Source organism: Microbacterium trichothecenolyticum (assembly GCF_000956465.1).
GTDB classification, from domain to species: Bacteria; Actinomycetota; Actinomycetes; order Actinomycetales; family Microbacteriaceae; genus Microbacterium; species Microbacterium trichothecenolyticum.
Genome location: NZ_JYJA01000027.1, coordinates 1 through 55,704 on the forward strand (window position 1 = coordinate 1; position 55,704 = coordinate 55,704).

Here is a 55,704-nt window from a genome sequence, read left to right on the forward strand (position 1 = left end):
CCCCCACCGGGAAAAACGGTAAAAGGCAGCGAGTTCAACCATGACCAAAAACGAATATCAAACTGACATCCATGAATTGATCCAAAAAAGACCCCCACCAACCAAAAAATGGTCGACAGAGAAAAAATTGGCATTTGACAAGTGCACGCTGTTGAGTTCTCAAAGATCGGACGCACCAACGATCCGGCTTCACAGCCATCACCGCAGGGCAACTTCACCATCTTATCCCACCCGACCCGTCTGTCAAACCGACACGCCGTGATCTTCAGACCATTCGGCTCGTCGGCGACCGCGGTCTCCGAGGCAGGAAACCCCATCCTCGACCCGCATGCGGGACGCTCGAACGAGCATCGAAGGAAGGGGGGTGGTTCTCCGCTTGAGGGGGGAAGGCTCTCGGCCTCTCCGCTTCCCTGTGGGGCGAACAGGTATTACCTTACGTACGTCCTGGACGTCTCGTCGAATCGGGGGTGCACCCCGGGCGTGTCGCACCCCGCAACCGCGCAATCATGCGGGACTCGTCACTCCGAGCGCGTGTCGCCTGCGCACCTGCACCAGAACGCACAGCGCGATGGTGATCGCTCCCCACGCCGCGCACGCGGGCGGAAGCACGCGGTAGCCCAGGTGGGCGAAGGTGAACTCCGCGTCGAGCGGGCCGAGGATCGCGAGGCCCCACACCCACGTCGCCAGCAGCATCACCGGCAGCGACACCCACCACGCCCATCGGACCCACGAGGGCATCATGCGCGGAGCCGGCGACTCGGGATCACGGCGCACCAGCCACACCAGCATCCAGATCCCGATGACCGCCAGTCCGATCGCGCTCGAGCCGTGCTGCAGCCACCTGAAACCCGGGAGCGGTCCCCAGTCGGACTCCAGTGCCGGGATCGCCGTCGTCCCCCATCGCCCCTCATGGGTGAACAGGTCCCACACGATGTGGCTCACGACACCGACCACCAGTGAGAGGACCAGCAGCAGCATCCCCCTCCACGACACCCGCGCGGGTGTCCCCGAGATCGCCAGCGTCTCACGCAGGGCCGAGCCGGCGCCGGCGTCCCACTCCCCCGGCAGCCGCGCCGCCAGCCACCGCGGCGAGAGCTCGCGCACCGCCGGTCGCAGCAGCAGACGCCAGACCAGGAGCAGCGCGAACGCCAGCACGATCGTCGCCGGCAGCCACGCGAACGCGTGCGTCACGCCGTAATGCAGCGGCAGTCCGCGGACGAAAAGCGGCAGGTCCGGCGCCATCGCTCCTACCGCGATCGCTGCCGGCACCAGTCGCGTGCGCAGGAACGGCAGTGCGACGACGGCGTGGCTCGGGGTGAACGGCATCCGTCAGCCTTCCATCCCCGCAGCCACGCCGCTCGTGAACCGGCGTCAGCCGACGAACACGCCCGCGAGCGTCTTCTTGCCGCGACGAAGCACCGAGACTCCGCCGGGCAGAGCGCCGGACACGGTCGCCGACTCGTCCTCGACCTTGACGCCGTCGAGCGACACACCGCCCTGGGCGATCGCCCGGCGGCCCTCCGACAGACTCGAGACGAGTCCGGTGTCGACGAGCGCCTGCACCACGTTCGTTCCAGGGGCGACGGTGGCGTTGGGCAGCTCTTCGAGCGCGTGACGCAGCGTGATCGCGTCGAGCGCGGCGAGGTCGCCCTGGCCGAACAGCGCCTCGGACGCGGCGATCACGGCGGCCGCAGCATCCGTCCCGTGCACGAACGCCGTGACCTCGAGGGCCAGGCGCTTCTGAGCGGCGCGGCGGAACGGCTCGGCCTCGACGAGGCGCTCGTACTCTTCGATCTCAGCGCGCGTGAGGAACGTGAAGATCTTGAGCCGCTCGATCACGTCGGCGTCGTCGGTGTTCAACCAGAACTGGTACATGCGGTACGGGCTGCACATCGCGGCGTCGAGCCAGATCGCGTTGCCCTCGCTCTTGCCGAATTTCGTGCCGTCGCTGTTGGTGATCAGCGGCGTGCCGATCGCGTGCACGTGCACGCCCTCGACGCGGTGGATGAGGTCCGTGCCGCTGGTGAGGTTGCCCCACTGGTCGCTTCCGCCGGTCTGCAGCACACAGCCGTACTGGCGGTACAGCTCGAGGAAGTCCATGCCCTGCAGGATCTGGTAGCTGAACTCGGTGTAGCTGATGCCGGCCTCGGAGTTCAGGCGCGCAGCGACCGCGTCCTTCTTGAGCATGGTGCCGACGCGGTAGTGCTTGCCGATCTCGCGCAGGAAGTCGATCGCGCTCATCGGCGCCGTCCAGTCCAGGTTGTTGACGATGCGCGCGGCGTTGTCGCCCTCGAAGCTCAGGAACCGCTCGACCTGCGAGCGCAGGTAGCCGACCCACTCGGCCACGGTCTCTCGCGTGTTGAGGGTGCGCTCGGCAGAGGGACGCGGATCGCCGACGAGTCCGGTCGAGCCGCCGACGAGTCCGAGCGGCTTGTGGCCCGCGAGCTGCAGGCGGCGCATCGTCAGAAGCTGCACGAGGTTTCCGAGGTGCAGACTCGGCGCGGTCGGGTCGAAGCCGCAGTAATACGTGATCGGGTCCCCGGAGAGAAGGGCGCGCAGCGCCTCCTGATCGGTGGACACATGCACGAGCCCACGCCACACGATCTCGTCCCACACGTTCTCGAACGCCGGGTCGATCGCGGGCGCAGTCGCGCTCACGACGGTTTCAGACACGCCCGCCAGGCTATCAGCGACGGATGCCTCGCCCCGCCGGCACATGGTCGGTGCGGCGCCGCGCGGTCCGACGGAGAGACAGTGCAAGAACTTGAGTCTCTCAGCTTAATCAGTAGTGTATTAAGCTTAGAGGCTTGTTCGGCTGAGGCCCTCAACCTAAACTTCGCCTCAGTTAAGCTCTCACGCATAAGGAGGGCGCATGTTCGTGATCACCAGTGACCAGCGCGACAGCCGGAGCAGCGCAGACCTCGTACCCTCGGCTCTGACATCCATCCACGCCAAGGGACACCAGGGGCTCGCACTGGCCCCCGAGCGCACCGCGGGCGACGAGGTCCAGGTCGCAGTGGCCGACGCCGGAGCGCTGCTCGAGATCGTGCTCGACCTGACCCGCTCGGGTCGATGGAGCGTCGGTGTCGGCGTCGGCGAGGTCGAATCGCCGCTGCCCGACAGCGTACGGGCCGCACGCGGCGAGGCCTTCGTGAACGCGCGTGATGCGGTCGACCGTGCAAAGAAGGCCGCCACCCGCGTTGCGATCACCGCACCCGAGGACGGGGGCGACGCCGAGGCGCTCGTGCGGCTGCTGGTCGAGTTGCGCGATCGACGCACCGCCGAGGGGTGGGAGGTCTACGACCTGCTCGCCGAGGGGATCACGCAGCGCGAAGCCGCCGCGCGCCTCGGCATCTCGGAGGGCGCGGTCAGCCTGCGCGTGAAGTCGGCGGGGATTCGGACGGAGGAGGCAGCGGTGCCCGCGCTCGTCCGCGTGCTCGCGCGGCTGAGTCCGGGGCCCGTGCCAGACTGACGCCATGGTCTCCCCGGACGTGATCCTCGTCGCCGCGCTCACGATCTTCCTGTTCCTCGCGCTCTGCGGCGCACTCGTGCTCGTGGTGATCAGCCTCCGCAAGCCCTCGACGATCCCGCTGGTCGTCGCGGGCGTGCTCGTCGTCCTGTGCCTGCTCGCGGTGACGGTGTCCCCCGTCAACGTGCCGCTGCTCCTCGGGCTGGGCATCGCCATGCTCGGCACCGCCCTCGGAGTGCTCGGCGGCAACCCGATCACGCGGCGCACCCTCGAGATCGCGAGCCACGGGCGCGTCGAAGAGGGCGACAACGGCGGCATCCTCCTGCGCGCGCCGTCGCTGCCGGGAGCCGTCGCCGGCGAGGGCGCCGTCCGCGAGGTGATGCGCGGAGGCACGACGATCGGCTATCTCGAGCGCGTCGCAGTGACGCTCGGGATCATCGCCGGATTCCCCGAGGCGATCGCCGTGGTCGTGGCGCTCAAGGGCATCGGCCGATTCTCGGAGCTCGCGACCGCCGAGGCGCGCGAGCGCTTCATCATCGGCACGCTCTCCAGCCTGGTGTGGGCGTGCGTCGTCGCGGCCTTGGTGCGCCTCGCGATCTGGTGATCTGGTGATCTGATGATCGCGAGGGGCTTTCGCCGCTGAGGCCTAGAGTCCGAGTGCGTGCGCGGCGTCCTGAACGCGCTGGACGAGCTCGGCCCGCTGCTCGGCCACCCGCACGGGGGCCGTGCCGCCGACGCCGGTGCGGCTCGCGACCGAGCCCTCCACGCTCAGCACCTCCCGGACCTCGGGCGTGAGGCGCTCGGAAACGCCGGCGAGCTGCGCGTCGGAGACCTCGTGCAGTTCGAGCCCGTTCTCCTCGCACACTCGGACGAGGTGCCCCGAGATCTCGTGGGCGTCGCGGAACGGGACGCCCCGCTTCACGAGCCACTCGGCGACGTCGGTCGCAAGCGAGAACCCCTGCGGAGCAAGCGCCGCCATGCGGTCGGTGTGGAAGCGCATGGTCGCGACCATGCCGGCGAACGCGGGCAGCACCGTCTCGAGGGTTCGCACGGAGTCGAACACCGGCTCCTTGTCCTCCTGCAGATCGCGGTTGTACGCGAGCGGGAGGGCCTTGAGGGTCGCGAGCAGACCGCTGAGGTTGCCGATGAGCCGGCCGGCCTTGCCGCGAGCGAGCTCGGCGATGTCGGGGTTCTTCTTCTGCGGCATGATGCTCGAGCCGGTCGAGTAGCCGTCGTCGAGCGTCACGAAGCCGAACTCGCGCGTGTTCCAGAGGATGATCTCCTCGGCGAAGCGCGAGACGTCGATGCCGATCATGGCCGTGATGAATGCGAACTCTGCGACGACGTCGCGCGAGGACGTGCCGTCAAGGGAGTTCTCCGCCGGACGATCGAGCCCGAGTTCGCGCGCGACGAGCTGCGGGTCGAGGCCGAGAGTCGAGCCGGCGAGCGCGCCGCCGCCGTACGGCGACACCGCCGCGCGCGCCGACCAGTCGCGCAGGCGCTCCAGGTCGCGAACCAGCGGCCACGCGTGGGCCTGCAGGTGGTGCGCGAGGAGCACGGGCTGTGCGTGCTGCAAGTGGGTGCGGCCCGGCATGATCGCCTCGGGGTGCGCGTCGGCCTGGGCCACGAGCGCGTCGACGAGGCGGAGGGTCTCACGCGCAATCGTCCGCGAGTGGTCGAGCAGGTACATCCGCACGAGCGTCGCGATCTGGTCGTTGCGGCTGCGACCGGCGCGCAGCTTTCCGCCGAGTTCGGCGCCGACGACGCCGATCAGCGCCTGCTCGAGAGCGCCGTGGACGTCTTCATCGGATGCCGCGGGCCGAAGCGTCCCGTCGGTCACGCCCCGTGCGAGCTCATCGAGGCCCTCGTGCATGGACTGCTCTTCGTCGGCCGTGAGATACCCCGCCGCGGCGAGCGCCTTCGCGTGGGCGTGGGAGCCGGCGATGTCGTACAGTGCGAGATCCCAGTCGAAGTGGGTCGATCGGCTCAGCTCGGCGAGCGCCGGGGACGGCCCCGACGCGAAGCGGGCTCCCCACAGTGCGCCTTCGTTGGTACCGCCGTCGCCCTTCGATTCACTCACTCGACCAGCCTACCGACGCACCACCCACCCGACCGCCGGTATGTCACCGTCGCCGATCGGCGGCAGCATCCATGCGGGGACCTCGTCCGGCGGGGACGGCGAAGCGCGAGGCCGAATCGAGCAGCGTCTCGAGCGGGCCGCGGCCGACCAGGAGCGCCCACGCCGTGCACAGCACGACTGTGCCGATGGTGAGCGGCCAGAAGGGCAGCAGCGCGCGGAAGCCGGCGAGATCGCCGACCCGGTCCAGCACCGCGGCGGCGACGGCGGCCCACACCAGGAGCTGGAGTGTGTACGCGGTCAGCGGCATCGCGCCGACGGCGCGCAGCGGCAACACGACCCACGCGAGGAACGTGCGGCACACGAGCAGGCACACCCCGAGCACGGCGAGTGCGAAGCCGCCGGAGCCGATCACCTCGAGCAGGCCGGTCGAGTGCGGTCGGACGGTCCACAGCGCTCCGAGGTACGACGCCGCCTCAGCCCCGGGATCCGCGCCGGTCGCGGCACCGAGTCCATAGCCGAGCGCGGCGAGCAGGGCGCCGGCGACGACGAGCCGCACCTGCACCCGCAGCCGGGCCACGCCGGCGCGGGCGACGCCGAGGCCGGCCACGACGAACACGATCCACGTCGTGAACGGGTAGTGCCACCCGAGTCCGAGCGACACCGGGCCGCCGATCGGGGTGCTCCAGAACGGGAGCGCATCGAGAACGATCTGCACGAACGGCATGACCAGTGCCAGCCCCGCGGCGAGCGGCAGCAGCACGCGCGCCGGCAGGGACGTCAGCGGCAGCGCCAGCAGGAACATCAGCGCATAGGCCGGAAGGATCACGAACACAGGCACGCCGGTGGCGATGAGCAGGATGCCGAGCACCCAGAGCAGTCCTGCCCGCACGGCGAGCCGCCCTCGCGCGGTGCTCATCGCATCGCCCGTGAGCGGCGTCCTGGCTCCGGTGACCAGCCCGATCGAGACCCCCGCGAGCGTCGCGAACAGGATCGAGGAACGTCCCGACACGACGGCGATCCACGTGTCGGGCTCGAGCACGTCGAACGGCTCCGTGATCGAGAGCAGGTGCGCGGCGAACATGCCGAGCACCGCGAGACCGCGCGCGAGATCGACCCCGCCGATGCGCGCGGGACCGTTCAGGCGCTCCCAGCGCGTGGCGAGCCAGCCGTCGGCGCGCGGCGCGGAGCGCTCAGTGTCGCTCAGCCCTGGCCCGCTCACCGATCGGGCGCTCTCAGTCCTGGCGGAGGAGCCAGACGAGCAGGGCCTTCTGGGCGTGGAGCCGGTTCTCGGCCTCGTCCCACACCACGCTCTGCGGGCCGTCGATCACCTCTGCGTCGACTTCGTAGCCACGGTCGGCGGGCAGACAGTGGATGAAGATCGCGTCGTCCTTCGCGAGCCCCATGAGCTCCTGGGTCACCTTGTACCCGCCGAGGTCGCGGAGGCGCTCGAGCTTCTCCTCCTCCTTGCCCATCGATACCCACGTGTCGGTGACGATGACGTCGGCACCGGCCGCCGCCTCGTTGGCGTCGGTGTAGAGGGTGACCGAGCCGCCGGTCTCGGCCGCGCGGCGGTCGGCGTCGGCGATCACGTCGTCCCGCGGCGCGTACGCCTCGGGCGAGGCGACGCGCACGTGCATGCCGGCGGTCACACCGGCCAGCACGTACGAGTGGGCCATGTTCGACTTGCCGTCGCCGAAGAACGACAGGGTGAGCCCGGCCAGGTCGCCCTTGTGCTCCTTGATGGTGAGCAGGTCGGCGAGCAGCTGGCACGGGTGGAAGTCGTCGCTCAGGGCATTGACGACAGGCACACGGGTGCCCTCGGCCATCTGCTCGAGGCCGGCCTGTGCGTATGTGCGCCACACGATGGCCGCCACCTGGCGCTCGAGCACGCGTGCCGTGTCGGCCGGGGTCTCCTTGCCGCCGAGCTGGCTGTTCGCGGTCGAGATGATGAGCGGCGAGCCGCCGAGGTCGGCGATGCCGACCGCGAACGAGACGCGCGTGCGGGTCGAGGACTTGTCGAAGATGACCGCGACGGTCTGCGGACCTTCGAGGGGCTTGAGCTTCCAGCGGTCCTTCTTCAGCGCGACCGCGAGATCGAGGATCTCGTCCTGCTCGGCCTGCGTCAGGTCGTCGTCGCGCAGCAGGTGGCGGGTCATGCGGGAACCTCCGTCGACGCATCGAGCACGAGCGCGTCCTCGACGGTGCGCAGGGTCGCGGTGAAGAGCTCGACGAACTCGTCGATCTCGACGTCGCCGATCGTCAGGGCGGGGACGAGGCGGATGGTCTCGTCGTTCGGTGCGTTGATCACGAGACCATGCTCCTGCGCCGCCGCGACGAGCGCCTTCGAGACAGGATGCGTCAGCCCGATGCCGATCAGCAGGCCCGAGCCGCGGCATCCGTCGATCAGATCCGAGTCGATGCCCTCGATCGCCGCCCGCAGCTGTGCACCGCGCTCCGCGGCGTTGCGCACCAGCTCTGCCCGCTCGATCTCGCCGAGCACGGCGCCCGCGACGGCGGTGCCGAGCGCGTTGCCACCGAAGGTCGAGCCGTGCGTGCCGGGGTAGAACAGCTCACTCGCAGCGCCGAACGTGATGAGCGCTCCGATCGGGAAGCCGCCGCCGATGCCCTTGGCGACCGTGATCGCGTCGGGGGTGACGCCCTCGTGCTGGAAGGCGAACCACTCCCCCGTGCGACCGGCGCCGGTCTGGATCTCGTCGATGATGAGGAGCGCGCCATGGCGCTCGGTGAGCTCGCGCGCCGCCGCGAGGTAGCCCTCAGGCAGCGGGATCACGCCGGCCTCGCCCTTGACGGGCTCGACGAACAGTGCCGCGACGCGGTCGTCGATCGCGGCCTCGAGCGCGTCGACAGTGGAGTCGATGAACTCGACGCCGGGGGTCATCGGGAGGAAGGGCTCCTGCATGTAGGGCTTGCCGGTGAGGGCGAGCGTGCCCATCGTGCGGCCGTGGAACGCGTCGGTGAGCGCGAGGATGCGCGGGCGCTCGGCGCCGCCGTGGAGGCGGGCGAGCTTGAACGCAGCCTCATTCGCCTCGGCGCCGGAGTTGCCGAAGTACACGCGGCCCTCGTCGCCGGTGCCGGCGAGGCGCTTCAGGGTCGCGGCCAGCGCGAGCTGCGGTGGCGTCGCGAAGTAGTTCGAGACGTGCGCCAGCGTCGCAGCCTGCGCGGCGATCGCGTCGACGAACACCGGGTGTGCGTGGCCGAGCGAATCGACCGCGATCCCCGCGAGGAAGTCGAGGTAGCGCTTGCCGTCGGCGTCCCACAAGTACGAGCCCTCGCCCCGCACGAACATCTGCATGCGAGCACCGAAGCTCTTCACGAGGTCGCGCCCCGCATCGTCCTGCCACGTCATCCGAGCACCACCTCTGTTCCGATTCCCTTGCTGGTGAAGATCTCCACGAGTACCGAGTGCGGCACCCGCCCGTCGATGATGGCCGCGGTCTCGACGCCGCCCTCGACGGCCTCCAGGCACGCCGCCATCTTCGGGATCATGCCCGATTCGAGCGTGGGCAGCATCGCCTTCAGCTCCGTCGAGGTCAGGTGCGACACGAGCGAGTCGCGATTGGGCCAGTCGGCATAGAGCCCCGCGACGTCGGTGAGCACCACGAGCTTCGCCGCGCCGAGCGCGACGGCGAGGGCGGATGCCGCGGCATCCGCGTTCACATTCAGCGAGTGTCCCGGGTGGTCGAGGTCGGGCGCGATGCTCGAGACGACGGGGATGCGGCCGGCCTCGATCTGATCGAGCACCGGCTGCGGATCGACCTCGACGACGTCGCCGACACGACCGAGGTCATGCTCGACGCCTTCGATGACGACGCCGCGGCGACGGCCGCCGAACAGGCCGGCGTCCTCACCGCTGAGGCCGGTCGCGACCGGTCCGTGCGCGTTGATCTTCGAGACCAGCTGCGGATTGATCTGGCCGGTGAGCACCATGCGCACCACCGAGATCGCCTCGGTCGAGGTGACGCGGTAGCCGCCCTTGAACTCGCTCGGGATCGCGAGGCGGTCGAGCATCGACGAGATCTGCGGGCCCCCGCCGTGCACCACGACGGGCTTGACCCCGACGTAGCGGAGGTAGGCGATGTCGGCGGCGAAGGCATCCTGCAGCTCTTCGCTGACCATCGCGTTGCCGCCGTACTTCACGACGACGATCTGGTCGCGGAAGCGCCTGAGCCACGGCAGCGACTCGATGAGGGTCACCGCCCTGGCGCTGGCTTCGCCGGGATCGGTCTCTTGCAGGTCGGTCATGAGGAGTACGCGCTGTTCTCGTGGACGTAGTCGTGGGTGAGGTCGTTGGTGAGGATCGTCGCCGTCGCCGCGCCGACCTTCAGATCGATCACCAGGCGGGTCGCTCGCGGCGTGAGGTCGACGGCTTCGCGCGGCGCGTCGGGACCCCCGGCGCTGCACACGCGCACGCCGTTCATCCACACGTCGACGTCGTACGGGTCGAACGCGGCCCGCGTCGTGCCGATCGCGGCGAGCACGCGGCCCCAGTTCGGGTCGTTGCCGAAGATCGCCGCCTTGAACAGGTTGTTGCGCGCGACCGACCGGCCGACCTCGACGGCGTCGTCCTCCGACGCGGCGTTGACCACCTCGATCGTGATGTCGTGGCTCGCACCCTCGGCGTCGCCCTGCAGCTGTTGCGCGAGATCCTGGCAGACCTCGGCGAGCGCCGCCGCGAACGCGTGGGGATCGGGGGTGACGCCGGAGGCGCCGCTGACCATGAGGGTGACCTGGTCGTTCGTCGACATGCAGCCGTCCGAGTCGAGCCGGTCGAAAGTGCGGCCGGTGGCGTCGCGCAGCGCAGCGTCGGCCTGTGCCGAATCCAGCACCGCGTCGGTCGTGATCACCACGAGCATCGTCGCGAGGCCGGGTGCCAGCATCCCGGCGCCTTTCGCCATTCCGCCGATCGACCAGCCGTCGCCGCTCGCGACCGCGCGCTTCGGCTTCGAGTCCGTGGTCATGATCGCAAGGGATGCTGCCTCCCCGCCGTCGGTGGAGAGCTCGGCGATGCCCTGCTCGGTGCCGGCGAGCACCTTGGCGCGGAACACCTCGTCCCCGGTGCCGATCAGGCCCGTGGAACAGACCAGGATGTCTCCGGCGCTCACCTGGAGCAGCTCGGCGGCCGTCTCGGCGGTCTGATGCGTCGTCTGGAAGCCGAACGAGCCCGTGAAGCAGTTCGCCCCACCGGAGTTGAGGACGATCGCCTCCACCACGCCGTCGCGGATGACCTCCTGCGACCACATGATCGGGTTGGCCTTCGCGCGGTTGCTCGTGAAGACGGCGGCACCGACCTTGAGCGGACCGCGGTTGACGACGACCGCCACATCGGGTCTGCCGGTCGACTTCAGGCCGACGGCGACGCCCGCCGCCTCGAATCCCTGGGGCGCGGTGACGCTCACGGCGCGACTCCGTTCACGGTGAGCGCGGTGCCCTCGGCGAGCCCCAGCGCGATGTTCATGGACTGCACGGCGGCTCCGGCCGTGCCCTTGACGAGGTTGTCGACCGCGGTGACGACCGTCACCCGGTTCGCCGCGCGGTCTATCGCGAGGCCCATCAGCGCCGTGTTGGCACCGAGGACGTCGGCCGTGCGCGGGAAGTGCCCCGCCGGCAGCAGCTGCACGAACGTCTCGTCGCCGTACGCGGACTCCCACGCGGCGCGGATCTCGTCGTCGGTCACGCCGGGAGCGATCGGGGCGGTGGAGGTCGCGAGGATGCCCCGCGACATCGGCACCAGCACGGGGGTGAAAGAGATCCGGATTCCTTGGTCCGGTGAGTCCGCACCCGGCTCGATCGCTGCGGTGCGCGCGGCGGCGAGGGCCTGGCGGATCTCGGGGATGTGCCGGTGCGTACCCCCGACGGCGTACGGGTTGGCCGTGCCGAGGATCTCGCTGCCGAGAAGGTTGGTCTTGAGGCTCTTGCCCGCCCCCGACGGGCCGACGGCGAGCACCGTGACGATGTCGGAGGGGTCGATGACGCCGGCAGCGACACCTGGCGCGAGACTCAGGCTCACCGTGGAGGCGTTGCAGCCCGGAGCCGCGATGCGGGATGCGCCTACGAGCCTCTCGCGCTGCTTCGTGCCGGCCACCGGAAGCTCGGGAACGCCGTACACCCACGGCTCGTGGAAGTCGCCCCCATAGAAGCGATCCCAGTCGGCGACCGACTCGAGCCGGTGGTCGGCTCCCGCGTCGATCACGAGGGGCGTGTCGCCGAGGGCGTCGGTGTACTGCCCGGACTGGCCGTGAGGCAATGCCAGGAAGACGATGTCGTGACCGGCGAGCACGTCGGGTGAGGTCTCGGCGAGGGTCAGGTGCGCGAGGGAGCGCAGGTGCGGCTGGTGCTGGATGAGCGGCTGTCCCGCGTTGGAGTGCGCGGTCACGGTGCGGATCTCGACGTCGGGATGCGCGGCGAGGATCCGCAGGATCTCGCCGCCCGCATAGCCGGATGCGCCGGAGACGGCGACCGAATATGTCATGGATTCCACCTTAGAGTCTGGGGCTGAGGGCCGGAGACGGCGACGCCCACTCGCGACGGTCCATGACAGGACGGCGTGCGGGGTCGCCTAGAGTCGGCGCTCGCCCAGACGGCGTCGGCGCGCGGGAGCGACGCTCGGAACGAGCGTCGAGAGTCCCTGGGTCGCCGAAGGCATGGGCCGACGATAGCCGCCGGGCCGCGGCATCCGCAAATCCGCTCGTCCAGGACGGCTCTTGACGCAAAGTACTTTGCGCTGCAAACTACTTTGCATGGACGACGAAACGGATGCCGCGAACGACCCGCGCCGGATGCTCGACCTCATCGACACGACCCGTCGTGAGGCCGTCCGTCGCATCACCGGTCGCTACGCCGGGCTGCTGGTGCTCTGGGCGATCGCATGGGGCGTCGGGTTCGGTGCGCTGTGGCTCACCGGCGGGGTCGGAGGCGTCGACGTGCTCCCCACCGCAGTCGGCTGGTGGATCTTCGCAGGTGCGCTCGTCATCGCGATCGTGTGGTCGGCAGTGGTCGGCATCCGCGCGGGCAGCGACGGGATCCGCGGGCGCAGCCAGCTGCAGGGAGCTTTGTACGGCTGCTCGTGGACGATCGTCATGGTGGCGGCGTGGGGGCTGATCTCGGGCCTGCAGAGCAACGGCCTGTCGCAGGAGCTCTCGCAGCTGCTGTACCCGAGTCTCTACATCTTCCTGGTGGGCGTGCTCTATCTGTCAGGCGGCGCCGTGTGGCGAGCGGTGCCGATGTACATCCTGGGCGGCTTCCTCATCGTGATCGCCGTCGTCGGGCTCTTCTTCGGCGCGCCGACCCACTTCCTCGTCTACGCGATCGCCGGACCCGTTGCGATGCTCATCGTGGCCGCGCTCATGCTCTGGGGACCGGTCGCACCCGGTGCCGCGGAGCGGTCATGAACGAACTCGACCCGGTCATCCACGCCCCGGCACGGCTGCGAATCATGACGACGCTGGTCGAGGTGCTCGGGGACGGCGACACGATCACCTTCCCGGCGCTGCAGAAGCTCCTGGGCATGACCGCGGGCAACCTCACCACCCATCTCGCCAAGCTGTCGGATGCCGGGTACGTCGAGGTCGCGAAGTCGTTCGCCGGCCGCAAGCCCGTCACCGAGATCACACTGACCCACGCCGGGCGCGGAGCGTTCCGCGCATATCGCACGCAGCTGCTCGCGCTCCTCGGAGGATCCGCATGACCGCAGTCGTCCACACCGAAGCCCTCACACGGCGATTCGGGGACACCGTCGCCCTCGACGGTGTCACGCTCGACATCCACGCCGGGGAGTGCGTCGGCCTCCTCGGGCCCAACGGGGCCGGCAAGACGACCCTGCTCTCCCTCGTCGAGGGCCTGCGGCCGCCGACCTCCGGTGTGGTGCGCCTCTTCGACGGCGATCCGCGCACCCCGGCGAGCCGCGCGCGGCTCGGATCCACGCCGCAGGCCACCGCGCTGCCGGAGGCGCTCAAGGTGCGCGAGGTGCTGCGGTTCGTCGCATCCCACTACCCCGCCCCGGGCCCGGTGGATCGCGTCATCCGGGAGTTCGACCTCGGCCCGCTGCTCGCGAAACAGTGCGGGGCGCTCTCGGGGGGCCAGCAGCGTCGCGTCGCGGTCGCCCTCGCCTTCGTCGGCGACCCCGAGCTCGTCCTCCTCGACGAGCCGACGACCGGCCTCGATGTCGACGCCCGGCGCTCGCTCTGGGAGGCCGTGCGGACCCGCCATCGCGAAGGCGCCGCCGTCGTCGTGACCAGCCATCACCTCGAGGAGATCGAGCAGCTGGCGGAGCGCGTCGTCGTCGTCGACCACGGCGTGGTGCGGGCCGACGACACGCTCGCCGCCGTGGTGGCGGGCGTGAGCCGCCGCCGCGTGACCCTGCGCGGGGTCACCGTCGCAGGCATCCTCGCACTCGATCCCGAAGCGGCCGTCACCGCGGACCCGGACGACGGCCTCGTGACCGCGGTCGTCTCGGACTCCGACGCGCTCATCCGGGCGCTCGTCGCGTCCGGCGCCCCCTTCACCGACCTGACGGTGCGGGGAGCATCCCTCGAAGAAGCCTTCCTCACGATCACGAAGGGAGCGATGGTCTGATGTCGACGCTGACGCTCGCTGCCGTCCACACGAAGTACAACCTCTTGGAGACCATGCGCGTGCCGATCGCCGTGATCGGATCGCTCGTGTTCCCGACGCTCGCGTTCTGCCTGTTCGTCCTGCCGCAGCGCATGGTCGTCGACGAACCCGATTTCGCGACGGCCGCCATCGCGTCGATGGTCGTTTTCGCTTTCATGTCGGCGAGCCTGTTCAGCATCGGCCTGGACATGGCGGATCAGCGCTCCAAGCCCTGGTGGCCCTACCTGCGCACGCTCCCGGGCTCGCCGGCGGCGCGGATCATCGGGCTGATGGCGGCGACGCTCGTCGTCTCGATCCTCGCGATGATCCCGCTCCTGATCGTCGGTGGGATCTTCACCGCAGCAGCCGTGAACCCCGGGGATCTGTTCGCGGCGATCGGGCTGGCGGTCCTCACGGCGGTGCCCTCGGCACTGCTCGGGACGATCATCGGCACGACCGCCGGGCCGAAGGCTGCGATCGCCATCACACAGGTGGTGATGTTCCTGCTCGCGTTCGGCGGCGGACTGTTCCTCCCCCCGATCCTGTTCCCCGAATGGCTCGACCTCGCCTCGAAGTTCCTGTGGGTGCGCGAAGCACGCGAGATCGTCATCGCGGCCGCCCTCGGCGAGAGCGCGCCGCTGTGGGCGGTGCTCGGCATCCTCGCGTGGACCTTGGTGCTGGGGGTCCTCGCGGTCTGGCTGTACCGACGCGACGAAGGTCGTCGCTACCGCTGAGCCTCGCCGAGCAGAGCGAGTTCATCGGGCCGGGTGAGCCCGGCCAGGCGCTCGCGATCGAGACCTCGAGCGCGCTCGTCGCCGAGGGTGCGCTCGAGGGTCTCGCGCAGCGGACGCAGGTGCCCGTCCAGGAGCCGGTACAGAACATTGGAGCGGGTCCAGAACCCGGGCATTCCGCCCGGCAGCCACAACGGCAGCGACCGCGTCCCCATCCAGTACGCGACATCGTGCTCTTCGAGCCAGTCGTCGTCCGCGGCGACGAGGGCGCCGGAATGACCGGCGATGGCGCGCGCCTCCGCGAAGAGCCGGTCGAGGCCGACCGGGTCGCCCACCGCGTTCACGACCCCCGTCCACTTCTCGCGACCCACGGCTTGCACGAACACCGCGAGGTCGTCGACGTCGATCACCTGCGCACCCCGATCGACCGTCTCGGGCACGAGCACGTCGTCCGTCGCAGCGAGAGCGAATCGGCCCACCCAGTATCCGAATCGATCGGTCGGGTCGCCGGGTCCCACGATCAGCCCCGGCCGCACGATGGCGGCGCGGAACGCGAGACCGGCGCGGACGGATGCCTCTGCCCGCACCTTCCCGCGACCGTAGTCCTCGTCCTCGCCGGGGCCGGCGAGTGTCAGCAGGCCGGCGGACTCGTCGGCGCCGGGCGCGTCGTCGGCGGCGTAGACCGAGACCGTCGATATGTACGTCCAGTGCCGCGTGCGCTCCCCCAGCGCCGTCACGGCCCCGGCGACATGGTCGGGGTTCGACGACACGTCGACGATCTCGTCCCACTCGCGGCGCGCGACCTCGTCGTACGCGTCTTCGCCGTTGCGGTCGGCGACGACCAGCGTCGTCCCGTACGGTGCGTCGCGTCCGCCTCGGGCGAGGCAGGTGACGACGGCGCCGGCATCCGCCCACCTCTCGGCGATGCGCCCGCTCAGCCAGCCCGTCCCGCCCAGCACCAGTACGTCGGTCACGCCTCCACCCAACCAGATGCACCGTGCCGAGGCATCCCTCTCCGCCGAGGGCAGAACGTCAGGCGTGGCTGCGGAGGAAGGTCGTCACGCGCTCCCAGGCGTCGGCCGCGTCGGTCGGGTTGTACCGGCGGCCGGTGTCGTTGAAGAACGCGTGCGCCGAGTCGGGGTACACGACGGCCGTGAACTCGACGCCGGCCTCCGCCATCGACTCGGTCACAGCGGGAAGGGCGTCGATGAGCGCGGGGTCGCGCTGCCCGTAGACGGCCAGCACCGGCGCGGAGATATCGGCGATACGGTCCGCCGGCGGCGCCGTGCCGTAGAAGGGCGCGACGGCGCGCACGCGGTCGTCGTGCGCAGCGATGAGGAACGCGTAGGTCCCGCCGAAGCAGAAGCCCGTCGCGGCGATCCGGTCGTCGACCCCGGGCTGCTCCGTCAGCCAGTCGACCGTCGCGCGAAGAGCGGCCACCGCCCAGTTCGCGTACTCGGGTGCACGCATGCCGGACAGGGCCTCGCGCATGCGCGGCTGCGCCGCGGTGCGGGTCTCCTCGTCATCGCTGTTCATCAGCGCGAAGAGCTCCTCGCCGAGCGCCGGTGCCACGCCGCCGTGACTCAGGATGTCGGGCGCCGCGACCAGCCATCCCTCGGCGGCGAAGCGGTCGGCCACGTCGGTGATGTGACCGACCAGGCCCCAGATCTCGTGGATGAGCACGAGACCCCCGATCGGCTCGCCCGCAGGGCGGGCGACGTAGACGTCGATGAGCCCGCCGTCGGCGAGCGGCACCGTGACCATCTCGGGCATCGGGCACCTCCGGTACGGATGCTACTCGCGCAGCGTCGCCCCGAAACGCTCGGTCGCGACGGCCACCCCCGCAAGCTTCGCCTCGGTCGCCTCGGCGGCCGTGAGCGTGCGGTCGGTGGCGCGGAATCGGAGCGCGAACGTCAAGCTCTTCTCACCCTCGGGCACGCCCTGTCCGCGATAGTCATCGACCAGGCGCACCGACTCGAGGAGTTCGCCGGCGCCGGAGACGAGCGCACCGCGCACCTCGGCGGCCGGGACGTCGGCGCCGAGCACCAGCGACACGTCCTGCGTCGCTGCCGGGAACCCCGACAGCGAAGCCGCGACGACCTTGTCCCCCGCAAGCGAGAGCACGAGATCGAGATCGAGCTCCGCCACGATGACGCGACCCGGAAGATCGGACGCCTCGGCCACCGCCGGCAGCAGCTCGCCGACGTAGCCGACCTCGGTGCCGTCAACGGACAGCACGCCGGTGCGGCCCGGGTGCAGCGCGGCGCGCTGACCCTGGGCGACATCGATCGTGACGCCCGCGGCTGCCGCGATCGTTCGCACCGCATCGAGGGCGTCGGCGAGGTCGGCCGTCACCGGCGCGACGCCGGGCTGCTTCGCGACCAGGCTGCCCGTGAGCAGCACGGCGACGTGGCGGTGCTGCGGCGGGATCGAGGCGTCGAGCTCGGCAAGGGTCGCGGCATCCGGTCGCACCGCCAGCGGCGGCACGAACGACGTTCCGTACCGCACGCCGACCTTCGGGAGGAAGACGACGCCGGTCTCGAAGAGCGACAGGTCGGTGAAGCCGCGCGATACATTGCGGTGCGCGACCTGCAGAAGGCCCGGCACGAGCGAACGGCGCAGGAACGGGGCCTGCCCGTCGAGCGGGTTCGCCAGCTTGACGCTCGGGAGCTGCTCCCCCGACGCAGAGCCGTGGAGATCGTTCTGCTCCTCGCTGGTGAACCCGAACGACGGCGTCTCGACGAAGCCCGCAGCGGCGAGCGCGTTCGCCACACGACGACGGCCCTGCTGCGCGGCGGTGAGGCCACGGCCCGAGGGCGGCAGCGGCAGCACCGACGGGATGCGGTCGTAGCCCTCGATGCGGGCGACCTCCTCGGCGAGCGTCCACTTGTCGGTGAGGTCCGGGCGCCACGACGGCGGGATGACCTGCCATCCCTCGCTGCCCTCGGCGCCGACGACGTCGCAGCCGATGAGCCGCAGCGCGGCCTCGATCTGGCCCGGCGTGTAGTCGACGCCGATGAGGCGCTGAACGAAAGTCGGCGGAAGCTCGATGCCGGGGATGAACACCTCGGCGAACAGCGCGGCGCCGTACTCGTCGTCGCTGGTGCCGCCGGCGTACTCGACCATGAGGTCGGCTACGCGACGGGCGGCGACGAAGGGCACGAGCGGGTCGACGCCGCGCTCGAAGCGGCGGGAAGCCTCGCTCGGCAGCTTGTGCCGGCGAGCGGTGCGCGCGATCGACACGGTGTCGAACGTCGCGGCCTCGATGAGCACGTTGCGGGTCGCCTCGCCCATCTCGGTCGTGCCGCCGCCCATGACGCCGGCGAGGCCGATCGGGCCAGAGTCGTCCGTGATGAGCAGGTCTTCCGGGTCGAGGGTGCGGACCTTGCCGTCGAGCGTCTCGAGCTTCTCGCCCGGCGTCGCCCGGCGCACGGTGATGCCGCCCTGCAGCTTGTCGAGGTCGTAGCCGTGGATCGGCTGGCCGAGCTCGAGCATCACGTAGTTGGTGATGTCGATGAGGATGCCGAGCGAGCGGACGCCCGCGAGGGACAGCCGCGAGATCATCCAGGCGGGGGTGGGCTTCGTGGGGTCCACGTCGCGCACGACCCGCGCCACGAACTCGGTGACTCCCGCGCGGCCGCGGATGGGGGCGAGGTCCTCGGCGCTCACGGGGAAGCCCGCACCGGGCGCGACGTCTTCCCACGTGCGCTCTGCCGGGTCGCGGAACGCGGCGCCGGTGGAGTGCGAGTACTCTCGCGCGACACCGCGGATGGACAGCGCATAGCCGCGGTCGGGCGTGACGTTGATCTCGACCGCGACGTCGTCGAGTCCCAGCAGGGAGATCGCGTCGGTGCCGACGGGCGCGTCGATGCCGAGTTCGACGAGCCGGAGGATGCCGTTGTGCTCGTCGCCGAGCCCCAGTTCGCGGGCCGAGGCGATCATGCCGTCCGACACGTGGCCGTACGTCTTGCGCGCGGCGATCGGGAACGGGCCGGGCAGCACCGCGCCGGGAAGGGTCACCACGACCTTGTCGCCGACGAAGAAGTTGCGGGCGCCGCACACGATGCCGTGCACCGCGTCGCCGCCGTCCGCGGCGGTCTCGCCGTCGGGCGCGACGCGCACCTGGCACCAGCGGATCGTCTTGCCGTTGGACTGCGGCTCCTCGACGAATTCGAGGACCTCGCCGACGACGATCGGACCCTGCAGCTCGAAGCGGTGGACATCCTCCTCTTCGAACCCGACGCGCACGAGCGCCGCGAGGACGTCCTCGGGCGCGGCATCCGCCGGGACGTCGACATACTCACGAAGCCATGAGAGCGGGACGCGCATCAGACCACCATTCCGAACTGCTCGCTGAAGCGGACGTCACCCTCGGCCATGTCGCGCATGTCCTGGACGTCGCTGCGGAACATGAGCGTCCGCTCGATCCCCATGCCGAACGCGAAGCCGGAGTACTCCTCAGGGTCGATCCCGGCCGCGCGCAGCACGTTCGGGTTGATCATGCCGCAGCCGCCCCACTCGATCCAGCGGGCGCCGCCCTTGAACGTGGGGTGCCACAGGTCGAGCTCGGCGGACGGCTCGGTGAAGGGGAAGAAGTTCGCACGGAAGCGCGTCTTCGCCTCGGCCCCGAACAGCACCTTGGCGGCGTGGTCGAGCGTGCCCTTGAGGTGCGCCATCGTGATGCCCTTGTCGACGACGATGCCCTCGAACTGGGTGAAGACGGGCAGGTGCGTCGCGTCGAATTCGTCGGTGCGGTACACGCGCCCGGGGCACAGGACGTAAAGCGGCAGGTCGCGCTCGAGCATCGAGCGCACCTGGACGGGGCTCGTGTGCGTGCGCATGACGAGGTGGCGCTCCACCGGATCGACGAAGAACGTGTCCTGCATCTGGCGCGCGGGGTGGTCGACGTCGAAGTTGAGCGCGTCGAAGTTGAACCACTCGTGCTCGAGCTCGGGACCCTCCGCGATCTCCCAGCCCATGCCGACGAAGATGTCGGCGATCTGCTCCTGCAGGAGGGAGATCGGATGCCGCGCCCCCACGCGCGCGCGAGCCGCGAGCGCCGTGATGTCGACGCGCTCCGCCTCGAGCCTCGCGACGGTCTCGGCCGCGGCGAGCTCCTCCTCGCGCGCGGCGAACGCCTGATTCACCCGGCCGCGGGCCTGACCGACGAGCTTGCCGAACTCGGCCTTCTTGTCGTTCGGCACGTCGCGCAGCCGCGCGTTGAGCTTCGCCAGCGGCGAGCCCTCCGCGGAGTGCGCGGAGCGCGCGGCCTTCAGCGTCGCGGTGTCGCCCGCGGCCGCGATGGCCTCGAGGGCGGCGTCGACGGCGGAGTTCACCGCCTCAGGCGTGATCTCGGTGGTTTCGGGAGCGTCGGACACGAGACACGAGTCTACCGACGGCTCGGGGCAGGACCGGCCCGCGTTCAGGCGCCTCCGCCGGTGCGGTAGTCGGATCCGTCATTGACGCGCTGTGCAACGATGAGCTCCGTGTCGGTGCCCGCCGGAGCGTTGGCGGCGGCGACTTGCGGCACGCGCGGCGAGCGGCGCGTGCGCTTCTCGACGAGGTAGGCCACGTATGACAGGGCCAGGCACAGCGCCACGTAGATGGAGCCGCCGATGATGGCCGATGGGATGAGCGGCGAGTTGTACAGCGCCTGCGAGCCGAGCAGCTTCACGAGGTAGAGCAGCTCATGGAACGTGATGATGAAGCCGAGCGCGGTGTCCTTCAGGGTGACGACGAGCTGCGAGATGATGACCGGCAGCATCGCGCGGACCGCCTGCGGGAGCAGCACGAGCCGCATCACTCCCGACTTGCGCAGCCCGATCGCATAGCCGGCCTCGCTCTGCCCGCGGGGCAGCGACTCGACGCCGGCGCGGATCACTTCGGCGAGCACGGAGCCGTTGTACGCGATCAGGGCGATGACGACCGCCCAGTACGGCGACATCTTGACGCCGATCACGGGGAGGCCGTAGTACAGCAGCATCATGAAGATCAGCACGGGGATGGCCCGCAGGATCTCGACGATCCAGCCCACGGGAATCCTCAGCCACGCATGATCGGACATGCGGCCGAGCGCCAGGACGAAGCCGAGCGCGATGGCGCCGACCGCCGCCACGGCGAACGCCGACAGCGTGTTCCACGTCGCCTCGAGGAACAGCATCCAGATCGAGGAGTAGGTGAAGAGCTCCCACTTCTCGGCACTGAACTGGCCGGTCTCGTAGAAGCGCCAGAGCACCCAGCCGATGAAGCCCAGCACGACGAGGATGGTCACCGCGCCGATGATGCGGTTGCGGACGACCGCCCGCGGACCGGGGAGGTCGTAGAGGACGGAGCTGCTCATCGGGCGATCCTCCACTTTCGCTCGAGGATGCGTTGGAGCCAGGCGAGCAGGAGCACCAGGACGACGAAGATCACCATCACCCACAGCAGCACGACGAGCTGGTTCTCGCCGCGCTCGCTGAGATTGGAACGTACGGTGCCGAGATTGACGACGGAGAAGCCCGCGGCGACCGTCGTGTTCTTGAGCAGGGCGATGAACACGCTCATCATCGGCGGGATGACCGACCGGGTCGCCTGCGGAAGCACGATGAGCGACATCACCTGTCCGAACGTGAGGCCGAGAGCGCGGGCGGCCTCGGCCTGCCCCACCGGAACGGTGTTGACGCCCGAGCGGATCGTCTCGGCGACGTAGGTCGCCGTGTAGATGCCGAGGGCGGCTGTCGCCAGCACGATCGGCGACACGCGCTGCTGCAGCATGATCGGCAGGCAGAACGCGAAGAAGAACATCACGAGCGTGAGCGGGGTGTTGCGGATCCAGTTCACGTAAACCCCGCCGACGGCGCGCGCGATCGGCACCGGCGACACGCGCATGGCTCCAACGATGAACCCGAGCACGAGCGCGATCAGCCCGCCGCCGAAGAACAGCACCAATGTGCCGACGATCGCCTCGCTCCACAGGTCGCCGTTGTCTGTGATGACTCCCATCGCACCGCCTTCCTCGTCCACACCGCCGCGGCAACCGACCTGCCGTGGCGGCGCCGGGACGGCGCCGCCACGGATCGGGTCAGCTGACCGGGTCGACCTCCGGCTGCTCACCCTCGACGCCCGAAGCGCCGAGGTTGTTGTCGAAGATCTGCTGCCAGATGTCGCCGCCGTCGGTGAACATCGTGTTGATGTACTCCTGCAGCGCCGTGTCGCCCTTGGCGAGACCCACGCCGTAGCGCTCCTCGCTGAAGACGTCACCGACCACCTTGAGGTTGTCAGGATCCTGTGCGGCGTAGCCGATGAGGATCGCCTCGTCGGTGGTCACCGCGTCGACCTGCCCGTTCTTCAGGTCCTCGACGCAAGCGGAGTAGGTGTCGTACTCCTTCGTCTGCGCCGTGCCCATGTCCTTGATCCGCTGGATCGAGGTGGAGCCGGTCGCGGAGCAGACCACCATGTCGGACGTGAGTGATTCGGGCCCGTCGATGGTGTCGTTGTCGGCGGCGACCAGCAGGCCCTGGCCGGTCACGAAGTACGGACCGGCGAAGGAGATCTGCTCCTTGCGCTTGTCGGTGATCGAGTACGTGCCGACGTAGTAGTCGATGTCGCCGTTCACGATCGCCTGCTCCCGGTTCGCCGACGGGATCGCCTGGAACTCGATCTGGTCCTCGTCGAACCCGAGCGATGCCGCGATCCAGCGCGCGATGTCGATGTCGAAACCGGTCCGCTCACCAGTGGTGGGGTCGAGGTAGCCGAGACCGGGCTGGTCCTCCTTGACGCCGACCTTGACGCTGCCGCGCTCGGTCATCGCGTCGAAGGTCGGGCTTCCCTCGATCGTGACGTCGGTGGCCACGGTCCAGGGCGTCGACGAGGTCTCCTCGCCACCGCCTGCCGCTGATTCCGACGGGGCCGCCCCCGGCGTGCCGCTGTTGCACGCGGTGAGGGCGAGAAGGGCGGCGGCGGCGAGGCCGACGCCCGCGATCAACTTCGTCTTGCGCATGTGTTCCTCCTGTTGCATGTGTTTCCACGGGTTCCGTATGTTCCGACGTCGGGTTCGTGCGGTTCGAAGTCTGAGATGTGTGCTCGTGTCGTCCTTTCGACGGCTGCAGCGAGGGTCAGTGCGTGAGCAGCTTCGAGAGGAAGTCCTTCGCGCGCGAGCTCTGCGGATTCGTGAAGAACTCCTCCGGGGTCGACTCCTCGACGATCTGACCGTCTGCCATGAAGACGACGCGATCCGCGGCCTTGCGGGCGAAGCCCATCTCATGCGTGACGACGATCATCGTCATGCCGTCCTGGGCGAGGCCGACCATGACGTCCAGCACCTCGTTGATCATCTCCGGGTCGAGCGCACTGGTCGGCTCGTCGAACAGCATCACCTTGGGCTGCATCGCCAGGGCGCGCGCGATGGCGACGCGCTGCTGCTGACCGCCCGACAGCTGGGCGGGGAGCTTGGATGCCTGGTGCCCCACCCCTACCCGGTCCAGCAGCTGCTTGGCCACGGCCTCGGCTTCCGCCTTCTTCATCTTCTTGACCTTGATGGGCCCCAGGGTGACGTTCTCGAGGATCGTCAGGTGCGAGAACAGGTTGAAGGACTGGAAGACCATCCCGACGTCGGCACGCAGCTCCGCGAGGGACTTCCCCTCCTTCGGGAGTTCCTTGCCATCGATGCTGATCGTGCCGCTCGTGATGGTCTCGAGTCGGTTGATCGTGCGGCACAGCGTCGACTTGCCGGAGCCTGACGGACCGATCACGACGACGACCTCACCGCGGTTGACGGTGAGGTCGATGTCTTTCAGCGCCTGGAAATCGCCGTAGTGCTTCTGAACGTTCGAGATCTGGACGAGGGGGTCACCGCGGCGGACCGAGATGTTGCTCGTCGGATTCGCCTGCGCGGCCGGCGGTTGCGCCTGCGCACTGTCATCGGGCGTCATAGCCACACCATAGAGCCGCGCTCCGACACGATGCCAGGGCCTTGCCCGCGTCTTAACCGTGTTGTAACAGGACGCCTCAGCGTGCCGCGCGCTGCGCGAAGGCGGTCTCGTACAGGCAGACGCTGGCCGCGGTGGCCAGGTTCAGCGATTCGGCCGCGCCGTAGATCGGCAGCCGCAGCGAGAGGTCGGCGAGCGCAAGAGCGTCGTCCTCGAGTCCGCGCGCCTCGTTGCCGAAGAGCCATGCCGTCGGCTCCGCGAGCACGTCGCGCGACGCGAGGAAGTCCCCTCCCCCGACATCGGCGGCGATCACGCGGACGCCTGCCTCGTGCGCCTTTGCGACGGCGGTCGCGAGATCGACCCCGACCGCGACCGGCACGTGGAAGAGGGACCCGGTCGTCGCACGAACGACCTTGGGGTTGTACGGGTCGACGGTGCGTCCGGTGAGCACGACGGCGTCCGCACCGGCCGCGTCGGCCGCACGGATGATCGTGCCGAGGTTGCCGGGGTCGCGCACCTCTTCGCAGATCGCGACGAGACGTGGAGAGGAGGCGAAGACGTCGCGCAGGGACGTCGGCGACTGACGTGCGACCGCGACGATGCCCTGCGGCGTCACGGTGTCGGCCATCGCGTCGAGCACCGCCTCGGTGGTGTAGACGATCTCGAGTCCGGCGTCCTGCGCGGCGTCGCGCACGTCGGTGTGCTTCTCGAGCGCGGTGGGCGTGGCGAAGATCTCCACGAGGGTGTCGGGTCGGTACGCCAGCGCCTCGCGGGCGGCCTGCGGACCCTCCAGCAGGAACAGGCCGGTCTCCTGACGGGCGCTGCGCTTCGTCAGCTTCGCGACGGCGCGGACACGCGGAGAGCGAGGGTTCTCGAGCACGGCTCTCAGTCTAGAGTCGCGCCTGGGCCCACGCGCCCAGAGGCTCCGGACGACGCGCCAGCGGCGTCTGGAGAGGGCGTGGGGATGCGTCTCCGGCATGCGATTCTCGCCGCAGGGCATGCGAAAAGGGGCGCCCTCCGCGAGGAGGACGCCCCTTTCGAGACAACGGATGCCGTGGTCAGGCGCTCTTGGGAGCGTTGACGTTCTCGGGCAGCGCCTTCTTGGCGGTCTGGACGAGCGACGCGAACGTCTTCGGCTCGTTCACCGCGAGCTCGGCGAGCATGCGGCGGTCCACCTGCACACCCGCGAGGCCGAGACCCTGGATGAAGCGGTTGTACGTGATGCCGTTCTGACGCGCGGCGGCGTTGATGCGCTGGATCCACAGGCGGCGGAAGTCGCCCTTGCGCTTGCGACGGTCGCGGTACGCGTAGACGAGCGAGTGGGTGACCTGCTCCTTCGCCTTGCGGTACAGGCGCGAACGCTGGCCACGGTAACCCGAGGCGCGCTCGAGGATGACGCGACGCTTCTTGTGGGCGTTGACGGCCCGCTTGACTCTAGCCATTTCTTGATGTTCCTAACTTGCGTCGGCGCGCGTCAGCGGCCGAGGAGCTTCTTCGCGACCTTGGCGTCGCCCGGGGCGAGGACCTGCTCCTGCGACAGGCGGCGGGTACGGCGGCTGGGCTTGCCCTCGAAGTTGTGGCGAAGGTTCGCCTGCTGCTTCATGAGCTTCCCGCTGCCGGTGACCTTGAAGCGCTTCTTGGCGCCCGAGTGGGTCTTCTGCTTCGGCATCTCTTCTTCCTTCGTTTCACTTCCCGCCCAGGCGGGAGTCGGTATCCCGCGGTGCGGGAGTCTGTGGGGCCTTACTCGGCCGGGGCTGCCTCGGGGGCGGCGGCCGGGGCGTCGGCCTCAGGGGCCTCGGCCGGAGCGCCGGCCTGCGTCGCACCGCCGCTGCGGGCGGAGCGGGCAGCTTCCTTGTTCGCGGCGCGCTGAGCGTTCTGCTCGGTCTTCACCTCGGACTTGTTCTTGTGCGGTGCGACGACCATCACCATGTTGCGGCCGTCGATCGTGGGGTTCGATTCGACCGTGCCGAACTCGGCCACGTCCTCCGCGAACTTGCGGAGCAGACGCACGCCCTGCTCAGGACGCGACTGCTCACGACCGCGGAACAGGATCATCGCCTTGACCTTGTCGCCGGACTGGAGGAAGCCCTCGGCGCGCTTGAGCTTGGTGATGTAGTCGTGGGCCTCGATCTTCAGACGGAACCGGACCTCCTTGAGGACGGTGTTCGCCTGATTGCGACGCGCTTCCTTGGCCTTCTGCGCAGCCTCGTACTTGAACTTGCCGTAGTCCATGATCTTGACCACGGGCGGCTTCGAGTTCGGGGCCACCTCGACGAGATCGAGGTCGGCCTCCTGGGCCAGGCGCAGCGCCACCTCGATGCGGACGACGCCGACCTGCTCACCCGCGGGTCCGACGAGGCGGACCTCGGGGACGCGGATGCGGTCGTTGGTGCGGGGATCGCTGATGCGGAACTCCTTGGGTATATGGGCTGGACCACCGCGACACGCAGTCGTATCGCGGGCGGAGGAAGATCCACTCCACCCGTCAGACGCTTCGAGCGCCGACTTCCTGCACCCTCTCCGGTGACGGAGTTCCCGCCCGGTCGCCCTGACGGCTACCCCGGCCGCGGAACGGTCGGGGCGGAGTGCATGACCCGGTAGCCTGGAACGGCAAGCGCGGGTGGGATGTGATCCACTTTCCGATCCGGTACAGAACGCACCGGAGACCGCAGCAGTCTATCAGAGAGAACGGCGTGGACACGATTCGAGACCAGGACGGCGATCCGACGAGCGCGACGGCAGTGGATGCTGAGCGCCAGGCGCGCTGGGAGGAGCAGGAGCGGGCGGCCGCCTCCGCCTCGCGCGACATCGCCGATGTGCCGGCCGTCGAGGTCATCACGACGGCCGCTGTGCACCTGATGAGCGCCGCCGCCGTGAAGGTGGGACTGGCGGACGACCCCGAGACGCAGACCGACCTCGACGAGGCCCGCAAGCTCATCAACGCTCTGGCGGGGCTCATCACCGCCGGCGCGCCCGAGATCAGCGACATGCACGCTCGGTCGCTCCGCGACGGCCTGCGCTCGGTGCAGCTCGCGTTCCGCGAGGCCTCGGTCATCCCCGACCCGATCGGCAAGGGCCCTGGCGAGAAGTGGACCGGCCCGGTCACGTGATCCGGTCGCGCTGACTTCCGCGACGCCCGCTCATCGCTCTCCGATGCCGAGCGCGGCCGCGCCTCGGGCCACGACGTCGACCGTTCGCCGGACGGCTTCCGCATCCGTCCCGTGATTGCTCACCGCGAAGCGCACCACCGTGCGGCCGCGCCACGTGGACGACGAGGCCCAGACCGTCCCCTCGGCTCGCAGCCAGTCCCCCAGCGCCGCGGTCGCCCCGTCATCGGGGGCTGCGAGGCAGACCTGGGTGAACGGCACGTCGTTCAGCACCTCGAGCCCGGGGATCCCGGCGAAGCCGGCGGCGAGGGCGGTGGCGGCATCCGTCAGCCCGTCGACCAGACGGGCGACCCCCTGACGGCCGAGCGAGCGCAGAGCCGCCCAGACGGGGACCCCCCGCGCACGGCGTGACAGCTCCGGCGTGCGATCGTACGGATCGGAGATGCTCTCCACGCTCGGCAGATACGCCGCGTGCGCCCCCAGAGCCGCCGTCATCGCCGGCTCGTCGCGCACGATCGCGACACCGCAGTCGTAGGGCACATTGAGGGTCTTGTGCGCGTCGGTCGCCCACGAGTCGGCGTCGGCCATCCCGCGCACGAGATGCTGCAGCCGGGGACTCGCCGCAGCCCACAGTCCGAAGGCGCCGTCGACGTGCACCCACGCGCCTGCGCGGTGCGCGACGGCGACGGCAGCGGCGAAGTCGTCGAACGCGCCGGAGTGCACGTCGCCGGCCTGCAGCGCGACGATCGCCGGTCCTGTCGCCGCGCCGAGCGCCCGCTCGAGGCCCGCGACGTCGATGCGTCCCTGATCGTCCGCGCCGACGGTCCTCGGGGCCCCGAGCCCCGCGAGGCGGCCGGCGAGCACCATCGACGTGTGCACCGCGTCGCCGGCGAGGAATCGGAGGGCGGGCCCGGCCTGGATCCCCGCCGCCGGATCCGCGCCCGCCCGTCGCAGCACCGCGTCGCGCGCTGCGACCAGGCAGGAGAAGTTCGCCATCGTGCCACCCGTCACGAAGCCGACCCCGCTCTCCGCGGGCAGCCCCAGCAGGTCGAGGAGCCAGGTCGCTGCGACCTCCTCGACGGCCGCCGTCGCCGGAGTGGGTTGACGGGAGCCGGTGTTCTGGTCCCACGCGGTCACCAGCCAGTCCGCCGCGAGCGCAGCGGGGTATGTGCCGCCGATCACGAAGCCGTAGAAGCGCGGCGATCCCATCGCCATGAGACCATCCGCGGATGCCGCCGCCAGTTCCTCGACCACCGCGACGGGATCCCTCCCCTCCTCCGGGAGGACTCCGTCCAACCGGGCACGCACGCCGTCGACGTCGACCTCGGGGCGGATCGGACGATCCGCGAGCGTGTCCAGCCACCCGGCCGCGTGCCTGTGGGCGACCTCGAGCGCCTGCCGATACTGCTCCGTCACCGCGCCGTCGCCCATAGGAGCCCCCTTCGCCGAGCCGATCCTCCGCCGCGCGGTCGCCCGTGCGCAAGGGGTGGGCTCAGGCGCGGACGAGCTTGACGGTGAGCGAGTCGACGAGGACGGCGATGCGGTCGTCGGCCGCCCAGCGCTTCGCGAGGCGCGCGAGCACCGCGTCGAGCTCGGCCTTCTCGAGTCCGTCCATCAGGTGCAGGCGCACCACGAGCTCGGGGCCGCGCAGCCGCGCGTCGGGGTCGCCGGCCTCGACGGCCAGGTCGATGACCGACAGCTCGCCGCCGATGCTCTCGTGGAGACCCGCCACCACTTCCGGCGACAGGAAGCTCGGCTCCCACGGCAGGCCCTGGCCGATCGCCCACACGGCGGGGCGCCGGATGACGAACTCGGTCTCGGACGCCGGGTCGACCACGATGAGGTCGGTGTCGTCGGCCGCAGCCGACAGGGCGGTGCGGACGCCGTCGGCCGGAACCGGCCGGGCCGCAGCATCCCATCGCCTCATGGCATCGACCGACGTGAACACCGGGAGCACGCGGCGGCCGTCCGGAGCGGCCACCGTGACGATGGAGAGCTCCTGCGTCTTGTCGACCTCGAGGCCGTGCGCCCCGATGCCGTGGTCGCCCTTCTCGGCGACCAGCGGGATCAGCAGGCGCGCGGCACGGTAGGCGTCGACGACCTCCCGCTGGCCGCCGGTGCCCGCGCGGAACGCGGTGAGCGCGCCCAGCAGCGCCGGATCGGCGGAGCCGTCGTCGGAGGCGTGCGGGTTCGCCTGGAAGCTGCGCCCCTCCCACGGCACGCCGGCGGAGTCGCCGCCGTGCGCGTGTCCGTGAGGGTCAGTGTCCGGCGACATCCAGCGCCTCGGCGAGCGTGAAGGCGCCGGCATACAGGGCCTTGCCCACGATCGCGCCCTCGACGCCGAGCGGGACGAGGTCGCGCAGCGCCGCGATGTCGTCGAGGCTCGACACGCCGCCCGAGGCGACGATCGGCTTCGGGGTGCGCGTGGTCAGCTCGCGCAGGAGGTCGAGGTTCGGCCCCTTGAGGGTGCCGTCCTTGGTGACGTCGGTCACGACGTAGCGGCTGCAGCCTGCCGCCTCGAGGCGGTCGAGCACGGTCCACAGGTCACCGCCCTCACGCGTCCAGCCGCGCGCGGCGAGCGTCGTGCCGCGCACGTCCAGGCCCACGGCGATCGCGTCGCCGTAGCGGCCGATCACGTCGGCGGCCCACTCCGGGTTCTCGAGCGCGGCGGTGCCGAGGTTGATGCGCGACGCGCCGCTCTCGAGGGCGGCCTCGAGCGTGCGGTCGTCGCGGATGCCGCCTGAGAGCTCCACCTGCACGCCGCGGACCTGCTTGATGACCTTGCGGAGCACGCCGGCGTTGCTGCCACGACCGAAGGCTGCGTCGAGGTCCACGAGGTGGATCCACTCCGCACCCTGCCGCGCGAAGTCGAGGGCTGCGTCGACGGGGTCGCCGTAGCTGGTCTCGGTGCCGGCCTCGCCCTGCGTCAGGCGGACGGCCTTGCCGTCGGCGACATCGACAGCGGGCAGGAGGACGAGCTTGGGTGTGGACGCGAAATCGTTCATGGATCCTGACTCAGACGTGGGGAAGCTGTGGGGCGGATCGCGGAAGCACGCGCTCCCGCAGACGGCACGGTCTCAGAGGGTAGCCCCGCCGAGGCCGTCGATCCAATTCGTGAGGAGACGGATGCCGGCATCCCCGGACTTCTCCGGGTGGAACTGCGTGGCCGACAGCGGCCCGTTCTCGACCGCGGCGAGGAACGGCGTGCCGTACTCGCACCACGTCAGGACGGGCTCGGGGAACGGCGGCTGGACGTCGAGCAGCCACTTCTGCGCGCCGAACGAGTGGACGAAATAGAACCGCTCCTGCTCGATGCCGCGGAAGAGGCGCGAGCCCTCACCGGGCTCGACGGTGTTCCAGCCCATGTGGGGCAGTACGGGGGCGTCGAGCTCGGTCACGACGCCCGGCCACTCCCCCATGCCCTCGGTGTCGACGCCGCGCTCCACTCCGCGCTCGAAGAAGATCTGCATGCCGACGCACACGCCGAGCACCGGACGGCCCCCGGCGAGGCGGCGCTCGATGAGCTCGTCGCCGCGGCTGGCGCGGAGCGCCTCGGCCACCGCGCGAAATGCGCCGACACCGGGAACGAAGAGTCCGTCCGCGTCCATGATGAAGCCGCGATCGGAGGTCAGACGCGCGTCGGCGCCCGCCGCGACCAGGGCCTTGACCGCGGAGTGCACGTTGCCCGACCCGTAGTCGAGGACGGCGACGAGCGGCTTCTCCCGCTCGGCGGGAGTGCTTGCGGTCACAGGGCGCCCTTCGTGCTCGGGACGCCATCGACGAGCGGGTCGAGCGCCTTCGCCTGACGGAACGCCCGCGCGAACGCCTTGTACTCCGCCTCGGCGATGTGGTGCGGATCACGCCCCGACAGCACGCGCACGTGCACGGTCAGCGCCGCGTTGAAAGCGATGGCCTCGAAGGTGTGCCGCACGAGCGATCCGGTGAAGTGGCCGCCGATGAGGTGGTGCTCGAAGCCTGCGGGCTCGCCGGTGTGCACCAGGTAGGGGCGGCCGCTGATGTCGACCACCGCCTGCGCGAGCGCCTCGTCGAGCGGCACGAGCGCGTCGCCGTAGCGCGAGATGCCCGACTTGTCGCCGAGCGCCTCGCGGATGGCCTGGCCGAGCACGATCGAGATGTCCTCCACGGTGTGATGGGCGTCGATGTCGGTGTCGCCCGACGCCCGGACCGTGAGGTCGGTGAGCGAGTGCTTCGCGAACGCCGTCAGGAGGTGGTCGAAGAACGGCACCGTGGTGTCGATGCGGCTGCGGCCGGTGCCGTCGAGATCGAGCTCGAGCTCGACCGTCGACTCGCTCGTCGCCCGGCGCAGCGAGGCGGTACGTGGTGCGGCGCTCATGCCGCCGATCCTACCGAGGCGAGGGCGTCGAGGAATGCGGTGGTCTCATCCGCGGTGCCCGCGGTGACCCGCAGGTGAGACGGGATGCCGACGTCGCGGATGAGCACACCCTCGTCGTACAGGGCCTGCCAGGTGGCCGCCGGATCGGCGACGCCCCCGAACAGCACGAAGTTCGTCCACGACTCGTGGGGCGTGTAGCCGAGCGCCTCGACCGTGGCCGAGATGCGGTCGCGCTGAGCGACGATCTCGTCGACCATGCCCAGCATGACGGGGGCGTGGCGCAGCGCGGCCGACGCCGCCGCCTGGGTCAGCGCACTGAGGTGATAGGGCAGGCGCACGAGGCGCAGCGCGTCGATGAGGGCGGGATCCGCGGCCAGGTAGCCCACGCGCGCCCCGGCGAACGCGAATGCCTTGCTCATGGTGCGCGACACGACGAGGCGCTCGCGCCCCGACAGCAGCGTCAGCGCCGAGCGCTCGTCGTGCGGGGCGAATTCGAAGTACGCCTCGTCGACGATGACGATTCCGTCGCTCGCCTCGTACACGGCTTCGACGACGTCCAGGCCAAGAGGTGTGCCCGTCGGGTTGTTCGGCGAGCACAGGAAGATCACGTCGGGCGAGGCGTCCGCGATCTGGGACGCCGCGTCTTCGGCGTCGATCGTGTAGTCGGCCGAGCGGGTGCCCGAGATCCATTCCGCGCCGGTGCCGCGCGTGAGCAGCGGGTACATCGAGTACGTGGGCGTGAACCCGAAGGCGGTGCGCCCCGGGCCTGCGAACGCCTGCAGGATGTGCTGCAGTACCTCGTTCGAGCCGTTCGCAGCCCAGATCTGGTCGCGGGTGAGACCGTGACCCAGATAGCCGGCGAAGCCCTCGCGCAGGGCGGTGAACTCGCGGTCGGGGTAGCGGTTGACGTCGCGCAGTGCGAGTGCGATCGAGTCGAGGATGTCGTCCGCGACCTCGGCGGGAACCGGGTGCGTGTTCTCGTTGACGTTCAGGGCGACCGGAAGCGGCGCCTGCGGGGCGCCGTAGGGCTTCTGCCCGCGGAGATCGGCGCGTATGGGGAGGTCTTCGAGACGTGCACTCACCCATCCCATGGTAGGCCCGCCCGTCGGCACGTCGTCGCCGCGTGACGCCGCGCGACGCACCGCTGGATCAGCGGCCGTACGCCGCCGGGATCGCGAGACGCTGGCCTGCCTGGACGAGGACGGTGTCGAGCGCGTTCAGCCGCACGAGCTCGTCGACGACGTCGCGCGGGTCGCGGTCGGGGGCGACCTCTTCGGCGATCGTCCACAGCGATTCGCCGGGCGCGACCGTGACCGTGGTGAACGATCCCGCGGGGGCACCCGCGTCGCGCGACGCGAGCGCCACGCCGCCGCCGAGCACCGCCACGCTCAGGGCGATCACCGCCGGAAGGGCGGCCAGCACGGCGAGCACGCGACGACCGCGCACCGTCAACCGCAGACGCGTGGATCGCCCGGCGACGGCGCGCGTGGCGCGCTGGGCTGCGGCGCCGGCTGCCCGGGCCGGCGACGGGACGGTCGTCGTGAAGTCGATCGCGGTCATGCTCGTCTCCTCCTGATGGGGAGAGATTCGCATTCTCCACTCGGCCGGGAGTGGGGAATGCGAACCTCTCTTCCGAAGCTATCTTCGAGTCTGTACGATGTCAATACCGGATTCCGACGTCGATCTCTCGAACGCGACACGCGGGGAGGTTGCCACCTCATCGCGTGCGATCCGGATACGGTTTCGATACGAGAACCCCACCACGGGCCTCCGACATTCGAAGAAACAGCGCTCGGGCCGAGCGCAGGACGGAGCCGGAAGATGAGCGACGCGGCCGGGCGAGAGAAGCCCCAGACCCGCCGGCGCAAGAGCCTGAGCGACAAGCAGCTCGCGATCCTCGAAGTGATCCAGCGCTCGATCGCCCGTCACGGCTACCCGCCCAGCATGCGCGAGATCGGCGATGCCGTCGGCCTCAAGTCGCTGTCGAGCGTCACGCACCAGCTCAACCAGCTCGAGCTGAGCGGCTACCTGCGGCGCGATGCCGGGAAGACCCGCGCCATGGAGGTCCTCATCGACCTGCCCGGCACCGCCACCGAGAGCCCCGCCGACGCGGCGCCGTCGGTCGGCGACGCCGCGCTCGTTCCGTTGGTCGGACGCATCGCCGCGGGCGTTCCCATCACGGCCGAACAGCAGGTGGAGGAGATCTTCCCGCTCCCGCGCCAGCTCGTCGGCAAGGGCGACCTCTTCATGCTCAAGGTCTCCGGCGAGTCGATGATCGACGCCGCGATCTGCGACGGCGACTGGGTCGTGGTGCGATCGCAGGCCACCGCCGACAACGGCGACATCGTCGCGGCGATGCTCGACGGCGAGGCGACCGTGAAGACGTTCCGCCAGCGCGACGGCCACACCTGGCTCCTCCCCCGCAACTCCGCGTTCGAGCCGATCCTGGGCGACGACGCCACCGTGCTCGGCAAGGTCGTCGCGGTGCTGCGCGCGGTCTGAATCCGTTGATCGAGCGCAGCCGTGCCGATCTCGTAGACCTTCGTTCAGGCACAGTTCGACACCAACTCGTGAGGCGGGTGGCGGTGGATCACGGCCAAGCGCTATAAGGGGGGAATGACCGACGTCACCGCCGCGGACGATTCCGCCGCGCTCCGCGCCCGCCTCGACGCCCTCGAGGCCGAGAACGCCCGACTGCGCGCCGGATCGCCGCCGCCGGCAGCTCCTTCCGAGAGGGCGCACGGCAACCGCTGGCGGGCCTTCCTGTCGGCGCTGTGCATCGTCATCGCGACGATCCTGGTGCCGGTCTCGATCGTCGCGGCATGGGCGCGGGTCGAACTGGTCGACGAGACCCGGTTCGTGGAGACCTTCGCCCCGCTCGCCGAAGATCCGCAGGTGCAGGCACTCGTGGCCGACCAGGTCACCACGGCGATCGAGGACTCGCTCGACCTCGAGGGCCTGACGAACGACCTGTTCGACGGCATCCAGCAGCTCGATCTGCCGCCGCGGGCTCTCGCCGCTCTCGATCTGCTGCGGGCACCCGCCGCCCAAGGTCTGCAGAACCTCGTCGACACCACGGTGACGCGTCTGGTGCAGTCCGACGCGTTCGCCGATGTGTGGGAGACGGCGCTGCGAGCCAGTCACAAGTCGCTGGCGGCCGTCGCCGCCGGGGGCACCTCCGGCGGCGCCGTGGTGATCAGCGACACCGGCGAGGTGGGCATCCAGCTCGGCCCGATCATCGAGGAGGTCAAGAAGCGCCTCGTAGATCGCGGCATCACCTTCGCCGAGTCCATCCCGGTCATCGACAAGACCATCGTCGTCGCGCAGAGCGACGCCCTCACGGTGGTCGGCACCGTCTACAACCTCGCCGTCGCCGCCGGCTGGTGGACCCCGATCATCGCGCTCGTGCTCTTCCTGGCGGGCATCCTGATCGCGCGGCGGCGCTCCACCGCCGTCCTCGGCAGCGGGGTCGGGATCGCCGTCGGTGCGGGGATCCTTGCGATCGCGCTGGGCATCGGGGGTTCGGTGCTTGCGCTCAGCGCGCCGAACCTCGGCGTACCCGCAGGTGCCCTCGCGTCGATGTACGAGCAGATCACCGCCGCGATGCGCGATACGGCGATCGTGCTCACGCTGCTGGGCGTCGTGATCGCCGTGATCGCGTGGATGTCCGGTCGCTGGCGTGGTGCCACGGCGGCACGCAGCGGTGTCGCCTCGGTGAATGCGGGGCTGCGGGGGGCCGCGTTGAAGCGCGGCATCGACACCGGCCGCTTCGGGACGTGGCTCTACGCGCAGCGGATCCTCGTGCGCATCGTGCTGGGAGGCCTGGCGATCCTCTGGCTCATGCTTCTTCGGCCGCTCAGCGTGAGCGAGGTGTTCCTCGTGCTGATCGTGTGGCTCATCGTCTGGTGGGTCTTCGAGCTGCTGCAGCGTCGCCCCGACGAGGCTCTGGCCGCCGCCGCGGACCTCGAGATCGATGTCGCCGAAGCCGATGTCGTCGACGAAGAGGCGGGCGATGCGGAGACCGCCGTCCTGGAGCCGCTGAACGACACCGAGGTCATCCCGGACGCGACGGATGCCGCGACCGACGTGGCCGCGGCATCCGGGTCGAAGAAGAAGGGCTCCTAGGCCGGCACGCTCGCCCGCACCGCCTCGGTCGCCTCGACGAGGTTCTTCAGCGATGCGACCGTCTCGTCGTACCCGCGCGTCTTCAGCCCGCAGTCGGGGTTGACCCAGACGCGGCGCAGCGGGAGTTCGGCGACCGCACGGCCGAGGAGATCGGCGATCTCGCCGACGGACGGCACGCGGGGCGAGTGGATGTCGTAGACGCCCGGGCCGATGCCGGCCGTGAAGCCCGACGCCCGGATGTCGCCGATCACCTCGCCGCGGCTGCGGGCGGCCTCGATCGAGGTCACGTCGGCGTCGAGCGCCGCGATCGCGTCGATGACCACGTCGAACTCCGAGTAGCAGAGGTGGGTGTGCACCTGGGTCGCCTGCGCGGCACCCGCGGTCGCGAGGCGGAACGAGCCGACCGACCACTCGAGGTAGGCCGGCTGGTCCGCCGCCTTGAGCGGGAGGAGCTCCCGCAGCGCCGGCTCGTCGACCTGGATGACACGGATGCCCGCGCCCTCGAGGTCGGCGATCTCATCCCGCAGCGCCAGCGCCACCTGGTTCGCGGTCTCGCCGAGCGGCTGATCGTCGCGCACGAACGACCACGCCAGGATCGTCACCGGCCCCGTGAGCATCCCCTTCATGGGCTTGTCGGTGAGCGACTGGGCGAAAGTCGACCACGCGACGGTGATGGGCGCCGGTCGCGCCACGTCGCCCCACAGGATCGACGGCCGCGTCGCGCGCGAACCGTACGACTGCACCCAGCCGTTCTCTGTCACTGCGAAGCCGTCGAGGTTCTCGGCGAAGTACTGCACCATGTCGTTGCGCTCGGCCTCGCCGTGCACGAGGACGTCGAGGCCGATGTCCTCCTGGAGCGTGACGACGCGCGCGATCTCGTCGCGCAGGAATCGCTGGTACTCGTCGGCACTGAGCTCGCCGCGGCCGTGGCGAGCACGCGCCCGGCGGATGTCGCCGGTCTGCGGGAACGACCCGATCGTGGTGGTGGGCAGCACCGGAAGCGCGAGCTCGGCATCCTGCGCCGCGACGCGGGCGTCGTAGTCGCCGCGTTCGAAGTCCCCGGAGTCCAGCACCGCGGCCCGCGCGCGCACCGCGCCGTCGCGCACGCCGGGTGCGGTGCGACGGTCCGCGAGGGCGGCGGATGCCTCGGCCAGCGGCTCGGCGATGGCCTCCCGCCCGTCGACCAGACCGGTGGCGAGCGCCACCACTTGCGCGACCTTCTGGTCGGCGAACGCGAGCCACGACGCGAGCCGCTCATCGAGCGCGGACTCGTCGGCGACGTCGTGGGGCACGTGCTGGAGCGAGGTCGAGGTGCCCGCGCTGATCTCCGAGGCGCCCACGGCGCTCAGCACCTGCAGGCGCTCCCACGCGGCGTCGAGGTCACCGCGCCAGACATTCCGTCCGTCGACGACTCCGCCCACGAGAGTCTTGCGGTCCAGGCCCGGCACGGCCTCGGGCACCGCGCCGCGGGTGAGGTCGATGGCGAGGGCTTCGATCGGCGCCGCCGCGAGAGCCGTCCAGGCCTCCGGCGACAACTGCGCATAACCTGCCGCGACGAGGATCGCGGGCCGGTCCCCGCGAACCCCCAGCGCGGCATAGGCGCGGGCCGCGGCGTCCGCCAGCACGGCCGGGTCCGCGGGCAGGCTCTCGCTCACCAGCGCGGGCTCGTCCAGCTGCACCCATTCGGCGCCCGCGGCGCGAAGGGCGGACAGCAGCTCGGCGTACACCGGCAGCAGGTCGTCGAGGCGGCTGAGCGGGTCGAAGCCCCGGGGGGAGGAATACGTCGCCTTCGCGAGCGCGAGGAGGGTCACCGGGCCCACGATCACCGGTCGGACGGTGAAGCCGTCCGCCTTTGCCTCCGCCACCTGCCGCGCGAACCGGTCGCTCGAGAGGGAGAAGACCGTCTCGGGGCCGATCTCGGGAACGAGGTAGTGGTAGTTCGTGTCGAACCACTTGGTCATCTCGAGGGGAGCATCGTCGCCCGCCCCGCGCGCGGCGGTGAAGTACGCGTCGAGGCCGATGGCGCCGTCGGCATCGCGCAGCGCGGCGAACCGCTCGGGCAGCGCCCCGACGGTCACCGCCGCGTCGTGCACCTGGTCGTAGAACGAGAAGGACTCGGGGATCGACGAGTCGTCGCGGCCGAGGCCGAGCGCCGCGAGGCGCTCCCGCGTCGCGCGGCGCAGGGCGGCCGCCGTCTGCTCCAGGGTCACGGCGTCGGCGGTGCCGGCCCAGTACGCCTCGACTGCGCGCTTGAGCTCGCGGCGGCGCCCGATCCGGGGATAGCCCAGGATCGTGCCGTGGGGGAAGGTGCTGCGAGGTTCGGTCATCGTGCTCTCTCTTTCGCTTCGTTCATCTCGGAGTGGGGGGCTTTCGGGGTCGCCGAAGAGACCCGTCGGGCATCCGACGGATCGCGGCGTCCGGGGTCAGCGGACGGCGTCGGGCATTCGCGTGGCGGGGTCGAGCACCCCGGCTTCGCTCAGCACGTCCAGCACCGTCTCGTGGTTGTTGAACGCGTACAGGTGGACGCCGGGGGCGCCCCCGTCCACGACCTCGCGAGCGAGTCGCGCGGCGTGCGCGACGCCGACCTCGCGCTGGCCTTCGACGGTGGGCTCGATGTCGAGCGCGACGGCGAGGTCCGCCGGCAGCTGCTCGCCTGTCAGCTCGAGCACCCGGCGCAGCCGTGTGGGCGAGGTGATCGGCATGATGCCGGGGAGTATCGGGATCGTGACACCGGCTTCGCGCGATCGCTGCACGAACGCCAGATAGTCGTCAGCGTGGAAGAACAGCTGGGTGATCGCGAGCGTTGCGCCGGCCGCCTGCTTCGCGAGCAGCGCGTCGATGTCTTCGAACGGATGCCTCGACCGCGGGTGGCCGTTCGGAAACGCCGCCACGGCGATGTCGACGCGAGGGCGCTCCGCCAGCCGGACCGCACCCGGCACGCCGGGGATGGGCGTTTCGCTGTAGGGCTCACGCTCCGCCTGCACGCGGTCGATGAGCTGCACGAGCTGCGCCGCGCTGTCGAGATCGCCGAGGAAGACGTCGTCCTCCGATACGCCTGCCGGCGGATCGCCTCGGAGTGCGAGGAAGCTCGTGATCCCGGCATCCAGGAATTCCCGGATCAGCGCGTTCGCGCCGGCGTAGGTGTTTCCGACACACGTGAGGTGCGCGAGCGGGTCGACGTGGGTCTCGCGCAGGATGTGGGTGAGCAGCTCGAGCGAACGACCGCCGGTGGAGCCGCCCGCTCCGTAGGTCACCGAGATGAACCGCGGGTCGACTGACGCCAGGTGGCGGATCGTCTCGTGGAGGGCGGCGACGCCCGCGTCGGAGCGCGGCGGGTACACCTCGAAGGAGATCGGCACGGGAGGAGTGCTCAGGTCGATCGACATGGCCTGCTTCTCAGGGATCGGCGGACAGGGCTGAGCCGTACGGGAAGGCCCGATCGGCCGCGGCACCTCCACCCGCCGGGACGGCGGAAGGGGTGTCATTCGCGGGCGGGTGCCGGGCTCGGCTGTCGCTCCTGCCCGGGCCCCGAGGTTCGGGGCGTCCGTGAGGACGACCGGGCGACGATTCGTCCACGGTAGCGGAGCGCACCGCCGTGGTGCCGCCTGTGACGTTCTGTTTCGATCGCGGCTCCGGCCGGCTTCGTCGTACCGTGGTGTCGTGACGACACCGGACGTGCGCCCCTACGGCAGCTGGCCCTCCCCCATCTCCGCCGCGGAGGTCTCCGCGGCCTCACCGCGTCTGGAGGGTGCGCGCTTCGTCGGTGCGGATGAGCCGGACGTGTGGTGGGGCGAGTCCGTGCCCGAAGAGGGCGGCCGCTCCGCGGTGCGCCGGAGGGCGGCATCCGGAGCCGTCGTCGATGTGCTCCCCGCGCCGTGGAGCGCCAGATCGCGCGTGCACGAGTACGGCGGCGGCTCATGGACGGCCGACGACGAAGGTGTGCTGTACTTCGTCGAGAAGACCGACCAGCGCGTCTGGCGGCTCGACCCGGGCGCTGAGCCGCGCCCGCTCACGCCCGAGGGCGGCGACGTCCGCTTCGGCGGCCTGACGCTGCAGCACGGCCGCCTGCTCGCCGTGCGCGAGGATCACACCCGCGGCACCGCGGTCCCGGCTCGCGACATCGTGGACATCCCCCGGGACGGAGGGGGCGTGGGTTCAGCTGCACGCCTGGCATCGCTCGCGAGCGGCAGCGACTTCGTCGCCCACCCCGCGCTGTCGCCCGACGGCTCGCGTCTCGCCTGGATCGCGTGGAACCACCCCCACATGGCCTGGGATCGCGCAGAGCTGCGCGTCGGCCGACTCGTCGGCGGGGACGGTCCGGAATGGACCACGGTCGCCGGCGGCGGCTCCTCGCCGCTGCAGCCCGAGTGGGTGGACGACGACGACCTCGTCTACGCCGACGACCCGACGGGCCGCTGGAACCTGTGGCGGCTGCGGCTCACGGCCGACCTCCACCACGAGCCGGTCGCGGCTGTCGACGCCGACACCGGCGGTCCGCTGTGGGTGCTCGGCACGCGGTGGTTCACGCTGCTCGCCGACGGGCGCATCGCCGCGGTCGAGGCGAACGGGGCGGAGGAGCTCGTCGTTCTCGGTGCCGCCGGCGAGCGGCGCGCGCTGCCCGTCGACGCGGTGACGCGTCTGTCGATCGAGGACGCCCGCGGCACCCGCGTGCTGCTCTCGGGCGCAGGCTCCGGCGGCGCCGGGCTGTGGGAGGTCCGCGTCGACGATCCCGCGGCGACACGGCTCATCGTCGGCGGTACCTCACCGTGGGGAGCCGAGTGGATGCCGCGCTCCCGCCCGATCACCGTGCCCGGGCCGCACGGGCCGGTGCACGCCTTCGACTACCCGCCGACGAACCCGGGGGTCGTGGCGCCCGATGACGAGCGAGCGCCGTACGTCGTGTTCGTGCACGGCGGTCCGACGGATCACGTGGGCGGCGCGGCATCCGGGAAGATCGCGTACTTGACCAGCCGGGGAATCGGCGTGCTCGACGTCAACTACGGCGGCTCGAGCGGCTACGGCCGCGCCTATCGCGAGCGCCTGCTCGGGCAGTGGGGCGTGGTCGACGTCGACGACGTCGTGGCCGCGGCCCGCGGACTCGCGGAGGCGGGCTCGGCCGACGGGGGCCGGCTGGCGATCGCGGGCGGCTCGGCGGGCGGCTGGACGGTGCTGTGCGCACTGACGAACTCCGACGCGTTCGGCGCGGGCATCAGCCGTTACGGCGTGGCCGACCTGCGCAAGCTGGCTGAGGACACGCACGACTTCGAAGCCCGCTATCTCGACGGCATGGTCGGGCCGCTTCCCGAGGCGGAGGCGCTGTACGTGGAGCGGTCGCCGCTGTCGCACCTGGATCGACTGCGCACCCCGCTGCTGATCGAGCAGGGCCTCGACGATCGCGTCGTACCGCCGTCGCAGTCCGAGGCCGTGCGCGACGCCCTCGCGGCGAACGGCGTCGCCCATGCGTACCTCGCGTTCGAGGGCGAAGGGCACGGTTTCCGCGGCGCGACGACGCTCGTGCGCACGATGGAGGCCGAACTCGCGTTCCTCGGGCAGGTGTTCGGCTTCGACACGCCGGGAGTGCCGCCGCTCGAGCTCGACTAGCGTCTCGAGCGGCGGCTCGCGGTCTCAGACAGTGAAGGGGGACAGACGCGCGGCGAGGTGCTGGCCCACGCGGGCGTGCACGGCAGTGCCGCCCTCCTCGTGCTCCTGCGAGAGGATCATCCCCTGCTCGTGGATCGCCGACACCAGGTCGCCGCGGTCGTAGGGCACGAGCGCCCGCACCTCGACGGCCGGCAGGGGCAGCGTCTCCTCGATGAGGGCCCGCAGCTCGTCGATCCCCTCGCCCGTGCGAGAGGACGCGAACACCGCCTTCGGCTCGAGTCCACGCAGCAGGAGCCGCGCGTCGTCGTCGATCAGATCGGCTTTGTTGAAGACGATGATCTCGGGGATGTCGCGCGCGCCGACGTCGCCGATCACATCGCGCACCGTCGCCAGCTGTGCGGCCGGGTCGGGGTGCGAGCCGTCGACGACGTGCACGATGACGTCGGCGTCGCCGACCTCTTCGAGGGTCGACCGGAACGCCTCCACCAGCTGGTGGGGCAGGTTGCGCACGAACCCGACCGTGTCGGTGAGCGTGTAGATCCGGCCGTCGCCGGTCTCGGTGCGCCGCACGGTCGCGTCCAGCGTCGCGAACAGGGCATTCTCGACGAGCACGCCCGCGCTGGTGAGGCGGTTCAGCAGCGACGACTTGCCGGCGTTGGTGTACCCGGCGATCGCGACCGACGGGATCGTGTTGCGCTTGCGCTCGGCCCGCTTGGCGTCGCGCGCCGGCGCGAAGTCGCGGATCTGCTTGCGCAGCTGCGCCATGCGCGTGCGGATGCGGCGACGATCGAGCTCGATCTTCGTCTCACCGGGGCCGCGCGAGCCCATGCCCGCGCCGCCCGCGCCCACCTGGCCACCGGCCTGGCGGCTCATCGAGTCACCCCAGCCGCGCAGGCGCGGAAGGAGGTACTCGAGCTGCGCCAGCTCGACCTGGGCCTTGCCCTCGCGGCTCTTCGCGTGCTGGCTGAAGATGTCGAGGATCACCGTCGTGCGGTCGATCACCTTCACCTTGACGACGTCCTCGAGGGCGCGCCGCTGGCTGGGCGCGAGCTCGGTGTCGGCGATCACGGTGTCCGCGCCGACCGACGCGACGATGTCGCGCAGCTCCTCCGCCTTGCCGCGACCCACGTAGGTCGCGGGGTCCGGGTGCGGACGCCGCTGCAGCACGCCGTCGAGCACGACCGCCCCGGCGGTCTCGGCCAGCGCCGAGAGTTCGCGCAGCGAGTTCTCGGCGTCCTCGGTCTCCCCCTGCGGGTGCACGCCGACGAGGACGACGTTCTCGAGGCGCAGCTGCCGGTACTCGACCTCGGTGACGTCTTCGAGTTCTGTGGAGAGCCCGGGGACGCGCCGCAGTGCGGCCCGCTCCTCGCGGTCCCACTGCTCGCCGTCGGTGTCGGCACGCCCGATCGTCGCCTCGTCCTGGAGCGCCTGGGCGGCTCCGAAGACGTGCACCCCCGAGCGCGCTTCGGCGCGCGCCAGCACGCGATCCACCGGGTCGACCGGCGTCTCGTCGGTGCTCTGGGGTGTCGTGGTATCCGTCATGTGTTCCTTCGCTTGTTGCCGTGGATGCCGTTTTCCGCCGTTCATCGGCCGGTTCGCAGCATCCGTGAATTCTAGCTCTGCCCGATGGGGCTTCGCCCCGAACCCCTGGATCGCCGGCGCGCTCCCGTTGTGCGGAGCACCTCCGCTAGGCTCGTCAGCCATGGGGAGCGACCACTACTTCAGTGCGACGCCCGCCAGCCCCGAGAACCTGCGCCGCATCCGGGTCACACTCGCCGGTCGCGATCTCGAGGTCACGACTGCCGGGGGCGTCTTCAGCCCCGATCACGTGGACTCGGGAACCGCGGTGCTGCTGTCGAACACTCCCCCGCCTCCGGCGAGCGGGAACTTCCTCGACCTCGGGTGCGGGTGGGGACCGATCGCGCTCAGCCTCGCGCTCGACGCGCCGCACGCGACGGTATGGGCCGTCGACGTGAACGAGCGAGCGCTCGACCTGGTGCGCCGCAACGCGGCGGCACTCGGGCTCTCCAACGTCAACGCGTCGCTGCCCGATGATGTTCCCGACGACATCCTGTTCCGCACGATCCGGTCGAATCCGCCCATCCGCGTGGGAAAGAACGAGCTGCACGGCCTGCTCGAGCGCTGGCTCCCCCGGCTCGACGACCGCGCGGACGCCTGGCTCGTGGTGCAGCGCAACCTCGGCTCGGACTCGCTCCAGCGATGGCTCGCGGCGACGCTCGACCGCCGCTTCACCGTGCACCGCGCGGCGACCGCTCGCGGCTTCCGCGTGCTCAAGGTGCGCCGCCACGGCTCACCGCCGAGCGAACCGATCGACCTGCCCGAACTGCCCGAGGGCTGAGAGCCGCTACGCGAGCGTGACCTCGCCGGTGTAGACGAGGGTCGCGGGACCCGACAGGAGCACGTGCCGCTCGCCGTCGATCTCCCGCATCCGCACGCCCAGCGTGCCGCCGGGGACGTCGACGACCCAGTGGTCCGGTGCCGCAGGACCGGCCCAGTGCCGCACCGCGAGCGCCGCGGCCGCGACCCCGGTGCCGCAGCTCAGCGTCTCGCCCACACCACGCTCGAACACACGCATGCGGATCGAGCCGACGCCCTCGTGCACGAGCGGGTCGCTCGGCACGACGAACTCGACGTTCGCGCCGTGGGGAGGCTCCGGCTGCAGCAGGGGCTGCGCCGCGAGGTCGAGTCCCTCGAGCTCGGCGTCGTCGGGCAGCGCCACGACGACGTGAGGGTTGCCGACGTCGATCCCGACACCCGGACGAGGAGCGCCCCCGCCGCGCGTGCGCACGAGCACTCCGGACTCGTCGACGACGAACGGGCCGAGGTCGACCTCGTACCCGCGGTCGCTGCGCGTGACGGTCTTGATGCCCGCGCGGGTGCCGACCTTGAGCGGCTCACCGTCGACGTCGGCCCAGCCGACGTCGACGAGGTAGCGCACGAAGACCCGCACGCCGTTGCCGCACATCTCCGCCTTCGAACCATCGGCGTTGCGGTAGTCCATGAACCACTCGGCCCCGGATTCCGCCGCCTGGGCGCCCTCGTCGATCGCTCCCGCGCGCACCACGCGCAGGATGCCGTCGCCGCCGATCCCGAAGCGCCGGTCGCACAGCACCGCGACCTGGTCGTCGCTGAGGTCGAGCGCGCCGTCGGGGTCGGGGACGATCACGAAGTCGTTGCCGGTGCCGTGGCCCTTGGTGAACGCGATCGTCTGCGGCATCGCACCAGTCTACGGGCGGGATCCGGGCCCCGGCCCGGCCCGGCTCAGTCGGCGATGAGACGCTTGCCGGTGTTCCACGTCTCGAACGGCTCGTAGCCGAGCGAGTCGTAGAACCCCCGCGCGATCCCGTTCTCGGGCCGCACCATGAGCTGCACCTTCGGGCAGCCCATCTCGGTCAGAAGCTCCTCGGCTTCGGCGACCAGTTTGCGTGCGATGCCCTCGCCGCGCCGGTCCGGCGCGCTCGCGAGGTAGTAGAGCCAGCCCCGGTGGCCGTCGTAGCCGGCCATGACCGTGCCGACGATCGCTCGGTCGTCGACGGCGACGAGGAACAGCTCCGGCTGCACGGAGAGCTTGCGGCGGATGTCCTGGTACGGGTTGTTCCACGGCCGCGTGAGCCCCGCCTGCTGCCACAGCGAGACGACCGCCTCGGTGTCGGGGAGATCGAAGGCCCGGATCGCGATGCTCATGACCACGAGTCTGCCAGGGCCGCAGCATCCGTTCCCGGATCCACCCACCGGAGATCGTCGTAGCGCTTGAACCACGAGACCTGGCGCCGGGCGTAGCGGCGCGTCAGCGCTTGCGTCTCGGCGATCGCTTCGGCCTCGGTCATCTCGCCTGTCAGTTGAGCCAGCGCCTGCGCGTAGCCGATGGCACGGCGCGCCGTCACGCCGCGTTCGAGGCCCTGCGCACGCAGCGCCCGCACTTCGTCGAGGAGCCCGTCTCGCCACATCGCCTCCACGCGCGCGTCGAGGCGGACCACGAGCTCGTCGCGGGGCACGGCGACGCCGATGATGCGGGTGTCGGGATACCAGAGGACGGGCGCGTCGGGCAGCATCGCGCCGTGGGTGCGCTCACCGAGCTCGAGCACCTCGAGCGCGCGCACGATGCGGCGGCCGTTGCGCGGATCGACCTTGGCCGCCGTCGCGGGATCCAGCTCGCGCAGGCGCCCGTAGAGGGCTCCGGGGCCGTGCGCGTCCAGCTCCGCCTCGAGGCGCGCGCGGAGCTCCTCATCGCGCGGCGGGAAGCGGAAGTCGAAGAGCACGCTCGACACGTACAACCCGGAACCGCCGACCAGCACGGCGTCGGCGCCGCGACCATGGACCTCGCGGATCGCCGTGCGCGCAGCATCCTGATACCAGGCGACCGCGGCGTCGTCGGTGACGTCGAGCACGTCGAAGAGGTGATGACGGATGCCTCGCCGCTCGGCTGCGGGGAGCTTCGCGGTGCCGATATCCATGCCGCGATAGAGCTGCATCGCGTCGGCGTTCACGATCTCTGCCGGGCGGTCGCCGGCCGCGAGCGCTGCGGCGAGCTCGAGAGACAGCGCGGTCTTGCCCGTCCCCGTCGCACCGACGACGGCCCACAGGCGCGGCGGCGTCACTGCGGCGTCGTCGGCCGGGGTGTTCACGGAGGGGTCAGACGCCGATGCGCAGCGTCGGCAGGCCCAGCGAGACCGCGCGCGGTGCGCCTGCTGAGCCTGTCGAAGCGCCACCGGCTGGTGCGGGGATGCCGCACGACTCCGCCTGCGAGCGGTCCCACGCGTCGCCGGAGCGCGTACGACGGATGCGCAGCGGCGCGCCATCGACCCCGTCGGCGAGCAGGTGGAACGGCGCGGCGTGCGTCACCACGACCGAGACGACGTCGCCGGGGCGCGGGGTCTCGGAGCCCTCGGGCACCTCGAAGTGGACGAGCCGGTTGTCTTCGGCGCGGCCCGTGAGGCGGTGGGTCTCGGCGTCCTTCTTGCCTTCGCCGGTCGAGACGAGCACCTGCAGCTCGCGACCGAGCTGCTTCTCGTTCTCTTCGCGCGAGATGCGCTCCTGCAGGGCGGCGAGCCGCTCGTAGCGCGCCTGCACGATCTCCTTGGGCACCTGGTCGGGCATGGTCGCCGCCGGGGTGCCTTCGCGGATCGAGTACTGGAACGTGAAGGCGCTCGCGAATCGCGCCTGCTCGACGACGCGCATCGTGTCTTCGAAGTCCTCGTCGGTCTCGCCCGGGAACCCGACGATGATGTCGGTCGTGATCGCCGCGTCGGGCATCTTCTCGCGGACACGGTCGAGGATGCCGAGGAACCGATCGCTGCGGTACGACCGGCGCATCGCCTTGAGGATGCGATCGCTGCCCGACTGCAGCGGCATGTGGAGCTGCGGCATGACGGCCGGGGTCTCGGCCATCGCGTCGATGACGTCGTCGGTGAACGCGGCCGGATGCGGGCTCGTGAAGCGGATGCGCTCGAGCCCCTCGATCTCACCCGCGGCGCGCAGCAGCTTGCCGAACGCCTGGCGGTCGCCGAACTCGACGCCGTACGAGTTGACGTTCTGGCCGAGGAGGGTGACCTCCATCGCGCCGTCGTCGACGAGGAGGCGGATCTCGTTCAGGATGTCACCGGGGCGGCGGTCCTTCTCCTTGCCGCGCAGGCTCGGCACGATGCAGAACGTGCACGTGTTGTTGCAGCCGACCGAGATCGACACCCAACCGCTGTAGACGCTGTCGCGCTTGGTGGGCAGCGTCGACGGGAAGATCTCGAGCGACTCGAGGATCTCTAGTTCGGCCTCGCCGTTGTGGCGCGCACGCTCGAGCAGGCTCGGCAGCGATCCCATGTTGTGGGTGCCGAAGACGACGTCGACCCACGGCGCCTTCTGCTGCACGACATCCTTGTCCATCTGCGCGAGGCAGCCGCCGACGGCGATCTGCATGCCCTCGTGCTTGTCTTTGCGGGACTTGAGGTGACCGAGCGTGCCGTACAGCTTGCCGGCGGCGTTGTCGCGCACGGCGCACGTGTTGATGACGACGACATCGGCCTCTTCGCCCGCCTCGGCGCGGACGTAGCCGGCGCTCTCGAGCGAACCGGAGAGGCGCTCCGAGTCGTGCACGTTCATCTGGCAGCCGAACGTGCGCACCTCATAGGTGCGCGCACGCCCGTCGACATCGTGCGCAGCCTGGGAGGGCGCGATCAGAGTCGGGGTGGCGGAAGGGGAAGACATGATCCCGCCATTCTACGAGCCGTCCGCATGCGCGGAGGCTGGCAGTGGATCCTGTGTCCCTGAACGGCGGCAACCGGGCCCCGCCCGTGGCATGCCACGGACGAGCTCAGCCCTGGGCGTCAGTCGAACCGCACGCGCCCGGAGGGACGCGTCGACTCGTCCAGCGCCTGCCGGGCGGCGTTGAGCGCCGCCGAGCCCCCGTAGCCGCGTCTCGCCAGCTGGCCGGCGAGACGACGAAGAGCGACGTCCCGCTCGAGCCCGCGCATGGAGCCCGCCTTGGATCGGGCGAACTCGAGCGCACGTTCGGCGTCGTCGTCGGGCAGCTCTGCGAGCGCCGCGTCGGCGATGTCGCGCGGGATACCCCGCTTCGCGAGGCTCTGCGAGAGCGCCTGCCGCCCCTGTCCCTTGCGATCGACGCCGGCGTGCACCACCTGTTCCGAGAGACGGGCGTCGTCGAGGTAGCCGCGTTGGAGGAAGGCGTCGAGGATCGCCTCGACGCCTTCCTGGCCGAGCCCGTACTGGCCGAGGTACGTCTTCGCCTCCGAGACCGAGAGCTGCCGTGCGCGCAGCTTCTTCAGCAGACCGAGTTCGGCCGCATCGGCGGCCTCCGGCACACCTCGCCGACCCCCGACCGAGCGTCCTCTGCCGGCGCGCTCGGCGTCGAGGTCGATGGGCTGCTCATCTCGCTCGTCGTGCTCGGCTCCCGTGCGTGCGCCCGTGCTCGCGCCGGGGTCGTCGTCCCATTCGGTCCGCCACTCAGCCGCAGCCGCTGCCGAGGGCGCGGAAGCGGGCCCGGCCGAGGAGCCCTGGTCGACTCGACCCGCGGGGATGCGATCCTCGAGCTCCCGCCTGACGTCCGCCGCGGTCTTCGGGTACGCCTTCGCGCTACGGTCGCCGAAGAGCGATGTCACGGGGGCGAGCCCGCCGTTGTTCTCCACGTCGGACCCGCCGCTCATCGCTCACCCCGCTCGTTGAGCTCCGTCGGAACAAAGACCATCAGGCCGGGCGGCGCGCCGCCAGCTCGTCCGCGACCTCACCCGTGGCCTTGGGCACGCCGATGCCGAGCTTCGTCTTGATCTTCGTCTCGATCTCTGCCGCGACATCCGGGTTCTTGAGGAGGAAGTTGCGGGCGTTCTCCTTGCCCTGCCCGAGCTGCTCGCCCTCGTAGGTGTACCAGGCGCCGGACTTCTTGACGATGGCGTGCTCCACACCGAAGTCGATGAGACTGCCCTCGCGCGAGATGCCCACGCCGTAGAGGATGTCGAACTCCGCCTGCTTGAACGGCGGCGCCATCTTGTTCTTGACGACCTTGACGCGGGTGCGGTTGCCGACCGCCTCAGCGCCGTCCTTCAGGGTCTCGATGCGACGGATGTCGAGACGGACCGACGCGTAGAACTTGAGCGCCTTTCCACCGGCGGTGGTCTCGGGCGAGCCGAAGAACACGCCGATCTTCTCGCGCAGCTGGTTGATGAAGATCATCGTGGTGTTGGTCTGGTTGAGACCACCGGTGAGCTTGCGCAGCGCCTGCGACATGAGGCGCGCCTGCAGACCCACGTGGGAGTCGCCCATCTCGCCTTCGATCTCGGCCTTGGGCACGAGAGCGGCGACGGAGTCGATCACGATGAGGTCGATCGCGCCGGAGCGCACGAGCATGTCGGCGATCTCGAGGGCCTGCTCACCCGTGTCGGGCTGCGAGACGAGCAGTGCGTCGATGTCGACGCCGAGCTTCTGCGCGTAGTCGGGGTCGAGCGCGTGCTCGGCGTCGATGAACGCGGCGATGCCACCGGCGCGCTGCGCGTTGGCGATCGCGTGGAGAGTCAGCGTCGTCTTACCCGACGACTCCGGTCCGTAGATCTCGATGATGCGGCCACGCGGGAGTCCGCCGATGCCGAGTGCGACATCGAGGGCGATCGAGCCGGTGGGCACGACCTCGACGGGAGCGCGCTCGTCGCTGCCGAGGCGCATCACCGAGCCCTTCCCGAACTGCCGGTCGATCTGGGCGAGGGCTGATTCCAGGGCCTTCTCGCGGTCAACGGGTGATGGCATGACGTGCTCCTCTGTGCTCGCGTTCCGTCGCCTGTAGGCTGTCGCGCTCGGTCCCGGTGGGACGGATGCTGCGACAAGGCGTGAGGTGTCGTTCGACGCTGTTCACGTTAGGGAGGGGCTCCGACATCCGTCTTCGCTCCTTCCCGCTGCGTGGAAAACACGCTCTCGACATCTGCTGTGCAGGAGCCTACGCGGATCTCGAACACTTCTTCGATGACACGCCGTGCCGCGGCGGCGGAAACGCGCGCCGCGGAGCAGGTCAGCGGCGGCGCGGCTCGAGTCGTCCGACGCCGTACCGGCGCTCGGCGGGAACCTCGAGCTCTTCGCACAGTGCGAGCCATACCTCGCGCGGGTCGACGCCCGCATCGATCGCCTCAGCGGCTGTTCGACCGCCCACCTTCGACAGATACAGATCCGTCACGACGGCGTTCGCGCGTGCGCCGAACTCGTCGCTCACGGCGCGCTGGAACTCACTGCGACGCATATGGAGAAGCGGCGCGATCAGCGCAGCGAAAGCTCGGCGTCGACCGATGCCATGAGGTCGTCGGGGACGACGTCGGGGAAGGTCTGCAGGCCCTCGAGGACCGAGATGCGGTCGCCCACCTCGCGCATGATGATCGAGATGGGAACATCGAGCGCCTCGGCCACCGACGCGAGGATCTCGCTCGAGGCCTCCTTCTGGCCGCGCTCCACCTCACTCAGATAGCCCAGCGCCACGCTTGCGCGGCTGGCCACCTGGCGGAGGGTCCGTCCCTTCTGCTGGCGGAAATCACGAAGCACTTCGCCGATCTCTTGACGTACCAGGATCATCAGGGCCCCTCCTCACTTCTGATTCCACCGTCGTCCGGGTGGCCAACAGTACAGCACCGGATGATGTCAATCTAATCCCGTGAACTGGGCAATGGGTGGGAATCACCGAATGTAACCGAGACGAAACACCTTCTGTTCCCGGACTCGGTCTCACGGATGACGGATGCCTCCCACCACGGTGAGCGCGAGCTCCAGCACGCTCTGGACCGTCCGGGTGCGGATCTCGTCGCGCGTTCCCGCCAGTTCGAGGGATGACGACACGACCTCCTCGGGTGTCACGACCGCGATGTGGACGGTGCCGACGGGCTTGCCGTCCTGCGGATCCGGGCCGGCGACTCCGGTCGTCGCGACGCCCACATCGGCGTGCAGCGCGCGACGCACGCCCTTCGCCATCTGCACCGCGACCTCCGCGTCGACCGGACCGCGGTCCGCCAGAAGATCGGCATCCACGCCCAGCTGGGTCGCCTTGATGTCGGTGGCGTACGCGACGATCCCCCCTCGCACGTGCGCGGAGGCCCCCGGAACGTCGACGAGCGTCGCGGTGACGCGCCCGCCCGTCAGCGACTCGGCTGCCGCGATGGACCAGCCGCGACCGTCGAGTGCGCGCAGCACCGCGGCTGCGGCATCCGTCACGCGTCCCTCCGCTTCGCGCGGGCGGCACGCATCTCGGTCACGATGTAGTCGATGCCGCTCGCGATCGTCAGGATCACCGCGATCGTCATGAGCACCCCGTTGACCCAGAAGATCCAGTCGCCCACGAGGGTCCACAGCGGCAGCAGGGCGAAGGACAGGGCGAGACCCTGGGCGAGGGTCTTGAGCTTGCCCATCCAGGCGGCCGCCAGCACGTGGTCGCTCACGACCATGAACCGGTACACCGTGATCCCGATCTCGCGGATGAGCACGATGATCGTGATCCACCAGGGCAGCTCGCCGAGGATCGACAGGCCGATGAAGGCGAAGCCCGTGAGCACCTTGTCGGCGATGGGGTCGAGCAGCTTGCCGAGATCGGTGACGATGTCGTGCTTTCGCGCGAGGTAGCCGTCGATCCCGTCGGTCGCGATCGCCACGATGAACAGCACGGCCGCCCACCACCGCAGGGCGCCGTCCGCTCCCCCGTCGGCCAGGAGCATCCACAGGAAGACCGGCGCGCACAGGATGCGCACGATCGTGATCGCGTTGGGCAGCTGCCGGGGGATCGCCATGGCCCGAGCTTATCGGCGCGCCCCGGTCGGGCGGAGCCTGGGGTCAGTCGCGTCCGGTGAGACCCCACGCGTCCTCGGAGCCGTCGTCCTCGCTCTCGACCACGGGGTAGCCGTCGTACTGCGAGGCCACGGCATCCGCCCCATAGCGGTCGTCCGCCTCCGCGGCCGGAGCCGCGGGTGCGGGCGCCGCGACGGGCACATCCTCGCCGCGCAGCCGCGCGAGCACCGACGGCAGCTGCTCGACCGTCACCAGCACGTCGCGGGCCTTCGACCCCTCGGAGGGGCCGACGATCTCGCGGGACTCGAGGAGGTCCATCAGGCGTCCCGCCTTGGCGAAGCCGACACGGAGCTTGCGCTGGAGCATCGACGTCGAGCCGAACTGGCTCGACACGACGAGCTCGGCCGCCGCGAGCAGCAGCTCGAGGTCGTCCCCGATATCGGCGTCGATCTCCTTCTTCTCGGCCACCGCCGCCACGTCGGCGCGATACTCCGGTCGCGCCTGGTGGGTGACGTGCTTGACGACCTCCTCGATCTCCTTCTCGCTCACCCACGCGCCCTGCACGCGGAGCGCCTTCGAGGCGCCCATCGGCAGGAAGAGGCCGTCGCCCTGGCCGATGAGGCGGTCGGCGCCGGGCTGGTCCAGGATGACGCGGGAGTCGGTGACGCTCGTCACGGCGAACGCGAGACGGGACGGGACGTTGGCCTTGATGAGGCCCGTGACGACGTCGACCGAGGGTCGCTGCGTCGCGAGCACGAGGTGGATGCCCGACGCGCGCGCGAGCTGCGTGATGCGCACGATCGAGTCCTCGACGTCGCGAGGCGCGACCATCATGAGGTCGGCGAGCTCGTCGACGACGACAAGCAGGTACGGGTAGGGCTTGAGAACGCGCTCGCTGCCCGGCGGAAGCGTGATCTCGCCTGCCACGACGGCCTTGTTGAAGTCGTCGATGTGACGGAAGCCGAACGACGCGAGGTCGTCGTACCGCATGTCCATCTCTTTCACGACCCACTGCAGCGCCTCGGCGGCCTTCTTGGGGTTCGTGATGATGGGCGTGATCAGGTGCGGCACGCCCGCGTAAGACGTCAGCTCGACGCGCTTGGGGTCGATGAGCACCATGCGCACGTCGGCGGGCTTGGCGCGCATCAGGAGGCTCGTGATCATCGAGTTCACGAAGCTCGACTTGCCCGAACCGGTGGACCCGGCGACGAGCAGGTGCGGCATCTTGGCGAGGTTCGCGATGACGTAGCCGCCGCCGACGTCCTTGCCGACGCCGATCGTCATGGGGTGCGTCTGGCTGGTCGCCGTCTGCGAGCGCAGCACGTCGCCGAGCGTCACGATCTCGCGGTCGGTGTTCGGGATCTCGACGCCGATGGCGCTCTTGCCCGGGATGGGCGCGAGGATGCGCACCTCGTTGGAGGCCACCGCGTAGGCGATGTTGTTCGTGAGCGCGGTGATGCGCTCCACCTTGACGCCGGGGCCGAGCTCGATCTCGTACTGCGTCACTGTCGGTCCGCGCGAGAAGCCCGTCACACGCGCGTCGACGGAGAACTGGTCGAGCACGCTCGTGATCGCCCGGACCGTGTCGTCGTTGGCCTGGGAGCGCGCCACGTGGGGCGACCCCGCGGCGAGCGCGTTGACCGAGGGCAGTCGGTACGGTGCGGACGGGGAATCGACCGACGCGACGGAGCCGATTCCGTCGAGGCCGGGAAGAGTGCCGTCGTCTTCGATGACCTCGGCGTCGTCGCGGAGCGACGTGCGCGACGAGGTCGCCGCCTTCGCCGCCGACAGCACCGCCGGGTCGATGACCTCGGTGAGCGCGTCGGTCGGGGGCGCGGGGGGTGGCGGCACGGGCTGGACGACCGCCTGCTCGAACCCTCCCTGCGACGAACCGGCCGGCAGCAGCTCCGTCAGATCCTGGGAGCCGAGACCGCCTTCGGGGTCCTTCTCGCGTCCGGTCTTGTTGCGGCGCCAGAACGGCAGCGAGGGGTCGCCTTCGTCGTCCGCAGCGGCCGGGGCCGCAGCATCCGTCGTCGCCTTCTCGTCCCGGGGCTCCGCGCCGAACATCCAGGCGTAGAGCTCGCCCAGGCGGCGCCCGATGCGGTTCGGGGGCGTCTTCGTGATGATCAGGATGCTGAGCACCGCCAGCAGCGACAGCACGATGTACGCGCCGACGTCGGTGAGCACCAGTGCGAGGGGCTCGCCCAGCATCCAGCCGAAGAGGCCGCCCGCCTCGCTCAGCGCCGGCAGCCCCTCGTTGGGCTGGGGGCGTCCGCCCGCCACGTGGCAGAAGCCCGCGATCGTGAGGACGAGCAGACCGAAGCCGATGCCCACGCGCCCGTTGTCGTGCACGGAGGACGGATGCCGGAACATCCAGCCCGCGAGCACGAGCAGCAGCACGGGGAGCACGAACGCCTCGCGGCCGATGAGGCCACCCACGGTGTACGCGCTGATGGTCTTGGCGACCTCGCCGCCGATGAAGAACCACTCGTTCACGGCGCCGGCGATCGCCAGCAGCACGAGAAGGAACGGGAAGCCGTCGCGGCGCTGGTCCTTCTCGAGCACCTCGGGACCGAACGCGCGGAACAGGCCGCCGGTGGCGTGCGCGAGACCCATCCACGCCCGCACGATGACCGGCGGACGGTCGGGTTCGTCGACGTAGCGCTTGGGTGCGGGTGCCGGCTTCGCGGCCGCGGGCTTGCGCGTCGACGAGGACGCGCTCGAACGCGCGTTTGTCGACGCGCTCGAAGACGCGCGCGACCGGCTGGTCGGGCTTGAGCTCCTGGCCATCCCCCCACGGTAGGCCGACAGCCCGACATTTGCCCGCAACCACGCCGCCGTGACGCCGCGGGCCGGGCGCGTCGCGGGGGCCCGCTTCGCCGGACGCCTCAGCGCAGGCGCTTGACCATCGTGTCGCGGCCCGATCCGCTCTGCGTGACGGCGAAGCCCTCGCTGCGGTACAGCGTCGAGGCGAAGTTGCCCCGCTCCACGCTGAGACTGACGCGCGCGAACCCCTGCGCTCCCGCGTGTTCGCAGAGCCGTTGCAGCAGTGCGCGCCCGACCCCGTGGGCGCGCCAGATCGGGCGGACGCCGATGATGAGCTCGGGCACCCCCGTGCCGACGTACCCGAACCCGGGTTCGTCGCGCGGGAGCATGCGGTACCAGGCGGCGCCCGCCGGCTCGCCGTTGGCGTCCTCCGCCACGAAGCCGGCATCGCCGGGCCGCATCCAGCCCGCCACGTAGCGCCGGTGCTCGGCCCCGCCGATCACCTCGTGACGGGGCCGCGCGCCGCCCTGGCGCCAGTTGGCCGCCTCGACGACCATGTCGCCGAGGAAGGCGCCGTCGGCCGACACGGCGGGGCGGATGCGGAACGAAGTGGCCACGACGCCGATCGTACGGCTCGCGTGTTACGCCTCGATACTCCGCGGATGGCGAACTCGCTACGCTTCGATTCTCCGCGTGATGGTCATCTCGCTACGCTTCGATTCTCCGCGTAATGGTCATCTCGCTACGCTTCGATGACGAGCGGGACGATCATGGGCCGGCGGCGCAGCGACTGGTTGACCCAGCGGCCGATCGTGCGGCGGACGATCTGCGAGAGTGCGTGCTGGTCGCGGACGCCGGACTTGGCTGCCTCGGCGAGCGCTGCGGCGATCTTGGGCTTGACGTCTTCGAAGACCGCGTCATCCTCGGCGAAGCCGCGGGCGTGCACCTCCGGTCCGGAGATGATCTTGCCGGTCGACGCGTCGACCACCACGATCACCGAGATGAAGCCCTCTTCGCCGAGGATCCGGCGATCCTTGAGGTCGGCGTCCGTGATCTCGCCCACCGTCGACCCGTCGACGTAGACGAAGCCGAGGTCGTACTGTCCGACGACGTGCGCGCCGCCGTCCTTGAGATCGATCACGGTGCCGTTCTCGGCGAGGATCGTGCGCTCGGGGTCGATCCCCGTGTCCTGCGCGAGACGCGCGTTCGCCATCAGGTGGCGGTACTCGCCGTGGACCGGCAGCACGTTCTTCGGCTTCAGGATGTTGTAGCAGTAGAGCAGCTCGCCGGCCGCGGCGTGGCCCGACACGTGCACCTTGGCGTTGCCCTTGTGCACGACGTTCGCGCCGAGCTTGGTGAGCCCGTCGATCACGCGGTACACCGCGTTCTCGTTGCCGGGGATGAGGCTCGACGCCAGGATCACCGTGTCGCCGGGGCCGGGCTCGATCGCGTGGTCGAGGTTCGCCATGCGGCTGAGCACGGCCATCGGCTCGCCCTGCGAGCCGGTGGACATGTAGACGATCTGGTCGTCCGGCAGATCGCGGGCCTTCTTGTAGTCGATGAGCACGCCCTCGGGCACGTGTAGATAGCCGAGGTCCTCGGCGATCGTCATGTTCCGCAGCATGCTGCGGCCGAGGAGGGCCACGCGGCGGCCGTGGGCGGCGGCAGCATCCAGCA

Annotated in this window: 56 protein-coding genes (1 of these 56 only partly in view); 11 read left to right on the forward strand and 45 right to left on the reverse strand. The window is 70.4% G+C overall.

The window, feature by feature from the left end:
* From RS82_RS21635 to tyrS, 3 genes are all read right to left on the reverse strand, one after another.
* Positions 1-221 (reverse strand): hypothetical protein (locus RS82_RS21635; protein ID WP_211255857.1); only part of this gene is annotated, 221 nt, incomplete at its 3' end.
* Positions 222-504: 283 nt separating this feature from the next.
* Positions 505-1,326 (reverse strand): DUF4184 family protein, encoded by an 822-nt coding sequence (locus tag RS82_RS04380; RefSeq protein ID WP_045297206.1) that lies wholly within the window; start codon positions 1,324-1,326, stop codon positions 505-507.
* A gap of 45 nt (positions 1,327-1,371) precedes the next feature.
* Positions 1,372-2,718: a tyrosine--tRNA ligase gene (tyrS, locus tag RS82_RS04385; protein ID WP_157005394.1), complete on the reverse strand. Its 1,347-nt coding sequence runs from the start codon at positions 2,716-2,718 to the stop codon at positions 1,372-1,374.
* Positions 2,719-2,872: 154 nt separating this feature from the next.
* Here tyrS and RS82_RS04390 point away from each other — a divergent pair, with 154 nt between their 5' ends.
* Both RS82_RS04390 and RS82_RS04395 read left to right on the forward strand, forming a co-directional pair.
* The gene (locus RS82_RS04390) at positions 2,873-3,472 is read left to right on the forward strand and encodes a hypothetical protein (RefSeq protein ID WP_045297209.1); all 600 of its coding nucleotides are present in this window, start codon (positions 2,873-2,875) and stop codon (positions 3,470-3,472) included.
* Positions 3,473-3,476: 4 nt separating this feature from the next.
* Positions 3,477-4,073 carry a hypothetical protein gene (locus RS82_RS04395; RefSeq protein ID WP_045297211.1) on the forward strand — a complete coding sequence of 199 codons (597 nt, stop codon included), beginning with the start codon at positions 3,477-3,479 and terminating at the stop codon, positions 4,071-4,073.
* A gap of 42 nt (positions 4,074-4,115) precedes the next feature.
* Here RS82_RS04395 and argH read toward each other — a convergent pair whose 3' ends face one another.
* Genes argH through argC form a run of 7 tightly spaced genes read right to left on the reverse strand, consistent with a single transcriptional unit; the run spans position 4,116 to position 12,039 of the window.
* Entirely contained in the window at positions 4,116-5,549 is a 1,434-nt protein-coding gene (gene argH, locus RS82_RS04400) for an argininosuccinate lyase (RefSeq protein ID WP_045297213.1), read from the reverse strand.
* 43 nt (positions 5,550-5,592) lie between these two features.
* A complete protein-coding gene (locus tag RS82_RS04405) occupies positions 5,593-6,768 on the reverse strand; it encodes a heparan-alpha-glucosaminide N-acetyltransferase domain-containing protein (protein ID WP_245619511.1) in 1,176 nt (391 codons plus the stop codon).
* Between the two features lie 13 nt (positions 6,769-6,781).
* Positions 6,782-7,705, reverse strand: a complete 924-nt coding sequence (argF, locus tag RS82_RS04410; RefSeq protein WP_045297215.1) for an ornithine carbamoyltransferase — start codon at positions 7,703-7,705, stop codon at positions 6,782-6,784.
* Complete coding sequence (locus RS82_RS04415; protein WP_045297217.1) at positions 7,702-8,916, reverse strand: acetylornithine transaminase; 1,215 nt, start codon at positions 8,914-8,916, stop codon at positions 7,702-7,704. The genes argF and RS82_RS04415 overlap by 4 nt, the downstream gene beginning before the upstream one ends.
* Positions 8,913-9,812: an acetylglutamate kinase gene (gene argB, locus RS82_RS04420; protein WP_045297219.1), complete on the reverse strand. Its 900-nt coding sequence runs from the start codon at positions 9,810-9,812 to the stop codon at positions 8,913-8,915. Before argB ends, RS82_RS04415 begins: the two co-directional genes overlap by 4 nt.
* Positions 9,809-10,966, reverse strand: coding sequence for a bifunctional glutamate N-acetyltransferase/amino-acid acetyltransferase ArgJ (argJ, locus tag RS82_RS04425; RefSeq protein ID WP_045297221.1), 1,158 nt, complete (start codon positions 10,964-10,966; stop codon positions 9,809-9,811). The genes argB and argJ overlap by 4 nt, the downstream gene beginning before the upstream one ends.
* Entirely contained in the window at positions 10,963-12,039 is a 1,077-nt protein-coding gene (argC, locus tag RS82_RS04430) for an N-acetyl-gamma-glutamyl-phosphate reductase (protein WP_045297222.1), read from the reverse strand. Before argC ends, argJ begins: the two co-directional genes overlap by 4 nt.
* 268 nt (positions 12,040-12,307) lie before the next feature.
* Between argC and RS82_RS04435 the strand changes: the two genes are divergently transcribed.
* Genes RS82_RS04435 through RS82_RS04450 form a run of 4 tightly spaced genes read left to right on the forward strand, consistent with a single transcriptional unit; the run spans position 12,308 to position 14,893 of the window.
* Complete coding sequence (locus RS82_RS04435; RefSeq protein WP_045297223.1) at positions 12,308-12,958, forward strand: hypothetical protein; 651 nt, start codon at positions 12,308-12,310, stop codon at positions 12,956-12,958.
* Entirely contained in the window at positions 12,955-13,254 is a 300-nt protein-coding gene (locus tag RS82_RS04440) for a transcriptional regulator (RefSeq protein WP_045297224.1), read from the forward strand. The genes RS82_RS04435 and RS82_RS04440 overlap by 4 nt, the downstream gene beginning before the upstream one ends.
* On the forward strand, positions 13,251-14,141 hold the full coding sequence (locus tag RS82_RS04445) for an ABC transporter ATP-binding protein (protein ID WP_045297226.1): 891 nt from the start codon (positions 13,251-13,253) through the stop codon (positions 14,139-14,141). The genes RS82_RS04440 and RS82_RS04445 overlap by 4 nt, the downstream gene beginning before the upstream one ends.
* On the forward strand, positions 14,141-14,893 hold the full coding sequence (locus RS82_RS04450) for an ABC transporter permease (protein WP_045297229.1): 753 nt from the start codon (positions 14,141-14,143) through the stop codon (positions 14,891-14,893). Before RS82_RS04445 ends, RS82_RS04450 begins: the two co-directional genes overlap by 1 nt.
* On the opposite strand, the gene RS82_RS04455 is transcribed toward RS82_RS04450, so the two are convergent.
* The 12 genes from RS82_RS04455 to infC all read right to left on the reverse strand — a co-directional run bounded on the left by RS82_RS04455 (position 14,884) and on the right by infC (position 26,205).
* Positions 14,884-15,864 carry an NAD-dependent epimerase/dehydratase family protein gene (locus tag RS82_RS04455; RefSeq protein ID WP_045297230.1) on the reverse strand — a complete coding sequence of 327 codons (981 nt, stop codon included), beginning with the start codon at positions 15,862-15,864 and terminating at the stop codon, positions 14,884-14,886. The two genes, RS82_RS04450 and RS82_RS04455, sit on opposite strands and share 10 nt — an antisense overlap.
* 58 nt (positions 15,865-15,922) lie before the next feature.
* A complete protein-coding gene (locus RS82_RS04460) occupies positions 15,923-16,663 on the reverse strand; it encodes a dienelactone hydrolase family protein (protein WP_045297232.1) in 741 nt (246 codons plus the stop codon).
* A gap of 21 nt (positions 16,664-16,684) precedes the next feature.
* Positions 16,685-19,219 (reverse strand): phenylalanine--tRNA ligase subunit beta, encoded by a 2,535-nt coding sequence (gene pheT / locus RS82_RS04465; protein WP_045297234.1) that lies wholly within the window; start codon positions 19,217-19,219, stop codon positions 16,685-16,687.
* Complete coding sequence (gene pheS / locus RS82_RS04470; protein ID WP_045297236.1) at positions 19,219-20,268, reverse strand: phenylalanine--tRNA ligase subunit alpha; 1,050 nt, start codon at positions 20,266-20,268, stop codon at positions 19,219-19,221. Before pheS ends, pheT begins: the two co-directional genes overlap by 1 nt.
* A gap of 44 nt (positions 20,269-20,312) precedes the next feature.
* On the reverse strand, positions 20,313-21,230 hold the full coding sequence (locus RS82_RS04475) for an amino acid ABC transporter permease (RefSeq protein ID WP_045297240.1): 918 nt from the start codon (positions 21,228-21,230) through the stop codon (positions 20,313-20,315).
* Positions 21,227-21,874, reverse strand: a complete 648-nt coding sequence (locus RS82_RS04480) for an amino acid ABC transporter permease (protein ID WP_045297241.1) — start codon at positions 21,872-21,874, stop codon at positions 21,227-21,229. Before RS82_RS04480 ends, RS82_RS04475 begins: the two co-directional genes overlap by 4 nt.
* Positions 21,875-21,953: 79 nt before the next feature.
* Positions 21,954-22,871 (reverse strand): glutamate ABC transporter substrate-binding protein, encoded by a 918-nt coding sequence (locus RS82_RS04485; protein WP_045297242.1) that lies wholly within the window; start codon positions 22,869-22,871, stop codon positions 21,954-21,956.
* Positions 22,872-22,986: 115 nt separating this feature from the next.
* Complete coding sequence (locus RS82_RS04490; protein ID WP_245619512.1) at positions 22,987-23,802, reverse strand: amino acid ABC transporter ATP-binding protein; 816 nt, start codon at positions 23,800-23,802, stop codon at positions 22,987-22,989.
* Between the two features lie 76 nt (positions 23,803-23,878).
* Positions 23,879-24,679 (reverse strand): TrmH family RNA methyltransferase, encoded by an 801-nt coding sequence (locus tag RS82_RS04495; protein ID WP_045297243.1) that lies wholly within the window; start codon positions 24,677-24,679, stop codon positions 23,879-23,881.
* 178 nt (positions 24,680-24,857) lie between these two features.
* Positions 24,858-25,241 carry a 50S ribosomal protein L20 gene (gene rplT, locus RS82_RS04500; protein ID WP_045297244.1) on the reverse strand — a complete coding sequence of 128 codons (384 nt, stop codon included), beginning with the start codon at positions 25,239-25,241 and terminating at the stop codon, positions 24,858-24,860.
* A 32-nt stretch (positions 25,242-25,273) separates the two neighbouring features.
* Positions 25,274-25,468, reverse strand: coding sequence for a 50S ribosomal protein L35 (rpmI, locus tag RS82_RS04505; protein ID WP_045297246.1), 195 nt, complete (start codon positions 25,466-25,468; stop codon positions 25,274-25,276).
* 71 nt (positions 25,469-25,539) lie between these two features.
* On the reverse strand, positions 25,540-26,205 hold the full coding sequence (infC, locus tag RS82_RS04510) for a translation initiation factor IF-3 (RefSeq protein WP_084695456.1): 666 nt from the start codon (positions 26,203-26,205) through the stop codon (positions 25,540-25,542).
* Between the two features lie 287 nt (positions 26,206-26,492).
* On the opposite strand from infC, the gene RS82_RS04515 reads away from it, so the two are divergent.
* Entirely contained in the window at positions 26,493-26,909 is a 417-nt protein-coding gene (locus RS82_RS04515; protein ID WP_396653168.1) for a DUF1844 domain-containing protein, read from the forward strand.
* Between the two features lie 30 nt (positions 26,910-26,939).
* On the opposite strand, the gene RS82_RS04520 is transcribed toward RS82_RS04515, so the two are convergent.
* From RS82_RS04520 to RS82_RS04550, 7 genes are all read right to left on the reverse strand, one after another.
* Positions 26,940-28,337, reverse strand: coding sequence for a pyridoxal phosphate-dependent decarboxylase family protein (locus RS82_RS04520; RefSeq protein WP_045297247.1), 1,398 nt, complete (start codon positions 28,335-28,337; stop codon positions 26,940-26,942).
* A 61-nt stretch (positions 28,338-28,398) separates the two neighbouring features.
* Complete coding sequence (locus RS82_RS04525) at positions 28,399-29,181, reverse strand: SseB family protein (protein ID WP_045297249.1); 783 nt, start codon at positions 29,179-29,181, stop codon at positions 28,399-28,401.
* Positions 29,165-29,911: a bifunctional 1-(5-phosphoribosyl)-5-((5-phosphoribosylamino)methylideneamino)imidazole-4-carboxamide isomerase/phosphoribosylanthranilate isomerase PriA gene (gene priA, locus RS82_RS04530; protein ID WP_045297251.1), complete on the reverse strand. Its 747-nt coding sequence runs from the start codon at positions 29,909-29,911 to the stop codon at positions 29,165-29,167. The genes RS82_RS04525 and priA overlap by 17 nt, the downstream gene beginning before the upstream one ends.
* Positions 29,912-29,983: 72 nt before the next feature.
* Complete coding sequence (gene hisH / locus RS82_RS04535) at positions 29,984-30,655, reverse strand: imidazole glycerol phosphate synthase subunit HisH (protein WP_045297253.1); 672 nt, start codon at positions 30,653-30,655, stop codon at positions 29,984-29,986.
* Complete coding sequence (gene hisB, locus RS82_RS04540) at positions 30,652-31,260, reverse strand: imidazoleglycerol-phosphate dehydratase HisB (RefSeq protein ID WP_045297255.1); 609 nt, start codon at positions 31,258-31,260, stop codon at positions 30,652-30,654. The genes hisH and hisB overlap by 4 nt, the downstream gene beginning before the upstream one ends.
* Entirely contained in the window at positions 31,257-32,342 is a 1,086-nt protein-coding gene (locus RS82_RS04545; RefSeq protein WP_045297372.1) for a histidinol-phosphate transaminase, read from the reverse strand. Before RS82_RS04545 ends, hisB begins: the two co-directional genes overlap by 4 nt.
* Before the next feature lie 67 nt (positions 32,343-32,409).
* Positions 32,410-32,820 carry a LysM peptidoglycan-binding domain-containing protein gene (locus tag RS82_RS04550; protein ID WP_084695457.1) on the reverse strand — a complete coding sequence of 137 codons (411 nt, stop codon included), beginning with the start codon at positions 32,818-32,820 and terminating at the stop codon, positions 32,410-32,412.
* Positions 32,821-33,081: 261 nt separating this feature from the next.
* Between RS82_RS04550 and lexA the strand changes: the two genes are divergently transcribed.
* Positions 33,082-33,762, forward strand: coding sequence for a transcriptional repressor LexA (gene lexA / locus RS82_RS04555; protein WP_045297256.1), 681 nt, complete (start codon positions 33,082-33,084; stop codon positions 33,760-33,762).
* A 114-nt stretch (positions 33,763-33,876) separates the two neighbouring features.
* Positions 33,877-35,385, forward strand: a complete 1,509-nt coding sequence (locus RS82_RS04560; RefSeq protein WP_052676694.1) for a hypothetical protein — start codon at positions 33,877-33,879, stop codon at positions 35,383-35,385.
* On the opposite strand, the gene metE is transcribed toward RS82_RS04560, so the two are convergent.
* Both metE and RS82_RS04570 read right to left on the reverse strand, forming a co-directional pair.
* A complete protein-coding gene (gene metE / locus RS82_RS04565; RefSeq protein WP_045297257.1) occupies positions 35,382-37,712 on the reverse strand; it encodes a 5-methyltetrahydropteroyltriglutamate--homocysteine S-methyltransferase in 2,331 nt (776 codons plus the stop codon). The genes RS82_RS04560 and metE overlap by 4 nt on opposite strands.
* Positions 37,713-37,808: 96 nt before the next feature.
* Positions 37,809-38,771, reverse strand: a complete 963-nt coding sequence (locus tag RS82_RS04570; RefSeq protein WP_045297258.1) for a methylenetetrahydrofolate reductase — start codon at positions 38,769-38,771, stop codon at positions 37,809-37,811.
* Between the two features lie 274 nt (positions 38,772-39,045).
* Between RS82_RS04570 and RS82_RS04575 the strand changes: the two genes are divergently transcribed.
* Complete coding sequence (locus tag RS82_RS04575; protein ID WP_045297261.1) at positions 39,046-40,986, forward strand: alpha/beta hydrolase family protein; 1,941 nt, start codon at positions 39,046-39,048, stop codon at positions 40,984-40,986.
* 24 nt (positions 40,987-41,010) lie between these two features.
* On the opposite strand, the gene hflX is transcribed toward RS82_RS04575, so the two are convergent.
* Entirely contained in the window at positions 41,011-42,528 is a 1,518-nt protein-coding gene (gene hflX, locus RS82_RS04580) for a GTPase HflX (protein ID WP_045297263.1), read from the reverse strand.
* Positions 42,529-42,688: 160 nt separating this feature from the next.
* Here hflX and RS82_RS04585 point away from each other — a divergent pair, with 160 nt between their 5' ends.
* A complete protein-coding gene (locus tag RS82_RS04585; protein ID WP_045297264.1) occupies positions 42,689-43,345 on the forward strand; it encodes a class I SAM-dependent methyltransferase in 657 nt (218 codons plus the stop codon).
* Positions 43,346-43,351: 6 nt separating this feature from the next.
* Here RS82_RS04585 and dapF read toward each other — a convergent pair whose 3' ends face one another.
* The 13 genes from dapF to RS82_RS04650 form a co-directional block, all read right to left on the reverse strand.
* A complete protein-coding gene (dapF, locus tag RS82_RS04590) occupies positions 43,352-44,224 on the reverse strand; it encodes a diaminopimelate epimerase (protein WP_045297265.1) in 873 nt (290 codons plus the stop codon).
* A gap of 44 nt (positions 44,225-44,268) precedes the next feature.
* A complete protein-coding gene (locus RS82_RS04595; protein WP_045297376.1) occupies positions 44,269-44,691 on the reverse strand; it encodes a GNAT family acetyltransferase in 423 nt (140 codons plus the stop codon).
* Complete coding sequence (miaA, locus tag RS82_RS04600) at positions 44,688-45,605, reverse strand: tRNA (adenosine(37)-N6)-dimethylallyltransferase MiaA (RefSeq protein ID WP_045297378.1); 918 nt, start codon at positions 45,603-45,605, stop codon at positions 44,688-44,690. The genes RS82_RS04595 and miaA overlap by 4 nt, the downstream gene beginning before the upstream one ends.
* Before the next feature lie 34 nt (positions 45,606-45,639).
* Positions 45,640-47,205, reverse strand: a complete 1,566-nt coding sequence (gene miaB / locus RS82_RS04605) for a tRNA (N6-isopentenyl adenosine(37)-C2)-methylthiotransferase MiaB (protein WP_045297266.1) — start codon at positions 47,203-47,205, stop codon at positions 45,640-45,642.
* Positions 47,206-47,324: 119 nt separating this feature from the next.
* Complete coding sequence (locus RS82_RS04610; RefSeq protein WP_045297267.1) at positions 47,325-48,161, reverse strand: regulatory protein RecX; 837 nt, start codon at positions 48,159-48,161, stop codon at positions 47,325-47,327.
* 40 nt (positions 48,162-48,201) lie between these two features.
* Complete coding sequence (gene recA, locus RS82_RS04615; protein ID WP_045297268.1) at positions 48,202-49,251, reverse strand: recombinase RecA; 1,050 nt, start codon at positions 49,249-49,251, stop codon at positions 48,202-48,204.
* Between the two features lie 259 nt (positions 49,252-49,510).
* Positions 49,511-49,735 (reverse strand): DUF3046 domain-containing protein, encoded by a 225-nt coding sequence (locus tag RS82_RS04620; protein WP_045297270.1) that lies wholly within the window; start codon positions 49,733-49,735, stop codon positions 49,511-49,513.
* 17 nt (positions 49,736-49,752) lie between these two features.
* On the reverse strand, positions 49,753-50,061 hold the full coding sequence (locus tag RS82_RS04625) for a helix-turn-helix domain-containing protein (protein ID WP_045297272.1): 309 nt from the start codon (positions 50,059-50,061) through the stop codon (positions 49,753-49,755).
* A gap of 150 nt (positions 50,062-50,211) precedes the next feature.
* Positions 50,212-50,694 carry a CinA family protein gene (locus RS82_RS04630; protein WP_045297273.1) on the reverse strand — a complete coding sequence of 161 codons (483 nt, stop codon included), beginning with the start codon at positions 50,692-50,694 and terminating at the stop codon, positions 50,212-50,214.
* On the reverse strand, positions 50,691-51,263 hold the full coding sequence (pgsA, locus tag RS82_RS04635) for a CDP-diacylglycerol--glycerol-3-phosphate 3-phosphatidyltransferase (protein WP_045297274.1): 573 nt from the start codon (positions 51,261-51,263) through the stop codon (positions 50,691-50,693). Before pgsA ends, RS82_RS04630 begins: the two co-directional genes overlap by 4 nt.
* 43 nt (positions 51,264-51,306) lie before the next feature.
* Positions 51,307-54,051, reverse strand: a complete 2,745-nt coding sequence (locus RS82_RS04640) for an FtsK/SpoIIIE family DNA translocase (protein ID WP_045297275.1) — start codon at positions 54,049-54,051, stop codon at positions 51,307-51,309.
* Positions 54,052-54,149: 98 nt separating this feature from the next.
* Positions 54,150-54,644 carry a GNAT family N-acetyltransferase gene (locus RS82_RS04645; protein WP_157005391.1) on the reverse strand — a complete coding sequence of 165 codons (495 nt, stop codon included), beginning with the start codon at positions 54,642-54,644 and terminating at the stop codon, positions 54,150-54,152.
* A 125-nt stretch (positions 54,645-54,769) separates the two neighbouring features.
* Positions 54,770-55,704: the 3' portion of a ribonuclease J gene (locus tag RS82_RS04650; protein ID WP_045297276.1), read on the reverse strand. 742 nt of this gene lie beyond the right edge of the window; the window shows 935 of its 1,677 coding nt (coding positions 743-1,677); its start codon lies off the right edge, out of view; its stop codon occupies positions 54,770-54,772.

What these genes read in the sequence shown, in the direction of transcription:
- RS82_RS04445 (WP_045297226.1), top strand. Translation starts at nt 13,251, where the DNA reads ATGACCGCAGTCGTCCACACCGAAGCCCTCACACGGCGATTCGGGGAC.
- hflX (WP_045297263.1), bottom strand. Translation starts at nt 42,528, where the DNA reads ATGACGGATACCACGACACCCCAGAGCACCGACGAGACGCCGGTCGAC.
- lexA (WP_045297256.1), top strand. Translation starts at nt 33,082, where the DNA reads ATGAGCGACGCGGCCGGGCGAGAGAAGCCCCAGACCCGCCGGCGCAAG.
- argF (WP_045297215.1), bottom strand. Translation starts at nt 7,705, where the DNA reads ATGACCCGCCACCTGCTGCGCGACGACGACCTGACGCAGGCCGAGCAG.
- pgsA (WP_045297274.1), bottom strand. Translation starts at nt 51,263, where the DNA reads ATGGCGATCCCCCGGCAGCTGCCCAACGCGATCACGATCGTGCGCATC.
- RS82_RS04390 (WP_045297209.1), top strand. Translation starts at nt 2,873, where the DNA reads ATGTTCGTGATCACCAGTGACCAGCGCGACAGCCGGAGCAGCGCAGAC.
- RS82_RS04440 (WP_045297224.1), top strand. Translation starts at nt 12,955, where the DNA reads ATGAACGAACTCGACCCGGTCATCCACGCCCCGGCACGGCTGCGAATC.
- RS82_RS04395 (WP_045297211.1), top strand. Translation starts at nt 3,477, where the DNA reads ATGGTCTCCCCGGACGTGATCCTCGTCGCCGCGCTCACGATCTTCCTG.
- RS82_RS04560 (WP_052676694.1), top strand. Translation starts at nt 33,877, where the DNA reads ATGACCGACGTCACCGCCGCGGACGATTCCGCCGCGCTCCGCGCCCGC.
- RS82_RS04585 (WP_045297264.1), top strand. Translation starts at nt 42,689, where the DNA reads ATGGGGAGCGACCACTACTTCAGTGCGACGCCCGCCAGCCCCGAGAAC.
- RS82_RS04520 (WP_045297247.1), bottom strand. Translation starts at nt 28,337, where the DNA reads ATGGGCGACGGCGCGGTGACGGAGCAGTATCGGCAGGCGCTCGAGGTC.
- RS82_RS04550 (WP_084695457.1), bottom strand. Translation starts at nt 32,820, where the DNA reads ATGACCGCGATCGACTTCACGACGACCGTCCCGTCGCCGGCCCGGGCA.
- dapF (WP_045297265.1), bottom strand. Translation starts at nt 44,224, where the DNA reads ATGCCGCAGACGATCGCGTTCACCAAGGGCCACGGCACCGGCAACGAC.
- RS82_RS04610 (WP_045297267.1), bottom strand. Translation starts at nt 48,161, where the DNA reads ATGAGCGGCGGGTCCGACGTGGAGAACAACGGCGGGCTCGCCCCCGTG.
- recA (WP_045297268.1), bottom strand. Translation starts at nt 49,251, where the DNA reads ATGCCATCACCCGTTGACCGCGAGAAGGCCCTGGAATCAGCCCTCGCC.
- RS82_RS04435 (WP_045297223.1), top strand. Translation starts at nt 12,308, where the DNA reads ATGGACGACGAAACGGATGCCGCGAACGACCCGCGCCGGATGCTCGAC.
- RS82_RS04485 (WP_045297242.1), bottom strand. Translation starts at nt 22,871, where the DNA reads ATGCGCAAGACGAAGTTGATCGCGGGCGTCGGCCTCGCCGCCGCCGCC.
- metE (WP_045297257.1), bottom strand. Translation starts at nt 37,712, where the DNA reads ATGACCGAACCTCGCAGCACCTTCCCCCACGGCACGATCCTGGGCTAT.
- RS82_RS04480 (WP_045297241.1), bottom strand. Translation starts at nt 21,874, where the DNA reads ATGGGAGTCATCACAGACAACGGCGACCTGTGGAGCGAGGCGATCGTC.
- RS82_RS04380 (WP_045297206.1), bottom strand. Translation starts at nt 1,326, where the DNA reads ATGCCGTTCACCCCGAGCCACGCCGTCGTCGCACTGCCGTTCCTGCGC.
- RS82_RS04595 (WP_045297376.1), bottom strand. Translation starts at nt 44,691, where the DNA reads ATGAGCATCGCGATCCGGGCCTTCGATCTCCCCGACACCGAGGCGGTC.
- RS82_RS04450 (WP_045297229.1), top strand. Translation starts at nt 14,141, where the DNA reads ATGTCGACGCTGACGCTCGCTGCCGTCCACACGAAGTACAACCTCTTG.
- RS82_RS04625 (WP_045297272.1), bottom strand. Translation starts at nt 50,061, where the DNA reads ATGATCCTGGTACGTCAAGAGATCGGCGAAGTGCTTCGTGATTTCCGC.
- RS82_RS04475 (WP_045297240.1), bottom strand. Translation starts at nt 21,230, where the DNA reads ATGAGCAGCTCCGTCCTCTACGACCTCCCCGGTCCGCGGGCGGTCGTC.
- argB (WP_045297219.1), bottom strand. Translation starts at nt 9,812, where the DNA reads ATGACCGACCTGCAAGAGACCGATCCCGGCGAAGCCAGCGCCAGGGCG.
- RS82_RS04620 (WP_045297270.1), bottom strand. Translation starts at nt 49,735, where the DNA reads ATGCGTCGCAGTGAGTTCCAGCGCGCCGTGAGCGACGAGTTCGGCGCA.
- RS82_RS04640 (WP_045297275.1), bottom strand. Translation starts at nt 54,051, where the DNA reads ATGGCCAGGAGCTCAAGCCCGACCAGCCGGTCGCGCGCGTCTTCGAGC.
- tyrS (WP_157005394.1), bottom strand. Translation starts at nt 2,718, where the DNA reads ATGTGCCGGCGGGGCGAGGCATCCGTCGCTGATAGCCTGGCGGGCGTG.
- RS82_RS04525 (WP_045297249.1), bottom strand. Translation starts at nt 29,181, where the DNA reads ATGTCGCCGGACACTGACCCTCACGGACACGCGCACGGCGGCGACTCC.
- RS82_RS04415 (WP_045297217.1), bottom strand. Translation starts at nt 8,916, where the DNA reads ATGACGTGGCAGGACGATGCGGGGCGCGACCTCGTGAAGAGCTTCGGT.
- RS82_RS04460 (WP_045297232.1), bottom strand. Translation starts at nt 16,663, where the DNA reads ATGCCCGAGATGGTCACGGTGCCGCTCGCCGACGGCGGGCTCATCGAC.
- RS82_RS04570 (WP_045297258.1), bottom strand. Translation starts at nt 38,771, where the DNA reads ATGTCGATCGACCTGAGCACTCCTCCCGTGCCGATCTCCTTCGAGGTG.
- rpmI (WP_045297246.1), bottom strand. Translation starts at nt 25,468, where the DNA reads ATGCCGAAGCAGAAGACCCACTCGGGCGCCAAGAAGCGCTTCAAGGTC.
- miaB (WP_045297266.1), bottom strand. Translation starts at nt 47,205, where the DNA reads ATGTCTTCCCCTTCCGCCACCCCGACTCTGATCGCGCCCTCCCAGGCT.
- argC (WP_045297222.1), bottom strand. Translation starts at nt 12,039, where the DNA reads ATGACATATTCGGTCGCCGTCTCCGGCGCATCCGGCTATGCGGGCGGC.
- pheT (WP_045297234.1), bottom strand. Translation starts at nt 19,219, where the DNA reads ATGCGCGTCCCGCTCTCATGGCTTCGTGAGTATGTCGACGTCCCGGCG.
- rplT (WP_045297244.1), bottom strand. Translation starts at nt 25,241, where the DNA reads ATGGCTAGAGTCAAGCGGGCCGTCAACGCCCACAAGAAGCGTCGCGTC.
- hisB (WP_045297255.1), bottom strand. Translation starts at nt 31,260, where the DNA reads ATGAGCGCCGCACCACGTACCGCCTCGCTGCGCCGGGCGACGAGCGAG.
- priA (WP_045297251.1), bottom strand. Translation starts at nt 29,911, where the DNA reads ATGAACGATTTCGCGTCCACACCCAAGCTCGTCCTCCTGCCCGCTGTC.
- RS82_RS04490 (WP_245619512.1), bottom strand. Translation starts at nt 23,802, where the DNA reads ATGACGCCCGATGACAGTGCGCAGGCGCAACCGCCGGCCGCGCAGGCG.